This window comes from Mesorhizobium sp. B2-3-7, from assembly GCF_006442695.1.
Lineage (GTDB): Bacteria > Pseudomonadota > Alphaproteobacteria > Rhizobiales > Rhizobiaceae > Mesorhizobium.
In genome coordinates this window covers 55,867-113,537 of sequence record NZ_VFVV01000010.1, presented here as the reverse complement: position 1 = coordinate 113,537, position 57,671 = coordinate 55,867, and the positions used below count along the sequence as shown (strand labels likewise).

49 protein-coding genes and 2 pseudogenes (1 of these 51 running past the window's edge) are annotated in these 57,671 nt (G+C 64.4%); 23 read left to right on the top strand and 28 right to left on the bottom strand.

Annotated elements, in window-relative coordinates; genetic code table 11:
- Nucleotides 1-377, top strand: the 3' portion of a protein-coding gene (locus tag FJ940_RS20230) for a methylated-DNA--[protein]-cysteine S-methyltransferase (protein ID WP_140557843.1). 169 nt of this gene lie to the left of the window's left edge; only the last 377 of its 546 coding nucleotides appear in the window; the start codon falls outside the window, past its left edge; the stop codon is at nt 375-377.
- Nucleotides 374-1,117, top strand: coding sequence for a 2OG-Fe(II) oxygenase (locus FJ940_RS20225; protein WP_140657692.1), 744 nt, complete (start codon nt 374-376; stop codon nt 1,115-1,117). Before FJ940_RS20230 ends, FJ940_RS20225 begins: the two co-directional genes overlap by 4 nt.
- A 148-nt stretch (nt 1,118-1,265) precedes the next feature.
- Here FJ940_RS20225 and FJ940_RS20220 read toward each other — a convergent pair whose 3' ends face one another.
- Nucleotides 1,266-1,853 carry a dihydrofolate reductase family protein gene (locus FJ940_RS20220; RefSeq protein ID WP_140657691.1) on the bottom strand — a complete coding sequence of 196 codons (588 nt, stop codon included), beginning with the start codon at nt 1,851-1,853 and terminating at the stop codon, nt 1,266-1,268.
- A gap of 140 nt (nt 1,854-1,993) precedes the next feature.
- Between FJ940_RS20220 and FJ940_RS20215 the strand changes: the two genes are divergently transcribed.
- Complete coding sequence (locus FJ940_RS20215) at nt 1,994-2,410, top strand: helix-turn-helix domain-containing protein (RefSeq protein ID WP_140657689.1); 417 nt, start codon at nt 1,994-1,996, stop codon at nt 2,408-2,410.
- Nucleotides 2,411-2,554: 144 nt separating this feature from the next.
- Here the strand turns inward: FJ940_RS20215 and FJ940_RS20210 are convergent, their stop codons facing one another.
- On the bottom strand, nt 2,555-2,791 hold the full coding sequence (locus FJ940_RS20210) for a hypothetical protein (protein WP_140500063.1): 237 nt from the start codon (nt 2,789-2,791) through the stop codon (nt 2,555-2,557).
- Between the two features lie 141 nt (nt 2,792-2,932).
- On the opposite strand from FJ940_RS20210, the gene dinB reads away from it, so the two are divergent.
- Nucleotides 2,933-4,174, top strand: coding sequence for a DNA polymerase IV (gene dinB, locus FJ940_RS20205; protein WP_140500065.1), 1,242 nt, complete (start codon nt 2,933-2,935; stop codon nt 4,172-4,174).
- 47 nt (nt 4,175-4,221) lie between these two features.
- On the opposite strand, the gene FJ940_RS20200 is transcribed toward dinB, so the two are convergent.
- Both FJ940_RS20200 and FJ940_RS20195 read right to left on the bottom strand, forming a co-directional pair.
- Entirely contained in the window at nt 4,222-4,755 is a 534-nt protein-coding gene (locus tag FJ940_RS20200) for a sterol desaturase family protein (protein ID WP_140500066.1), read from the bottom strand.
- A gap of 280 nt (nt 4,756-5,035) precedes the next feature.
- Nucleotides 5,036-6,220, bottom strand: coding sequence for a Gfo/Idh/MocA family oxidoreductase (locus tag FJ940_RS20195; protein ID WP_140657687.1), 1,185 nt, complete (start codon nt 6,218-6,220; stop codon nt 5,036-5,038).
- A gap of 331 nt (nt 6,221-6,551) precedes the next feature.
- Between FJ940_RS20195 and FJ940_RS20190 the strand changes: the two genes are divergently transcribed.
- The 8 genes from FJ940_RS20190 to FJ940_RS20145 all read left to right on the top strand — a co-directional run bounded on the left by FJ940_RS20190 (nt 6,552) and on the right by FJ940_RS20145 (nt 15,943).
- Entirely contained in the window at nt 6,552-7,445 is an 894-nt protein-coding gene (locus tag FJ940_RS20190) for a MurR/RpiR family transcriptional regulator (RefSeq protein ID WP_140657686.1), read from the top strand.
- 70 nt (nt 7,446-7,515) lie between these two features.
- Nucleotides 7,516-8,298, top strand: coding sequence for an SDR family oxidoreductase (locus FJ940_RS20185; protein WP_140657684.1), 783 nt, complete (start codon nt 7,516-7,518; stop codon nt 8,296-8,298).
- Nucleotides 8,295-9,830, top strand: a complete 1,536-nt coding sequence (locus FJ940_RS20180; RefSeq protein WP_140657682.1) for a mannitol dehydrogenase family protein — start codon at nt 8,295-8,297, stop codon at nt 9,828-9,830. Before FJ940_RS20185 ends, FJ940_RS20180 begins: the two co-directional genes overlap by 4 nt.
- 38 nt (nt 9,831-9,868) lie before the next feature.
- Nucleotides 9,869-10,783, top strand: coding sequence for a sugar phosphate isomerase/epimerase (locus tag FJ940_RS20175; RefSeq protein WP_140657680.1), 915 nt, complete (start codon nt 9,869-9,871; stop codon nt 10,781-10,783).
- A gap of 98 nt (nt 10,784-10,881) precedes the next feature.
- Nucleotides 10,882-11,931 carry an ABC transporter substrate-binding protein gene (locus FJ940_RS20170; RefSeq protein WP_140516043.1) on the top strand — a complete coding sequence of 350 codons (1,050 nt, stop codon included), beginning with the start codon at nt 10,882-10,884 and terminating at the stop codon, nt 11,929-11,931.
- Between the two features lie 277 nt (nt 11,932-12,208).
- Entirely contained in the window at nt 12,209-13,759 is a 1,551-nt protein-coding gene (locus FJ940_RS20160; protein ID WP_140657678.1) for a sugar ABC transporter ATP-binding protein, read from the top strand.
- Nucleotides 13,756-14,727, top strand: a complete 972-nt coding sequence (locus tag FJ940_RS20155; protein WP_140500081.1) for an ABC transporter permease — start codon at nt 13,756-13,758, stop codon at nt 14,725-14,727. Before FJ940_RS20160 ends, FJ940_RS20155 begins: the two co-directional genes overlap by 4 nt.
- 229 nt (nt 14,728-14,956) lie before the next feature.
- Nucleotides 14,957-15,943 (top strand): ABC transporter permease, encoded by a 987-nt coding sequence (locus FJ940_RS20145; RefSeq protein ID WP_140657676.1) that lies wholly within the window; start codon nt 14,957-14,959, stop codon nt 15,941-15,943.
- Between the two features lie 48 nt (nt 15,944-15,991).
- On the opposite strand, the gene FJ940_RS20140 is transcribed toward FJ940_RS20145, so the two are convergent.
- Entirely contained in the window at nt 15,992-16,432 is a 441-nt protein-coding gene (locus FJ940_RS20140; protein ID WP_140582680.1) for a hypothetical protein, read from the bottom strand.
- 296 nt (nt 16,433-16,728) lie between these two features.
- Between FJ940_RS20140 and FJ940_RS20135 the strand changes: the two genes are divergently transcribed.
- Nucleotides 16,729-18,714 carry an ABC transporter ATP-binding protein/permease gene (locus FJ940_RS20135; protein WP_140582421.1) on the top strand — a complete coding sequence of 662 codons (1,986 nt, stop codon included), beginning with the start codon at nt 16,729-16,731 and terminating at the stop codon, nt 18,712-18,714.
- Nucleotides 18,715-18,732: 18 nt separating this feature from the next.
- Here FJ940_RS20135 and FJ940_RS20130 read toward each other — a convergent pair whose 3' ends face one another.
- From FJ940_RS20130 to FJ940_RS20075, 12 genes are all read right to left on the bottom strand, one after another.
- Nucleotides 18,733-19,224 (bottom strand): invasion associated locus B family protein, encoded by a 492-nt coding sequence (locus tag FJ940_RS20130; protein ID WP_224684818.1) that lies wholly within the window; start codon nt 19,222-19,224, stop codon nt 18,733-18,735.
- A gap of 189 nt (nt 19,225-19,413) precedes the next feature.
- A complete protein-coding gene (locus FJ940_RS20125; protein WP_140558900.1) occupies nt 19,414-19,881 on the bottom strand; it encodes a DUF4189 domain-containing protein in 468 nt (155 codons plus the stop codon).
- A gap of 49 nt (nt 19,882-19,930) precedes the next feature.
- Complete coding sequence (locus FJ940_RS20120; protein WP_140582424.1) at nt 19,931-20,617, bottom strand: hypothetical protein; 687 nt, start codon at nt 20,615-20,617, stop codon at nt 19,931-19,933.
- A 13-nt stretch (nt 20,618-20,630) separates the two neighbouring features.
- Nucleotides 20,631-21,218, bottom strand: a complete 588-nt coding sequence (locus tag FJ940_RS20115) for an invasion associated locus B family protein (RefSeq protein ID WP_140582427.1) — start codon at nt 21,216-21,218, stop codon at nt 20,631-20,633.
- Nucleotides 21,219-21,225: 7 nt separating this feature from the next.
- Nucleotides 21,226-25,629, bottom strand: coding sequence for a YadA-like family protein (locus FJ940_RS20110; RefSeq protein ID WP_140657674.1), 4,404 nt, complete (start codon nt 25,627-25,629; stop codon nt 21,226-21,228).
- 196 nt (nt 25,630-25,825) lie between these two features.
- The gene (locus FJ940_RS20105; RefSeq protein WP_140500094.1) at nt 25,826-26,344 is read right to left on the bottom strand and encodes an AraC family transcriptional regulator; all 519 of its coding nucleotides are present in this window, start codon (nt 26,342-26,344) and stop codon (nt 25,826-25,828) included.
- Between the two features lie 174 nt (nt 26,345-26,518).
- Nucleotides 26,519-27,709, bottom strand: coding sequence for an AraC family transcriptional regulator (locus FJ940_RS20100; protein WP_224655996.1), 1,191 nt, complete (start codon nt 27,707-27,709; stop codon nt 26,519-26,521).
- 107 nt (nt 27,710-27,816) lie between these two features.
- Complete coding sequence (locus tag FJ940_RS20095) at nt 27,817-28,017, bottom strand: hypothetical protein (RefSeq protein WP_140500096.1); 201 nt, start codon at nt 28,015-28,017, stop codon at nt 27,817-27,819.
- A gap of 187 nt (nt 28,018-28,204) precedes the next feature.
- Nucleotides 28,205-29,296, bottom strand: coding sequence for a BsuBI/PstI family type II restriction endonuclease (locus FJ940_RS20090; protein WP_140622960.1), 1,092 nt, complete (start codon nt 29,294-29,296; stop codon nt 28,205-28,207).
- Nucleotides 29,293-31,065 (bottom strand): N-6 DNA methylase, encoded by a 1,773-nt coding sequence (locus FJ940_RS20085; RefSeq protein ID WP_246671060.1) that lies wholly within the window; start codon nt 31,063-31,065, stop codon nt 29,293-29,295. Before FJ940_RS20085 ends, FJ940_RS20090 begins: the two co-directional genes overlap by 4 nt.
- A gap of 131 nt (nt 31,066-31,196) precedes the next feature.
- Complete coding sequence (locus FJ940_RS20080) at nt 31,197-32,741, bottom strand: ATP-binding protein (protein WP_224619410.1); 1,545 nt, start codon at nt 32,739-32,741, stop codon at nt 31,197-31,199.
- A 205-nt stretch (nt 32,742-32,946) separates the two neighbouring features.
- Entirely contained in the window at nt 32,947-33,639 is a 693-nt protein-coding gene (locus FJ940_RS20075; protein WP_140657785.1) for a glutathione S-transferase family protein, read from the bottom strand.
- A gap of 221 nt (nt 33,640-33,860) precedes the next feature.
- Here FJ940_RS20075 and FJ940_RS20070 point away from each other — a divergent pair, with 221 nt between their 5' ends.
- Together FJ940_RS20070 and FJ940_RS20065 are read left to right on the top strand one after the other, a co-directional pair.
- Nucleotides 33,861-34,166, top strand: a complete 306-nt coding sequence (locus tag FJ940_RS20070; RefSeq protein WP_140500102.1) for a hypothetical protein — start codon at nt 33,861-33,863, stop codon at nt 34,164-34,166.
- Nucleotides 34,167-34,414: 248 nt separating this feature from the next.
- Complete coding sequence (locus FJ940_RS20065) at nt 34,415-34,786, top strand: endonuclease domain-containing protein (protein ID WP_140521473.1); 372 nt, start codon at nt 34,415-34,417, stop codon at nt 34,784-34,786.
- Between the two features lie 200 nt (nt 34,787-34,986).
- On the opposite strand, the gene FJ940_RS20055 is transcribed toward FJ940_RS20065, so the two are convergent.
- From FJ940_RS20055 to FJ940_RS20045, 3 genes are all read right to left on the bottom strand, one after another.
- Nucleotides 34,987-35,817 carry an aldo/keto reductase gene (locus tag FJ940_RS20055; RefSeq protein WP_140657670.1) on the bottom strand — a complete coding sequence of 277 codons (831 nt, stop codon included), beginning with the start codon at nt 35,815-35,817 and terminating at the stop codon, nt 34,987-34,989.
- Between the two features lie 160 nt (nt 35,818-35,977).
- Nucleotides 35,978-36,610 (bottom strand): glutamine cyclotransferase, encoded by a 633-nt coding sequence (locus FJ940_RS20050; RefSeq protein ID WP_140521471.1) that lies wholly within the window; start codon nt 36,608-36,610, stop codon nt 35,978-35,980.
- 36 nt (nt 36,611-36,646) lie between these two features.
- Nucleotides 36,647-37,867 carry a helix-turn-helix domain-containing protein gene (locus tag FJ940_RS20045; protein ID WP_140657668.1) on the bottom strand — a complete coding sequence of 407 codons (1,221 nt, stop codon included), beginning with the start codon at nt 37,865-37,867 and terminating at the stop codon, nt 36,647-36,649.
- A gap of 107 nt (nt 37,868-37,974) precedes the next feature.
- Here FJ940_RS20045 and FJ940_RS20040 point away from each other — a divergent pair, with 107 nt between their 5' ends.
- From FJ940_RS20040 to FJ940_RS29020, 3 genes are all read left to right on the top strand, one after another.
- Entirely contained in the window at nt 37,975-38,727 is a 753-nt protein-coding gene (locus tag FJ940_RS20040) for a DUF899 domain-containing protein (protein ID WP_140556445.1), read from the top strand.
- 120 nt (nt 38,728-38,847) lie between these two features.
- The gene (locus FJ940_RS20035) at nt 38,848-39,168 is read left to right on the top strand and encodes a hypothetical protein (RefSeq protein WP_140657666.1); all 321 of its coding nucleotides are present in this window, start codon (nt 38,848-38,850) and stop codon (nt 39,166-39,168) included.
- A 32-nt stretch (nt 39,169-39,200) separates the two neighbouring features.
- Nucleotides 39,201-39,329 carry a hypothetical protein gene (locus tag FJ940_RS29020; RefSeq protein ID WP_263483591.1) on the top strand — a complete coding sequence of 43 codons (129 nt, stop codon included), beginning with the start codon at nt 39,201-39,203 and terminating at the stop codon, nt 39,327-39,329.
- A gap of 84 nt (nt 39,330-39,413) precedes the next feature.
- Here FJ940_RS29020 and FJ940_RS20030 read toward each other — a convergent pair.
- The 7 genes and pseudogenes from FJ940_RS20030 to FJ940_RS19995 all read right to left on the bottom strand — a co-directional run.
- Nucleotides 39,414-39,602 (bottom strand): annotated as a pseudogene (locus FJ940_RS20030) (hypothetical protein); the annotation flags it as partial.
- A gap of 650 nt (nt 39,603-40,252) precedes the next feature.
- Nucleotides 40,253-42,058, bottom strand: coding sequence for a hypothetical protein (locus tag FJ940_RS20020; RefSeq protein WP_140657662.1), 1,806 nt, complete (start codon nt 42,056-42,058; stop codon nt 40,253-40,255).
- A 292-nt stretch (nt 42,059-42,350) separates the two neighbouring features.
- Entirely contained in the window at nt 42,351-43,940 is a 1,590-nt protein-coding gene (locus tag FJ940_RS20015; protein ID WP_140657660.1) for a DUF2272 domain-containing protein, read from the bottom strand.
- 9 nt (nt 43,941-43,949) lie between these two features.
- Nucleotides 43,950-44,738, bottom strand: coding sequence for a hypothetical protein (locus FJ940_RS20010; protein WP_140657658.1), 789 nt, complete (start codon nt 44,736-44,738; stop codon nt 43,950-43,952).
- A gap of 189 nt (nt 44,739-44,927) precedes the next feature.
- Nucleotides 44,928-45,335 (bottom strand): annotated as a pseudogene (locus FJ940_RS20005) (tyrosine-type recombinase/integrase); the annotation flags it as partial.
- Nucleotides 45,310-46,077, bottom strand: coding sequence for a bestrophin family protein (locus tag FJ940_RS20000; RefSeq protein WP_246671065.1), 768 nt, complete (start codon nt 46,075-46,077; stop codon nt 45,310-45,312). The pseudogene FJ940_RS20005 and the gene FJ940_RS20000, both read right to left, overlap by 26 nt.
- Before the next feature lie 123 nt (nt 46,078-46,200).
- A complete protein-coding gene (locus tag FJ940_RS19995; RefSeq protein WP_140556440.1) occupies nt 46,201-46,815 on the bottom strand; it encodes a TetR/AcrR family transcriptional regulator in 615 nt (204 codons plus the stop codon).
- Nucleotides 46,816-47,115: 300 nt separating this feature from the next.
- Between FJ940_RS19995 and FJ940_RS19990 the strand changes: the two genes are divergently transcribed.
- From FJ940_RS19990 to FJ940_RS19980, 3 genes are read left to right on the top strand one after another with little or no spacing between them, the layout of a single operon-like run.
- Nucleotides 47,116-47,595, top strand: coding sequence for a (2Fe-2S)-binding protein (locus FJ940_RS19990; protein WP_140516079.1), 480 nt, complete (start codon nt 47,116-47,118; stop codon nt 47,593-47,595).
- Complete coding sequence (locus FJ940_RS19985) at nt 47,592-48,575, top strand: xanthine dehydrogenase family protein subunit M (RefSeq protein WP_140657656.1); 984 nt, start codon at nt 47,592-47,594, stop codon at nt 48,573-48,575. The genes FJ940_RS19990 and FJ940_RS19985 overlap by 4 nt, the downstream gene beginning before the upstream one ends.
- The gene (locus FJ940_RS19980) at nt 48,572-50,869 is read left to right on the top strand and encodes a xanthine dehydrogenase family protein molybdopterin-binding subunit (RefSeq protein WP_140657654.1); all 2,298 of its coding nucleotides are present in this window, start codon (nt 48,572-48,574) and stop codon (nt 50,867-50,869) included. Before FJ940_RS19985 ends, FJ940_RS19980 begins: the two co-directional genes overlap by 4 nt.
- A gap of 153 nt (nt 50,870-51,022) precedes the next feature.
- Here FJ940_RS19980 and FJ940_RS19975 read toward each other — a convergent pair whose 3' ends face one another.
- The gene (locus FJ940_RS19975; RefSeq protein WP_224620083.1) at nt 51,023-52,072 is read right to left on the bottom strand and encodes a helix-turn-helix transcriptional regulator; all 1,050 of its coding nucleotides are present in this window, start codon (nt 52,070-52,072) and stop codon (nt 51,023-51,025) included.
- Between the two features lie 286 nt (nt 52,073-52,358).
- On the opposite strand from FJ940_RS19975, the gene FJ940_RS19970 reads away from it, so the two are divergent.
- The gene (locus FJ940_RS19970) at nt 52,359-53,318 is read left to right on the top strand and encodes an AraC family transcriptional regulator (protein ID WP_140582452.1); all 960 of its coding nucleotides are present in this window, start codon (nt 52,359-52,361) and stop codon (nt 53,316-53,318) included.
- Between the two features lie 177 nt (nt 53,319-53,495).
- Nucleotides 53,496-57,632, top strand: coding sequence for an autotransporter domain-containing protein (locus FJ940_RS19965; protein ID WP_140657650.1), 4,137 nt, complete (start codon nt 53,496-53,498; stop codon nt 57,630-57,632).
- Nucleotides 57,633-57,671 lie beyond the last annotated feature (39 nt).

Sequence of the window (57,671 nt, the reverse complement as noted above, 5' to 3'; positions counted from 1 at the left end):
GCCGCTTTCCCGGCAAGATGCTGGTCGAGAACGAGACCGCCTTGCATGACGATCTCGCGGCGATAGCATGTTTCATCGAAACGCCCGCCGCCGGCCTGGACCTGCCGCTCGACATCAGCCACGGCACGCCGTTCCAGCAAAAAGTTTGGGGCGAGCTTCGCAGCATCCGCCGCGGCGCAACCATCACCTACGCCGCCCTTGCCCAGCGTCTCGGCCAATCGAACGGCGCCCGCGCCGTGGCGACGGCCTGCGCCGCTAACGCGATCGCGCTCGGCATTCCCTGCCACCGCGTCGTCCGCGCCGACGGCACGCCCTCCGGCTACCGCTGGGGCACTGAGCGCAAGCACGCTTTGCTCGACAAAGAGGCCGCGATATGAACGCCCATGCCAAGGTTGCGGCATCGGTGGTGAAAGCCGCCGAGGAACGCGTTGCCGCTTACGACTGGCCAGCCCTAGCCGCCGAACTCGACGGCTTCGGCTGTGCGGTGATGGAAAAGCTGCTCACGCCGCAGGAGTGCCGACAACTCGCCGGGCTCTATCCGCATGAAGAACATTTCCGCAGCCATATCCACATGGCCAGGCACGGCTTCGGCAAGGGCGAATACCGCTATTTCCGCTACCCCTTGCCGGACCTGATCGGCGGGCTGCGCACGGCGCTCTATCCCAGGCTCGCCGAGGTCGCCAACCGGTGGAACGAGCGCATGGGCATCGCCATGCGCTATCCCGAAACGCATGCCGCCTTTCTCGAACAGTGCCATGCCGCCGGCCAGGTCAGGCCGACGCCACTTCTGCTGCAATATGTGCCCGGCGACTTCAACTGCCTGCACCAGGACCTCTATGGCGACCTCGCCTTTCCGTTGCAGGTGGCGGTTCTGCTTTCAGAACCCGGCGAGGATTTCACCGGCGGCGAGTTCGCCCTGACCGAACAGCGGCCGCGCATGCAGAGCCGGGTGGAAGTGGTGCCCTTGCGCCAGGGCGATGCCGTCTCCTTCGCCGTCCACAATCGGCCGGTGCAGGGCACCAAGGGCAATTACCGCGTCAATCTGCGCCACGGCGTCAGCCGCCTGCGCTCGGGCATGCGGCACACGCTCGGCATTATTTTTCACGATGCCAAGTGAATTGGGAGGTCAAGGCGTGGACCAATGGGTACATTGAGGCGCGTCATCCCTTCTCCCCTGGGAGAAAGTGGCCTCGCGCTTGGTCCTGCATCGCCGACTACCATGCCCAAAACTCAAGGCAGGTATAATATTGCGCGATGCCTTTCGGTCAGCCGGCCGGCGCGTAGCGGCTCACCACCATGCCGCTCGCATAGGCCTTCGAGCCGAGCAGCCGCAGCCTGCCGAACCCGCCTTGGTCGAAGATGCGGCGGCCGGCGCCCAGGACGGCCGGGTTGATGAACAGCTGGAACTCATCGACCAGCCTGGCCGCGATCAGCGCCGAGGCGAAGCCGGCGCCGCCGAACACCGCGATGTCGCCGCCCTCACCCCTCTTCAGCAAGTCGACCTCCCGCGGCAGGTCGCCGCTGACCACTGTCGTGCCCTCCCATCGCGAGGCCTTGAGCCTGTCGCTCGGCACCACCTTCCTCGCCTCGACGATGCGCTGGGCGAAAGCATAGAACGGGTCGCGCGGATATCTCTTCGCCGCATTGCCCCAATGGGCGAGGTAGCCTTCCTCGGCCATCTTACGGCTCAAGAGGATGGTATCGATGCCGGCGAAGACGGCGTTGAAGTCCCGCTTCAGCTCCTCGTCCCAGGCGCTGTCGTCGCCCCATTCCCAGAGCTGCCAGCGATGATCCCCGGCGGCGCCGACAAAACCGTCGACCGACATCTGCATCTGGAGGATCAGCTTTTTCATTATGGTTCTCCCAGTCAAGGGCCGAGCGGCTCGTTTTACCCGTCCGGCCGGCACGGTTGCCGATGGTTTACATTTGGAACTATTGACCTGAGATGAAAACGATGTCAATAGTAAAGCGATTTAAAAATGGAACCATACACATGTCGACACAGGACCGGTCTGGCTGCCCCATCAACCTGTCGCTCGAACTGCTCGGCGACCGCTGGACGCTGCTCATCATCCGCGACCTGGTCTTCGCCGGAAAAAAGCACTTTCGCGAATTCCTGCAATCCGATGAGGGCATTTCCTCGCGTACGCTGGCCGAGCGCCTCCAGACATTGCAGGACGAAGGTATCCTCACCCGCAGCGGTGATCCCACGCATGGGCTGAAGGCGATCTATCGCCTGACCGAGGCCGGCATCGACCTTGTGCCCGTGCTGGCCACGCTCGGCGCCTGGGGCAGCAAGCACCGCAAGGCCGACGATGATCTGGCAAGGATCGCCGATAAGCTCGCTGCCGACGGCGAGCCGGCGCTGGAGCGCCTCAAGCAGGCGCTGCGGGCGGAGCATCTCGGTTGATGGATGTCGCCAAGGCGGCCTCGGGGACAACGACCCGCACAGGCAACGCGCCTCAGAAAGCGCGTCACGGCCCTCTGTTCGGAATAGCGCAAAAACAAGCAATTGGAACGGTTGCGTGATGCATTGCAGCACGCCGGCGACGAGCTATGGCGTGCGCAATATGTCGGCGCCCGCCTGCTCATCGAACAGCACGGCGCAGCCGCACTGCAGCGCGACTTCACTCAGCGCATTCGCGACTGTTTCGTCGGCCGAGACGAAATCGCCGGTCAGCACCCGCAATTCCTCCACGGCCTTGGCCATCGAAACCAGCCGCCCCGCGGCGCGGTCGGTCGAGCAGGCGTTGACGACGCAAACCAGATCGATCATTTCAAAGTTGCCCATGCTAGCCTCCGCACGCGGCGCCCTTCGGCCGTCAACGCGATTGTGAGCGACAATGTTCCGGCGGATCGCGACCTCGCTTGACAGCGAGCAATGTTTGTTCTCTTTATGTTCCATACTCTACAACGTCGCGAGGAACCGGGGATGGAGCCCACCATCCTGCATGCCGATCTCGACGCTTTCTACGCCTCGGTCGAGCAGCTTCTCGACCCCTCGCTGCGCGGCAAGCCGATCGCGGTCGGCGGCGGCGTCGTGCTCGCCGCCTCCTACGAAGCCCGCGCCTTCGGCGTGCGCGGCGGCATGCCGGGGCGCAAGGCGCGCGAGCTCTGCCCGCAGTTGATTTTCGTCGGCGGAAATTTCCGCGACTACCAGCGGCTCGGCGACGCCGCGATGAAGGTGCTCGACGATTTCACGCCGCTGGTCGAGCGCATCTCCATCGACGAGGCCTTCGCCGATGTCGCCGGTTGCACGCATCTGTTCGGCCAGCCGCGGGAGATCGCCTCGACCATTCGCCGCCGCGTGCGAAGCGAACTCGGCCTGCCGATCTCGATCGGCGTGGCGCGCACCAAGCACCTGGCCAAGATCGCCTCGCAGGTGGCCAAGCCCGATGGGCTGGTGGTGGTCGAGCCCGGCACCGAGATCGCCTTCCTGCATGACCTGCCGGTCTCCCTGATGTGGGGCGTCGGCCCGGCGACCAGCGCGCGGCTGGCCGAGATCGGCGTCCAGACAATCGGCGAACTGGCCAGGACGCACAGCGGCGCGCTGGCGCGGCTGCTCGGCCCTGCCGCCGGCGAAAAGCTTGCCGCCTTGTCGTGGAACCGCGATCCGCGCAAATTGGAAACACGTCGCCGCGCCCATTCGGCCGGTGCCCAGTCGGCGCTTGGCCGCAAGCCGGCACTGGAATGCGTCTACATACCCGTCCTGCTGCATCTGGCCGACCGGGTCGCCAGCCGGCTGCGCGCCAAGGCGCGCCCCGGCCGCACGGTGACGGTGCGCGTGCGCTTCGCCGACCTCAGCGCCGTCACCCGCTCGATCACGCTCGACCAGCCGATCTCGGCGACGGTGATGCTGGCCGAGATCGCGACAGACCTGGTGCGGGGCGTGCTTGCCGATCATCCGCATGACAGGACGATTTCGCTGCTGGCGATCTCGGTCTCGCATCTGGAGGAAAGTGCCGAATTGCAGCTCGAACTGCCGCTCGGCCTCGCCGACGAAAAGCGCCGCCCCGGCACCAGGAAGGGCCTCGCACGCTTCGGCGCCGACCGCGCCATCGACAAGATCCGCGAGCGTTTCGGCAAACAGGCCGTCGGCTACGGCACCGTGGCGCTGGAGGCGGCCCGCTCGGTGCCCGACGAGTTCAGGGAATTGGCGCAGAAGGAATTGTAAGCGGGAATGGCTGTCTGCGCTTCCCGAATGGCGCACACCAGTTGGCTTCAGAGCCGCATCGTGCCGAAGACCCGATCCCAGAACAGCGACGTCACGCCGAAATTGACGTTTTCGTCGACATGATGATGCAGCGCGTGGCGGCGCTTCAGCGTGTAGAGATAGCTCGGATGAGTGGGATGCCAGTGATGGATCACATGGTGGATGCTGACGTACCATAGGTAGCCCAGCATCAGCCCGCAGCTCGCCGCGCTGGCGACCGCGAAATCCGAGACCATCCATACGGGAAAGAACGCGACAAGCGCATGCACGCCGAGGCTGAGCCAGGTCGGCGTGCCCACCGGACTGCGCTCCTCGACATGATGGCGGGCGTGCAGATCCCTGATCCAGGGAATGTGGTGAAGGACGAAGCGGTGCATGACGTATTCGATCAGCGTCCACAGACACAGGCACGCCAGCGCCGTCGCCAGCCAGCCTGGCGCGCTCTCTTCGCCGGCCTCGATAAGCCCGGCCACAGCCAGCAGGGCGATCGCCAGGGGGTAAACCACGAAGTCGCTGTAGTATCCAATGAGACCGAGTTCCATCGGAGCAAGCCTTCAACGCCGAAGAAGCGACAGATTGCCGAATGCGCGGGCGGGGAGCAACGCGGATGCGCCTGACATAGCGTCGCAATCACCTCGCGCAAGGTCGGCGGCAACGATTTGGAAGCCAGTCAACCGGCTGTTGCCTTCGAAACCAGCCTCGCAACGGGCTTGAAAAATGGCGGAACACAGCGCGGTCCCGAATGGACGGCCAACTCTTGATCGCCGTCAACCGCGCGGCACCGTCGGGCGTGGCCGCGATGTCACATTGGATGGCACACCCTCACCCGAACCTTGCCGCCGTCCACGCCCCGTCAGCCGCGTTCGACTCCACCGCCGCGGCGACGAACTTCACGCCGCGCGCGCCGTCGACCACATCGGGCACCTGCGCCGCCCGGGCCGCATCGACGGCGGCGCCCGAACGATGCGCGCGGATGATGTCGGCGGCGTCGCGGTAGAAATTGGCGAAGGCCTCGATATAGCCTTCGGGATGAGCGGCCGGCATGCGCGACACGCGCCGGCTTTCCTCGGTCGAGCCATGGCCGCCGCGCACGAGCGTGCGGCTTTCCTCGCCATATCTGGAGAAGCGCAGTTCCTCGGGCCGCGTGCCCGACCATTCAAGCCCCGCCTTGTCGCCATAGATGCGCACGGAGAGATCATTATAGTGGCCGGGCGACGTCTGGCTGGCCAGGATCGTGCCGCGTGCCCCGCCCGCCCAGCGCACCAGCACATGCGCGTTGTCATCGAGCCGCCGTCCCGGCACGGCGGTGAACAGGTCGGCCGACACCGTCTCGGCCTCGCGGCCGCTGATGAAACTCGCCAGGTTGAAGGCATGCACGCCGATATCGGCCAGCACCGCCGACTGGCCCGCGCGCGCCGGGTCGGTGCGCCATTCCGCCTGTTTCTGGCCGTCGGCATCGATCGGCCTGGTCAGCCAGTCCTGGATATAGGCGCCGTGCACGGAGACGATGCGGCCGAGTTCGCCCGCCGCCACCATCTCGCGCGCCTGGCGCACCATGGCGTAGCCGGTGTTGTTGAGGGTGACGACGAAGCGGCGATTTTTCTCCCGCGTCAGCGCCACCAGGGCTTGCGCCTCGCCCAGCGTCGTCGACAGCGGCTTGTCGCCGATCACATCGATGCCGGCTTCCAGAAAGGCTGTCGCGACCGGCGCGTGCAGGTGGTTGGGCGTGACGATGACGACCGCCTCGATGCCGTCCGGGCGCGCCGCCTCCGCCTTTGCCATCATGCGGTAATCGGCATAGCTGCGCTCCGGCGCGATGCCGATCTCGGCGGCCGAGGCGGCGGCGTTCCCGGGGTCGGACGACAGCGCTCCGGCCACCAGCGCGATCTGGTCGTCGAGCCGCATGGCGAGGCGATGCACCGCGCCGATGAAAGCGCCCTGCCCGCCTCCCACCATGCCGACGCGCAAACGCTTGCCCGCCGATCCGTCCGATGTCGCATAGACCATATTTGTCTCCTCCGATTTAAGGATGTTAAGCCAGCACCCACCGTCGAGTTCTGTAGCGCCCCCCTCTGTCCTGCCGGACATCTCCCCCACAAGGGGGGAGATCGGATGTCACGCCGGCTTTCGCCAAATTGCCAGCGTTGCATGAAAGGCGTCGCGGTCGACGCTGCCAATCTCCCCACCTGTGGGGGAGATGTCCGGCAGGACAGAGGGGGGCGCCATAGGGTGCTATGTTGAATGCATCGAACTTCTTCGCTGCAGAACAGCTACCACCCTCGAACAGGATTTCCAATTTTCATATTGTAAAACGATCGTATCGCGCTAGCCTGAAATCATGAGCGGGGCGCGCAAATCATCCGGACCCTCCAGCGCCGACGAGGCGACGACCCGCAAGCGCGGGCGCTCGCTGGCGGCGCTCGGCTATATCAAGCCGCAGACTTACGAGGAGCTGCGCGCGGTGCTGTCGTCGGGCACGGTCCATTTCCCCAAGCGGCTGCGCCAGGTCGCGATCTTCCTGTGGCAGCATCCGAGCGACGTCGCGCTCGGCACCATCGCACAGGTCGCCGCGCAGGCAGGGGTGCAGCCTTCGACGCTGGTGCGCTTCGCGCAGATCTTCGGCTATGCCGGCTTTTCCGATTTCCAGGGCCTGTTCAAGGACCATGTCAAGGCGTCCTGGCCGGAAGGGCGCGGCCAGGAACGCACGCCGCGCGTATCCAATGCCGACCTGCATTTCCTGCGCGGTATGGTCGGCGCCTCGCAGGCCTCGCTCGGCCGCATCGAAACCGGCTTCGATATCGAGAGCTTCGAGAAAATGGTGGCGTTGCTTTCGGCCGCCGAGCTGATCTACGTCATCGGCTCCAAGCGCGCCTTTCCCGTCACCAGCTATCTCTCGCTGACCCTGTCGCAGCAAGGCGTGCGCAATGTGCTGGTCGACAATGTCGGCTCCACCGCGCTCGACCAGATCGGCTGCATCGGCAGACGCGACGCGGTGCTGGCGGTCTCCTTCAGTCCCTACAATTCGATCACGCCCGACCTCGTCGCGGTCGCCCACGAGCGGCGCGCGCGGATCGTCACCATCACCGACAGCACTTTTTCTCCGCTGGTCAAGTTCTCGGACACCTGGCTGGAAGTGGTGGAACAGGATTTCGCAGGCTTCCGCTCGCTGGCGGCGTCGCTCGCCGTCGGCATGGCTTTGGTCCATGGCGTCGTGGCCCAACGGGCAGAATGATTGCGCGGTTGACTAACGGGAACTGACATTCCATATCTTAAGAAATAGAAACTTTGTTCCGGGAGGAGGAATGGAGCTTCAGCTCGACGGCAAGATGGTGCTGGTCACCGGCGCGACGCAAGGCATCGGCCGGGCAGTCGCCGAAACCTTGGCGCGTGCCGGCGCCGGCGGCCTGCTGGTCACCGGCCGCGACGGGACGCGCGGCGAGGCCGTTGCTGCGGAGCTCTCGCAAGCGGGCACGCCGGCACACTTCATCGCCGCCGAGCTTTCCGACCCGGCAGCCCCTGCCCTCCTGGCGCAAGCCTGCATCGACCGCTTCGGCCGTATCGACGGTCTCGTCAATGCCGCCGGCCTGACCGACCGGGCCTCCTTCCTCGATGCGACCCCCGACGACTGGGCCTCGCTGTTCGCCGTCAATGCCCGCGCCCCTTTCTTCCTCATGCAGGCGGCGATTGCCGACATGCGGAAGCGGGGCCAGGGCGGCGCGATCGTCAACATCCTGTCGATCAATGCCCATTGCGGTTCGCCCGAGCTCGCCGTCTATTCCGCCACCAAGGGCGCGCTGGCGACGCTGAGCAGGAACGCAGGCAACGCCCACCGCTTCGACCGCATCCGCGTCAACGGCATCAATGTCGGCTGGACCGATACGCCCGCCGAGCGCGTCATGCAGGCCGAGACGCTCGGCCACGGCGCCGGCTGGCTCGATGCCGCCAACGCCGCGCAGCCCTTCGGCCGGCTGTTCTCGGCGGAGGACGTGGCCAGGCTCGCCGTCTTCCTTCTCTCCGACGCCGCGGGACCGATGACCGGCTCGCTGATCGACCAGGAACAGTGGGTGATCGGAGCCAACCGGTGAGCACAGCCGCGCCCGAGACGCTCGGTCCGGCCTTGCTCGGCCGCCTGCCGGCGACGGTGCAAAGGCCCGGCTATGACCGTGCCTTGCTCCAGGCAGGCATGGCGCACCTCGGCGTCGGTGCCTTCCACCGCTGCCACCAGGCCGAATACACCGACGACCTCCTGGCGCGGAGCTTCGGCCGCTGGGGCGTGGTCGGCATCAACATCCGTCCGCCGGCGCTCGCCGATACGCTCGGCCCTCAGGACGGGCTCTACACCAGGCTCATCCGCCAGGAATCCCATGTCGAGGCCCGCGTCATCGGCAGCATCGTGCGCGTTGTCGATAGCCAGGCGAGCGCTATGCCCGCGCTCGAAGTGCTCTCCTCCCCGGACATCGAATTCGTGACGCTGACCGTTACCGAAAAGGGCTATTGCCATATTCCGGCCAGCGGCGCGCTCGACCTCGACCATCCCGACATCGTCCACGATCTCGCAAACCCGCTGACGCCGCGCAGCGTGCCCGGCATTCTGGCGCGGGCGCTGGAGCAACGCATGGCCGCGCATGGCCGGCCGTTGACGCTGCTCTCCTGCGACAACATCCCGGCCAATGGCACCATCCTGGAAAATGTCGTGCGGAGTTTTGCCGAACGGCGCGGCAACGGCCTTGCGGAATGGATCGCGGCCAATGCCGCCTTCCCCAGCGCCATGGTCGACCGCATCGTGCCGGCGAGCACGCAGGCCGATCTCGACGGTGTGGAGCAGCTTTTCGGTTACCGCGATGGAGCCGTCGTTGCCGGCGAGCCGTTCCGGCAATGGGTGATCGAGCAGAAATTCGCCGGCCGCGTGCCGCGCTGGGACCTGGTGGGGGCAACCTTCGTCGACGACGTCACGCCGTTCGAGCATCTCAAGATGCGTGTGCTGAATGGCGCTCAGACGACGCTCAGCTATCTCGGCGTGCTGGCCGGCCTCGAACACACTTTCGATGCGATGGCGGACCCGCTGCTGTCGGCCTTCGTGCGCCGCATGCTCGTCGAGGAGACTCTGCCAACGTTGAAGCCGGTGCCCGGCATGGACCCATCAGCCTATGTCGAGCAGAGCCTTGGCCGTCTGCAGAATACCGCGATCCGCCACCGCAACCACCAGATCGCTACCGACGGCTCGCAAAAGATCGTGCAGCGCCTGCTCAACCCGATCCGCGATCGGCTGGGCGAGGAAAAAAGCATTGCGCTGCTGTCGGTATCCGTCGCCGGCTGGATGGCCTATCTGATCCAGGCTTCATCCCGGTTCGGCCGGCGCTGGCCGGTGTCGGACCCCTATGCCGGCAAGATCGCTGGCATAGCGGAGGCAAGCGGACGCGACGTCCCGGTACTGGCTGCGGGCATCCTGGCGATTGACGCCATCTTCGATCCCGCCCTCGCCGCCAACGACATGTTCCGCAAGGCCGTCACATCGGCGCTCGACGGGCTGTTGTCGGACGATCCGATGGCAACCGTCAGGCATGCATGCGCGCAACCGGCAGATGAGCGGTTGAAGCAACCGGCACGATCTGCATAGTAGGAATCGGTCGTGAATTCACGACCGGGGGAGGCATTATGAGGCTTGGACTGCTCACCGCACCGTTCGCGGAGACGCCGCTCGACGCGGTCGCCGACTGGGCAAGCTCGGCCGGCTTCGAGGCGCTGGAAATCGCCTGCTGGCCGAAAGCCTCGGGCGCCAGCCGCCGCTATGCCGGCACAAGCCATATCGACGCCGCCGCGACCTCGCCGGCGCAGGCCAGGGACATCGCGGCAAATCTTGCCGGCAAGGGGCTGACCATTTCCGGTCTCGGCTACTATCCCAACCCGCTGCATCCCGATGCCGTCCACCGCAAGACGGTGATCGACCATCTGAAGCAGGTGATCGTGCTGGCCGCGAATATGGGCGTGCCCCTGGTCAACACCTTCTGCGGCGGCGATGCCTCGAAGACCGTCGACGTCAACTGGCAGCACGCGCTCGAGGTCTGGCCCGACATCGTCGCCCATGCGCGCGACCACGGCGTCAAGCTCGCCTTCGAGAACTGCCCGATGATCTTCAGCTATGACGAATGGCCGGGCGGCCACAACATCGCCTATTCGCCGCTGGTCTGGCGCCGCATCCTCGAAACCTGGGGCGGCGATGTCGGCATGAATTTCGATCCTTCGCACCTGGTCTGGCAGATGATCGACCAGGCCCGCTTCATCAGGGAATTCGGCCCCTACATGCTGCATGTCCACGCCAAGGACCTGATGATTGATCATGATGGTTTGTACGAGCGCGGAATCCTTTCGTCTGGCATAGGCTGGCAGGTGCCGCGCATGCCGGGGCTGGGCGATGTTGGCTGGAACGGCTTCTTCTCCGGCCTCTACCGTGCCGGCTATGACGGCCCGATCATCATCGAGCACGAGGACCGGTGGTTCGAGGGCAGCGACGATAAGGTCAAGCGCGGTTTCCTGCTTGCCCGCGACGTGCTGCGTCCCTTCGTCAAATGAAGGCGGAAAAACAACATCGAGGCGCCGCCTATCTCTTTCTGCGCGGCCCGTGTAACGACTTGGAATCGAAATGAAAATCAAAGTGGAGGAAATCTGAAATGAAGAAATACCTGACCATGGTGCCGCTGCCCATTGTTCCGCTCCTTGCCGGTGCTGCCTTGCTGGCCTCGATGGGCGCCTCGTCCGCCGAGGGCAAATACACGATCGGCATCTCCAACACCGTGCAGGGCAATGGCTGGCGCGAGGAGATGGTCTGCGCCATGAAGGCGCAGGCGCTGGCCTCCGGCGAAGTGACCAAGCTCAACATCGCCCACCGCAACACCGACGCCGCCGGGCAGCTCGAGGACATCCGCAACCTGATCAGCGCCAAGGTCGACGCCATCGTCGTCAATCCGGCTGATCCCGCCGGCATCAAGGCGGGGCTGGAGGAAGCCACCAAGGCCGGCATCGTTGTCGTCGCCGTCGACCAGGCGGTCACCGAACCCTCGGCCTACATCATCTCCAACAACCAGGAACAATATGCCTATCTCGGCGCCAAATGGCTGTTCCAGCAGATGGGCGGCAAGGGTGAGGTGTTTTACATGCGCGGCGCCGCCGGCGCCTCCGCCGACTCGGATCGCGACAAGGGCTTCAAGAAGGCGCTGGCCGAATTCCCCGACGTGAAGGTCGCGCAGGAAGTGTTCACCGGCTGGCAGCAGGACCAGGCCAAGCAGCAGATGCTGTCCTTCCTCGCCACCGGCACACCGTTCAACGGCGTGTGGACCTCGGGCATCGACAACGTCATCGTCGACGCGCTGGTGGAATCGCAGGCGCCGATGGTGCCCGTGGTCGGCGCCGACAATGCCGGCTTCGTCGGCCAGCTGAATTCGGTCAAGGACCTGGTCGGGGCCGCCGTGACCAATCCCGGCTCAATCGGCGGCGCCGGCGTGACGCTCGCGCTCCAGATCCTCGACGGCAAGAAGCCGGCGCAGCAGACCGTTCTGGTCGAGCCGCAGCTCTGGGAAAACGCCACCGAGGAAGGCAAGGCCAAGCTGAAAGCCGCCGCCGATCCGTCGCTCAGCCCGGAATGGCCGGTCTCGATCTCGATCCCGGACTGGACGACCTACACCAAGGACCAGATCGTCGCGTGCAAGGGGCCGGGGGAGTAAGGGCTATTTTGACTGGCTAGCGAGGATGGCGTTTGCCGTCCCCGCCAACCAAAGGTTTGATAGGTTAGCGCTCTACGGCGCCCCCTCTGTCCTGCCGGACATCTCCCCCATTTGGGGGGAGATTGGCAGTTTCGGCGCCGGCTCTCGTCTTGCCACGTTGAAAATTGGCGAAAGCCGAAGTTACGGCCGATCTCCCCCCTTGTGGGGGAGATGTCCGGCAGGACAGAGGGGGGCGCCGTAGAGCGCCAGCAATTGAGTTTCTGGTACGGACAGCAATTTGACCACCAAACCCCTCCTCGACGCCTCCGGCGTCGCCAAGAATTACGGCGCGGTTGCCGCGCTGCGCGACGCGTCGCTGTCTGTCCTGCCGGGTGAGGTGCATGCCCTGATGGGCGCCAATGGCGCCGGCAAGTCGACGCTGGTGAAGATCCTGACCGGCGCGGTTCCTGCCTCCGCCGGGCGCGTCCTGATCCGTGGCGAGGCGCGCGACATACGCTCGCCCGCCGCCGCGCGCCGCGCTGGCCTTCTGCCCGTCTACCAGGAACCGTCGCTGATCCCCGATCTCGACATACTGTCCAATCTGCGGCTGACCGGCACGCCCGTCGAGCCGTTCCGCGCCTGGGTGCGCGAACTTGGCATTCCCGACCTCGACCTGCGCGACACCGCGCGCGACATTCCGCTGGCGGTGCTGCGCGTGCTCGACCTGGCGCGGGCGCTCGCCGTCGAGCCCGACGTGCTGCTGCTCGACGAGATGACCGCGGCGCTCCCCGCAAATCTTGCCGAAAAGGTACTGGAAGTCGTGCGTCGCCAGGGCGACAGCGGCCGCGCCGTGATCTTCATCTCGCACCGCTTCGTCGAGATCTCGGCGCTCTGCGACCGCGCCACCGTGCTGCGCGACGGCGCGACCGTCGGCGTTCTCGACATCGAGCCCGGCGTGGAGGAAAAGATCGTCGAGCTGATGCTCGGCGCCCGCATCGAGAAGACCAAGGTGGCCGCCCGCGCCGCCGGCCAGGCCGCCACATCGGCCCCTGCCCGCCCGCGTCTCGCCGTGCGCAATCTGCGCGTCGGCACCAAGCTCAACGACGTCTCCTTCGATCTCGCCGACGGCGAGGTCGCCGGCGTCGTCGCGCTCGAAGGCCAGGGCCAGGATGAATTGTTCGCCGCCCTTGCCGGCTCGATCAAACCGTCCGGCGGCACGATCGAGGTCGACGCCCAGCCGGCGAAATTCACCCATCCGATCGACGCCATCCGCGCCGGCATCGCCTATGTGCCGGGCGACCGTTCCGAAGCCCTCGCCATGCAGCGCTCGGTGCGCGAGAACATCGCGCTGCCCTTCAGCGCCGCCTTGCGCAACTGGGGGCCGATCGCCATGCGCAAGGAGCGCGCCACGGTGGCGAGCGCCATCGCGCGCCTCCAGATCGACACCCGCGCGCAAGGCGAGGTGCAGCGCCTGTCCGGCGGCAACCAGCAGAAGGTGACCATCGCCCGCTGGATCGCGGCGGATGCCCGCACCATCCTGTGCTTCGACCCGACGCGCGGCATCGATGTCGGCACCAAGCAGGAGATCTATAAATTGCTGCGCGAGCTCGCCGGCCACGGCAAGTCGGTGCTGTTCTACACCTCGGAACTCGAAGAGGTGCAGCGCGTCTGCGATCGCGTCATCGTCATCTTCGGCGGCCGCGTCGTCGATATCTTCCCGGTCGAGGAGGCGGACGAGCCGGCACTGATGCGCGCCGCCTACGGCCTGCCGCGCGGCGCCAAGGCCGATGTCGGCATTTTGGCGGACCCCACAGCAAATACCCCGGATGCACCGGAGGCGACGCCATGAGCCATCTCCTGCGCCGCCAGGGCTGGGTCGCCGGCCTGTTCGCCCTCCTCGTCGTGCTGTTCGTCGTCACCAAGCTGATCCAGCCCGGCTATGGCAGCGGCGATTTCGGCTCGCTCGCGCGGGCCGTCTTGCCCTACGCCTTTGCCGTGGCCGCGCAGACCGTCGTCGTCATCGCCGGCGGCATCGACCTGTCGGTCGCCGCCATGATGGCGCTGACCAGCGTCACCGCCGCCTCGATGATGGCCAGCGCCTCGGAAGAATACGCGCTGTTCGTGGTGCCTTTCGTACTGGCCATGGGTTTTGTGCTCGGCGCGCTCAACGGCCTGCTCATTGTCGTCACCCGCGTCCCCGACATCGTGGTGACGCTCGCCATGCTGTTCGTGCTGCAAGGGGCAGCGCTTCTTGTGCTCGGCGCGCCGGGCGGCGGCGCCGCCGAATGGCTGAAGGCGATGATTTCAGGCACGGTCCCGATACCCGGCCTGCCGCAGAACATCGACGCCTGGCTGCCGAAGGCTCTGCTGGTGCTGATCATCTGCCTCTGCATCGTCTGGATACCGCTGAGGCGCTCGCGCCTCGGCCTGTCCATCTACGCCATCGGCTCGAGCGAGCTGGCGGCGTTCCGCAGCGGCGTGCCGGTCAAGCGCACCCGCATCATCGCCTATGCGTTGTCGGGCCTGTTCGCGGCCATGGGCGGCCTGGCGCTGACCATGAGCACCGGCATCGGCGCTCCTATTCCCGGCCCCTATCTGCTCGCCAGCGTCGCGGCCGTGGTGCTGGGCGGCGTGGCGCTGGGCGGCGGCAAGGGCGGCCTGCTCGGCCCCATCGTCGCCGTCTTCGTGCTGCGCCTGGTGCGCACCGATCTCACCCTGCTCGCCATCGATCCCAACGTCACCGCCATCATCGAGGGCCTGATCATGGTCGCCGTGGTGATGTTCGGGGCTTTCATTACGATGCGGGGGCGGCAATGATGAGTGGGCGTGAAATGTGGCGCAGCGCTCTACGAGGCCCCCCTCTGTCCTGCCGGACATCTCCCCCTCAAGGGGGGAGATTGGCAGCTTCGGCGTCTCGCTCATTCTTGCAACGCCGACAATTTGCGAAAGCCGTCACCCCGTCCGATCTCCCCCCTGGAGGGGGAGATGTCCGGCAGGACAGAGGGGGGCGCCGTAGGGCGCTACATTTGCAGACAAGAGCCACCCCATGAGCACGTCAGCGGTCACGCCCCAACCCGTCCCCTTCGGCCGCCGTGTCAAACGCTTCATGGCCGACCGGCCGCTGATTCCGCTGGTCATCCTGCTGGTCATCCTGGTTGTGATTTTGCAGATCCTGCGCCCCGGCATCGTCAACGAGCGCTGGATCGCCAACACCATCAAATTCGCCATTCCCTTGGCGATCCTTGCCGGCTGCCAGACCATGACCATGCTGACCGGCGGCATCGATCTCTCTGTCGGCACGGTGGCGACGATGAGCGCCTTCATCATGGCTACGCAAGCCGTCAACCAGGAGCCAGCCGTGGCCTTCCTCCTGGCGATGATGCCGGCGGTGCTGATCGGCCTCGTCAACGGCATCGGCGTCGGCGTCTTCCGCGTCCATCCGCTGATCATGACGCTGGGCACCAGCCTGATCGGCACCGGCTTCCTGCAGGTCTATCAACGCACGGTGATCGCCTCGGGCGCCAAGATCCCCGATTTCCTCGCCTGGCTCGGCACCGGCGTGACCGCAGGGTTTCCCAACGCGCTGCTTCTGTTCGTCCCCGTCGCGGTGCTGATCGTCTTCGGCTTGAACCGCACCGGTTTCGGCCGCCTGCTCTACGCCGTCGGCGACAATGAGCGCGCGACCCGCCTTTCCGGCGTGCGCTACTGGCAGGTCATCACCGCGCTCTACGTCCTCTCCAGCCTGCTCGCCGGCATCACCGGCCTGCTCTATATCGGCTTGATCAAGGCCCCTTCCCTGTCCCTCGCCGAACCGCTGGTGCTGCCCTCCGTGGCCGCCGCCGTCATCGGCGGCACCTCCATCTTCGGCGGCCGCGGCGGCTATACCGGCACCATCATCGGCGCCTTGATCCTGACCGTGCTGACGACGCTGCTGACGATTTTGCAGATGCCGGAGGGGGCAAGAAGGATCCTGTTCGGCCTGATCGTGCTGTTCGTGACGGCGGCCTATCTGCGGATCGTGGAGGAGCGGTAGGGAGGGGCCGCCGGCTCATCCCTGGAAACACCGACGCAGTGATCGCCCTCACTTCACCGTGATGCTCACGCCGCTGAGATCGGCGTTGACTTGCAGCCCTACCTGCCTGCCCGTGAGCTCGAGCTGGGCGCCCTTGTCGTTGGTCATGACGATCACCTGGGCGCCCTTGCCGAGCGCGCCGCCGCCGCCCGCCGCGCCGTACACGCCCGTCACGTCCCGGGCGCGCTTGATATGGCGCACGGTGCCCCGGAAATAGGTCTTGGAGGCACCGAAGGCGAGGCCGCCCGAAATGCCGCCGACCGAGATCGGATACCGGCGGCCATGGAAGGTCAGCGTGCCCTCGCCTCCGGCGCCGCCGATGAAGAAGGCCGCCTTGTAGATGGAGAAGCGGATCGTTCCGGTGTCGGCGTGCGCGACACTGGCAAAGCCAACGCCCGCGGCAGTGATGACGGCGATGGCGACTGAACGAAATCTGGACGAAATCTTCATGACAAGGGGCTCCTCAAGGTCGCTGCTCACCCGACCGGGCCGGGACGTCGGCGTCGCATCGAAGTTCATGGCTAAACAGTCTCGCCCATCATTGGTTCCAAGCACACGGTCTCGTTCCGGCTGCGAGGAGACCGTCGCTAAACGGGCCCGCCGGCTGGCGAATTGTCCAGCGGCGGCTGGCGGCATCGCGGGTCGAGCAGGGGAGCACGGGGAGACCCATGGCGCCGTCTGGAGCGGGCCTGGTGAAACTTTTTGATTTTTAGGCCGTTGTCGCCGTTACATCCGAGGCTGAACTCATGCCGAAAACGGTCGACGGCGCCAGGCGGCGCAAGGCAGAGAAGTCGCACCAGGAGAAGGCCTCGACAGTCGAAGTTGCGTCCGAGGTCGTGGGCGAGGCTGCGCCGCCGCCCGGGGCCATCGAACCCGGTCCGGAGCTGACGCCGCAGGAGGCCGAGCAGGCGCGCAAGCGATACCTGCTGAGGCGCTTCTGGATCAGCGCGCGCGGCTACTGGAGCACGCGCGGCGACAAGCTGGCCTGGCCGTTCACGATCGGGCTGTTGATGCTGATATGCATCAATGTCGGCTTCCAGTATGGGATCAACATCTGGAACCGCTCGATCTTCGACGCCATCGAGCAGCGCAACGCCCACACCGTCTATGTGCTCAGCGCCGTGTTCCCGCCGCTCGTGGTTGGAAGCGCAAGCCTTGTCGTCGCGCAAGTCTACCTTCGCATGACGATCCAGCGCCGCTGGCGTTCCTGGTCGACCACCGCCATCATCGCGCGCTGGCTCGCAAGCGGCCGCTACTATCAGCTGAACCTCGTGGGCGGCGACCACACGAACCCCGAGGCACGCATCGCGGAGGATTTGCGGATCGCCACGGAATCGCCCGTCGATTTCATCTCCGGCGTGATCAACGCGTTTTTGTCGGCCTCCACTTTCATCGTGGTGCTGTGGACGATCGGCGGGGCGCTGACTTTGCCGATCGGAAGCTGGAGCGTCACCATTCCCGGCTTCCTGGTCGTGACCGCGGTGATCTACGCCGCCATCACCTCCACTTCGATGGTGGTCATCGGCCGCCATTTCGTGCGGCTCTCCGAGCAGAAGAACCAAGCGGAAGCCGATTTCCGCTACACGCTGACGCGCGTGCGCGAAAACGGCGAGAGCATCGCCTTGCTCGGCGGCGAGGAGGAGGAGCGCAGCGGCATCGACAAGACGTTCGGCACGGTGCTCCGGCAATGGGCGCTGCTGACAGGCCAGCACATGCGCACAGCGCTGGTGTCGCAGGGGTCGAGCCTGTTTGCGCCGGTCGTGCCGATCTTGCTTTGCGCGCCAAAATTTCTCGAAGGCAGCATGACCCTTGGACAGATCATGCAGGCTGCCTCAGCCTTCGCCATCGTGCAGGCCGCGTTCGGATGGCTGGTCGACAACTATCCCCGCCTCGCCGACTGGAACGCCTCGGCACGGCGTATTGCCTCGCTGATGATGTCGCTTGACGGGCTGGAGCGCGCCGAACGCAGCGACGCGCTGGGCCGCATCAGGCACGGCGAAACCGAAGACGGTGCGATGCTCAGCCTGGACAATCTCTCGGTGTCGCTCGACGACGGCACCGGCGTGGTCAAGGAAACCGAGGTAGAGATCGAGCCTGGCGAGCGGGTGCTGGTGGCCGGCGAATCCGGTTCGGGCAAGAGCACGCTGGTGCGCGCCGTCGCAGGCCTTTGGCCGTGGGGTGGCGGCAGCGTCGACTTCCACCCCGGCAGGCGGCTGTTCATGTTGCCGCAACGTCCCTACATCCCCTCCGGGACGCTGCGCCGCGCGGTCGCCTATCCGGCCGCCGCCGACAACTGGACGCTGGAGAAGATCAACGCCGCCCTCGACAAGGTGGGGCTCGATTATCTCAAGGACCGGATCGAGGAAGACGCGCCCTGGGACCAGACCCTGTCGGGTGGCGAAAAGCAGCGGCTCGCCTTCGCGCGCCTCCTGCTGCATCATCCCGATATCGTCGTTCTGGACGAAGCGACGTCTGCGCTCGATGAGAAGAGCCAGGACAAGATGATGGAGACGGTCATCCATGAATTACCGAAGGTGACCATCATAAGCGTCGCGCATCGCGCCGAGCTGGAAGCCTTCCACAGCCGCAAGATCACATTGGAGCGGCGCGAGGGCGGCGCAAAGCTTGTCAGCGATATTAATCTTGTGCCGCGCAAGGGCGGACGGAACCTGCTCAGGCGCGCCTTGTGGGGCTCCGGCGCTGCGGCCCAAAGGCCGCGCGAGCTGGAGTAAAACCGACTTCGTCCCTCCTCAGCGCCCGCTCAGCGCCGCGACGCGGTCGAGGGCGGCGGCGAGGCCTTTCAGGGAGACGGGGAAGTTGAGCTTGGTCTCGGCGTCGGTGATGACGTTGAGCGTCAATACGCCGCCCGCCTTCAGCTTCTGCGCCAGCGCCCGATCGATCGGAAACTGCGCCACGCATCCGTTCGGCAGGCAGGTGCGGAACCGCAACTGGCCGAGGGGCGGCTGGTCGTCGATCTGGATCGTCACGCCTGGGTCGAACAGGATGCCGAACGGCAGAAGCAGGGTTCCGGTCAATCCACCCTTCGGCCCCGCCCGCAACTCCACCGCCAGCAGCCTCTGGCCGTTCTTCTGCGTCTGGTCCTGCGAAACCGAGCAGGCGCGTGCATTGTCCTGGATGGTGCAGGCCAGGCTCCAGTCCTGATAGGTCTCCTGGAGCGACGACGCGCCGTTTGGAAGCGTGGCCGCGTGCTGTTGTTGCGCACAGGCACCCGATGCGGCCAGTGCCGCCGCGCAGACTGCGGCCGCCTTCAGAAGAACAAATCTGTCAAACAACGATGGCGACTTTCTCTTGGGGGTTCACGCGCATGGCCCCGAAAACCGGATGGGATTTTCGGGGCCGTGGGCATGGTCATCTGCCTCACGCAGGGTGCAAAAGCAATTCCAAAGCACGTCGCGTGAGCGCGGTGCGCTTCAGGTACAGACCCACTCGCGGATCTTGCATTCGGTTCCCGCCGCCTCGCAGGCATGCAGAGCGAGATCTTCCGCGTCCTTGCGGGTCTCGGCGGAGTTCGCGCCCCAGGGCGTCAGCCGGTCGCTCTGCTTCTCCTTAGCCACGGCCAGGGCGCCGCAGTGCTTGTAGGGAAAGCCCGTCTCGTCGTCGTCTGTCCAATGGCGGTGATTGCGGAACACGGTGACAACAGTGCAGCCCTTGCCGCCGGCGTTCTCGCAGTATTTCATCGCGGCGTCCTTCGCCTCCTGGCGCTTGTCGGCGCCCCAGAAGAAGCCGTGCTTGGTATCGATGCTGGAATAGGCGATCGCCCCCCAGATGCCCTTTTCCTCCTTCGGCTCCGGCTCCGGCGGCGCCACAAGGTCGGCCGAGACAACCTGCCCGCTCCACAGCAGGGCCATGCACAAAACTGCCAGACGTCGCGATATCATGGTCTGCAATCCTTTCCAGGAGCCCTCGCCCATTCGCCTATCCCGTGTCTCACTTCGACGCCGACGCTATGGAAATCACCACGCAGCTATTGCCGGTCGGCAGCAGAAGCGCTTCGCCCGAATTGCCGCCCAGCTCATACACTTCGACCTGGCCGAGATGGTCGGTGATCTTGCTGCCTTGCGGAAGAACGGACGGGATCTCCGAACACGGGCTGGCGAACGGTGCCACCCGCACCATCGCGCCTTCGCAGCCGGAAGCGGTGGGCGATGCGAAAACCACGCCGGCGGCCGGTCCGCTGTATTTTTCCGTCGCATAATCCATGCCGACGAGGGCCTGCACGGCGTGCTTGTCGGCGGCCTGGTCGTTCCACAAGGATTTGACGCTGTATTTAGAACCCGTCGTCAGCACCTGTCCGAGCACAGGAAAGATCGTCGAGCAGGCCTGCACCCCGGCCTGTTTGACATGTTCGAGGAAGGGCGAGTCCGGCAATGCGGGCGGCGCCGTCCCGGCCTGTGCGGCCGTCGGGGTGCCGACGAGACCGGCGATCGCGGCATAGTTGGCGGCAGCGAAGCCGATGCCGATCATGGCCAGCCCCAGCAGCGAGAAGCCCAGGACGCGCGGCCACCGCCGCTGCGGCTCGGCGCCCCTCTTGCGATCGGGCTCGACGATCCTCTTGCGGTCCGGCTCCACACTCGGGCCGCGCGCTGGGGAGATGAACGGGTCTTGCTGGCTCACGGTGCTGCCTCGGTTATTTGATTGGCGCAAGGGCCTCGGACAGCCCCTTGAGCGTTGCGGTCACGGTAATCGTCTGGCCGTCGACGGTCTTGTAGGAGATCGCCGGCGTCGCTTTCTGCACGATCTGCTGGCGCATGATGGGCCCCACCGGCAGCATGCCGACGCAGACCACTTCGTTGCAGCCGTTCAAGTGGATGTCGATCGGGTCGCGCCCGTCGAACTTCAGCGACACCAGGCCGTCGCTTTTCGCGTTCGGCGCGGTGCGCAGGATCATGTAGGGCTTGCCGTCCTGCGTGGCCGCGAGCGACCAGCTGAAGGCCATCTTGCCGGCCCCGTCCTCGATCACCTGCGAGACATTGCAGACCTTCTTGCGCGCCTTGAGGTTCTCGTCGCAGATCAGCGTCCAGTTCTCGAAGGGCCGGATGGTGCGCTGGTATTGGCCCAGCTTCACATCCGGCGGCACCGCCACGTCGGATGGCTTGATCCTGTAGGGCGCGGTCGCTTGCGCGGCGGCTGGCGCGGCGGCCAAGGACAGGCCGCCGGCAAGCGCCAGGCAGGTCAGGAGGAAAAGCCGGGCATGACGGCTGGTTGCCCCGTTCATTCCCGCCTCAGTTCAACGTGAAGCTCAGGCCGGCGCCGACACCGACATTTCCGCCCGCCGCCGTGCCCGAGACGTTGCCGCGGATGCGGCCGTCCTCGCTGGTGTAGCCCGCGCCGAAGGCAAAGGCGCTGGCGTCCCGCCAGAAGCCGCCGCCCGCCGCGACGCTCAGCTTTCCGGGACGGTCGTCGTAGCGCAGCGAGGCTGCGGCAAGGCCGATTGCCGCCGCTTGCCGGGCTTCGTCGCGGATGCCGCTGATGTCCGAATTCAGCTGGCCGAGTTTCTGGTCGGTATAGTCGTTGGCCTGTTGCAGGGTCGTGGCCGCCACCTTGTCGGTATAGCTGTTGGATGTGCTGATGGCGGTGTCCAGGCCCTTGGTCAGCTGGTTGACATTGACCGCGTCGGTGCCGGCGACGCCGGGTCCGACATTGGAGATGACGACCGGCGCGTTGACGTCGCCGCCTTGCAGCGTGATGGTGTTCGTCTTGGCGCCGCCCTGCGTGTCATACGTCACCGCATTCTGGTTGAGATTTCCGACGCCGGTTTGCAGGGCCTCGATCGCCTGGTTGGAGGCGAAGAGTTGCGAACCGTTGATCGCGTCGGTGCTGTCGGCGGCGATCCGTCCGGCAGCGACATTGGTGATCGTCCTCTCCGCGCCGGCATCGCCGACGCTGACTGTCCCGGTCGGCGTCGTGCCGGCAAAGGCATAGGTCTTGCCGTTGATGACGGTGCTGGAGGTGCCGACGGCGGTCTGCGTCACCGAGCCGGAGCCGAGCGCCACATCGTTGGCGTTGTTGGCCTGCGCGCCCTGGCCGAGCGCGACGGCGCCCGCCCCGGTAGCCGTAGAGCCATGGCCGGCGGCCAGGCTGTCGTTGCCGCTCGCCACGCTTTCGGGCCCGATCGCCACGGCGTCGGTGCCGCCGGCGATACTGTCGGCCAGCGACGAATTGGCGTGGAAGTACTTGATGCCGCCGCCATTGCTGATGGTGGTCAAGGCATTGTCGACCGCCGTGAGCCCGTCATAGACGGTCGTGTAGGTGTTGCCCTGGACGGTGTAGGTCGGCCCGGTGATCGAACCGTCGGGGTTGAGCGTGGTGTTGCCGCCGAACAGGTTGGTTACGTTTTGCGACACGCCGCGCAGCTGCGAGACGTTGACGCCGTCGGTGTCGGCCGAGCCCGCCGCGACATTGGTGAGCTTGCGTTCAGCTCCGGCGTCGCCGATCGACACCTCGCCCACCGAGGTCTGCGGAGCGGTCAGGGCAAAGGCCGCGTAGCCGGCCTGCGCGCCGACCGAGGTGATGGACTGCGCGCCCAGCGCCACGCTGTTGATGAAGGTGCTTTGCGCGCCGGCGCCGAGCGCCACCGACTGGATGCCGGAGGCGAGCGAATTGGTGCCGAAGGCCAGGCCGTCCGCCAGCATCACATGGGCGTTCTGGCCGATCGCGGTTCCGCCGGGCGCCGTCTGGTCGACGATGGCGCCGTTGCCGATGCCGATGCCGTTATCGCCGTTGACGACCGTGGTCGGACCGACCGCGACCGATTCCGCGCCGACCGCCAGCGAGTCGGCCGCCACCGAATTGGCATGGAAATACTTGGTCGAGGTGGCCGACACGGCGGCGATGGCGCCCGCGAGCTGGCGCACCGTCACCGCGTCCTGGTCCTGCGTGCCGTCGGCGACATTGGTGATCTGCCGGTAGGAGGTGGCGTTGCCGACCGAAACGGCGCCGAGCAGCGCCTTGTCGGTGGTGTTGTACTGGATGAAGTTGGATGGGCCGGCGGGCAGTTGCCCGGTAGCCGGAGCGATCGGGCGATCGGAGAGCGAACCCGAGCCGAGGGCCACGCCGCCGTCGATGCTGGCATTGCTGTCGCGGCCGAGCGCCAGCGCGCTGACGCCGGTGGCGGTCGCATTGTAGCCGACCGCTGTGGAGCCGACGCCCTGGGCGAAGGAATCGGTCTGCGCCAGCCCGAACTCATTGGTGCGGGCATAGCGGATGCCTTCGCCATTGGCGTCGGTGAAGACGGTCGACGTGTCGCCGGTGATGTTGTTGATCGTGTTGCCGAGATTGGTCACGCCTGCGCCGATATTGGAAATGGCGGTGGTGTTGGCCGTCACCTGCTGATTGGTGGCGAAGAGCTGCGAGCCGTTGACCGCGTCGGTCGAACCGCCGTTCAACTGTCCGGCGGCGACGTTCTGGATCTGGCGCTCGGCGCCGGCCGAGCCGACCGAGAAGGCGCCCGCCGGCGTGCCGCCGGCGAAGGTATAGTTGACGCCGCCGATCGTCGTGCCGCCGACATTGGTCGTGGCGCCCGACGTCGAATTCAGGCCGATCGCGACATCGCCGGCATTGTTGGCGACCGCATTCGGGCCGACAGCGACGGAATCGGCTCCCAGCGCCTGCGAATCCGCCAGCGTCGAGTTGGCATGGAAATACTTGATGCCGCCGCCAACATTGATGTTGTTGACGACGGCGCCGATGGCATCGACCGCCTGGTTGGTGGCGAAGAGCTGCGAGCCGTTGATGGCGTCGGTCGAGAGCGCGCTGATCCGCCCAGCCGCCAGGTTGGTGATGGTGCGTTCCGCGCCGGCCGCGCCGATGCTGACCGTCGAGGTCGGGTTGGTGCCCTGGAAGGCGTAGGTGGTGCCGTTGACCACCCCGCTGGCCGTGCCGACCGCCGTGGTGGTCACCGAGCCCGAGCCGAGCGCCACGTCGCCGGAGCTTGCCGCCGCCGTCGCGCCATCGCCGAGCGCGACATTTCCGGCGAGGCCGGCCGCGCCCGCCGTCGAGCCGTTGCCCAGTGCGACCGAGCCCTGCCCGATCGCCTTGTTGCTGTTGCCGATCGCGACAGCGCCGTTGGCCATGTTGGCCGCGGTGGCGGTCGCCGTGCCGTCGCTGTTGGCGATGTTGTTGGCGCCGCCGGTGAAGGCGCCGGTGCCGCTGGCATAGCTCGGGTCGCCGATCGAGACCGCGCCGTCGCCAAAGGCGGTGTTGCCGGAGCCGATGGAGACGGCCTTGCCGCCGGTCGCTACCGCATTGGTGCCCATGGCGACCGCTTCGGCGGAATCCGCCTTGGCGCTGGCGCCCAAGGCGATGGTGTTAGCCGCCGTCGCGTTGGTCGAGGGGCCGATGGCGATGGAATTGGCTCCGCTCGCGGTACTGGTGGCGCCTACCACAATGGAGTAGGCGCCGGACGCAGTGGAGCCTGCGCTGCCCACCACGGTGGCGCCGGCGCCAGTGGCGTTGACGGAAACGCCAAGCGCCACGGCCTGCGTGGCTGTCGCGTTGGTAGAGGAGCCCATGGCGATGGCACCGTCCTCCGTGGCATTGGCCAGCGTGCCGAGCGCCATCGCGTTGTTCTTATTCGCAAGCGCGCTGGTGCCGATGGCGATGCTGTTGGGCACGGCCGTGTCGGCCTGCACGCCTGCCTGCGCGCCCACACCGAATGCAATGGACTGGTTGCCCCAGGCGCTGGCGTTCTTACCCATCGCCGTGGCGCCCGTTCCCGTTGCCTTGCTTTGGCGTCCGATTGCGGTGGTGTCGACCTGAGACGCCGTCACGTCCGTACCGATAGCAATGGCGCTCTGGGCCAAGGCTCCCGTCCCGGCAGCGGTGCGCGAGCCGAGATAGACGGCGTTTATCGCGGTTGCGGTCGACTGGAAGCCGACGGCGACGGCATTTTGGCTGTTCGCAACGGTGCTGGTGCCTTGTGCAACAGCGTCCAGCCCGGACGCCCCTGCGAACTGCCCAATCGCAGTGCTGCGCAGCCCGCTGGCTACGGACCCGTAGCCAGCGGCGAAGGCATAGTTGTTGCTGGCCGTGGCGCTGACACCGACTGCGGTGGAGTTCCCTCCCGAAGCTTGGGCGTTGGTGCCCAGCGCGCTGGCCCCGGCCCCAGTGGCACCCGCGGCGACGCCGATCGCTACCGTGTTGATATTGTTTGAAATCGTACCGGAGCCGATCGCCACTGCGCCGCCGGTGCCCGTGGCCGACGCGGTGCGACCAATGGCGACGCCGTATTGCGCCGTCGATTGGGCCTGGAAGCCGAGCGCTATGGCCCAGTTAAGGCTGGCGTTTGAGCCGTTTCCGACCGCGATGGCCTCGGGAGCGGTCGCGGACCCGCCGCCGGCCTGATATTGCGCCTGAGCCGGCGTCGCGGCCATACCCATGGCGAAGGCGCCCAGCGTCACGGCGGTCCCGAGCGCCCCGCCGACGCCCAGCGTTCCCAACCCCAGGCGCTTGCGCCCCATGCCGAGCGCACGATGCGCCATGCGCAGGACCGCCATCAAGCGGCGCCGGGCCGAGCGGGACCGAGGATCGCCATTCGCGATCCAGTGACTGGCGAAATGCGCCGCACGGCGCTGAACAAGGAGCGAGCCGCCCGAAATATGGCCGCCCGAAATATGATTGTCGGTCATGGTTCCCTCTCCGCTGGCCGGCACGAAATGTCTGACACTTCCACTCCACAGCAGGAAGACATGATTCCCCTTCGCGGTATTTCACGAAATTGCTGTCTTGTGAGAAAAGATACGAGCATATACGCGGAGGTTAACGGCTCGTTACCTTAGCAACTGCTTTAAAATCAAGTAATCAAATAATGACGAGAGCGCGGCTTCATCTAATCTTTGCGTTAAACTTGCCCGCCCGCGCCTGCATCGGCGTCATCTGCCGGTATTTCTTCATCATGGTGGTGAAGTGGCTCTGGCTCGAAAACCCGCTGAGATGGGCGATGTCGGCGATGGTCATGCGGCTGTCGGCAAGAAGTCTTTCCGCGAAGTCCAGCCTGAGATCGAGAACATATTGATGCGGCGGCATGCCGAACGTCTTGGAGAAGGCGCGCACGAAGTGGTACGATGAAAATCCGCAGACGGCGGCCATTTCGGCAAGCGCCAGCTTGCGCGAGAAGTTCTCGTTCAGGAACTCCTGCACCTTGCGCGCACTGCGGACGGAAAGCCCGCCCTTCACGTTGAGCAGCGGCTGCCGGGCCGGATTGGCTCCGGATACCGATCCGGGGGGACCATCATCGCCCGGCATTTTTCGGCCTCCCGATATTTCCCAGATGAACTTCAACCCGAGGCCTCCCTCCCCGTTCCCCTGAAAAACAATTCGTGATTGATCGAAGCGGGCCCGCATCGCCAACCCCGCTCATGTGATCGATCCGGCCGGATGGCAAGCAATGCGCGAACTGAATGGCATTCCAAATGACTCCAGCAAAGCTTGGGGCACAGGTGGTGACGGACGTATTTTAAAAAACTCCGGAAGCCTTGTAGGAAATTCCGGTCTTGGATCGCTGGCCAGCAGCTGTTGCTACTTTGCCATGGTCGGGCTTTCAATTCCTGCGGAAAGCGTCACCAGCCCGCCTGGCGTCCTTCCCCTGTATCTCTTCATGGTCGCGGCCAGGTGGCTCTGATCCGAAAATCCGGCAAGGTAGGCGACTTCGGCAATCGGCAACTCTCCGCCGGCCAGCAGCTTTTCCGCGAGATCGAGGCGCAGGTTGATCAGATACCGATGCGGCGGCATGCCGAATGTCCCGGCGAACCTTGCTATGAAATGATTTGGTGACACCCCCGCGACCGACGCGAGCTCGGCGACCATGACTTTCCGCACGAAGTTCTGGTCGAGATACTCTCGCACGCGTCGGGCGCCAACGGCGGAGAGCCCGCCTTTGGGCGACGCGGCCTGCCTCTTGCGACCCGTATAACCGCGCAGCAGATGCACCCCGAACACCGTCAGCAGCGAGTCCAGATAGAGCTCGTTCGGCGGCAGCCTGTCGGTCAGTTCGGCAGTGATCATCTGGGCTATGTTGAGCGCCCTCAGGTCAACCGTGCCGAACGCGGGCGGCTCGAGCTTGACGTCCGGGAGGTCGAACTCATGGGCCGCCAGCTCGGACAGCGCTTCGGGAGAGATCGAAACGACGGCGTTCTCCCTGGTCTGCGACCAGGCCAGCGTGCTGTCGACGCCCGCCGGATTGACGACGAGACAGCCGACCGGCGCATCGTACTGCGTGATCCTGTCACTGCCGAGCGAGGCTCTCAGCTTGCGTGCCGGCCTCAGCACAATCCCCGTGGAATGCTCCCTGGCCAGGAATTTCTGCGATCCCGGACTGCGGACGGAATAGATGACGCTTCCGCGGGCGGTGGCTCTTCTGGGACCAGCACTTTCCGGAATGATATCCAGGACGTATCGAGCTGTCCGCTCTTGATCGACGCCCTGGGAATCGCCGCTTTCCCGAGCCCCGCCCGCATGTTTCATACGTGTTGCCTCAGCCGGCTTACCGCCGCTTGGTATCCCCTTCCCCTGACCCGGAATCAACGTAACGCACACGCCTCGAATTGAAAAGAACTTCCACGCGCAAAGAAAATTCTTTATTCGAGATAAGAAAGAAGAACTGACCGTCGAAGGAAGTTCAGCAGCATTTCTGTCAATAGCGAAGAGCCTTGACGGATCTTCGCTTCCGGATTCGTCGGCCCGGGCGTAAGCCGGCAACGCATCGGTCACGAAGGAGGAGTTCACATGCGAGGCTGTGTCGGCCCTGTGGTTCGACAGCGTTGTTCGGCATCAGTGGCACGCAACGGCGCGGCGCGGAGCCAGTCGTTCACGGCCGTCTATTGCGGGTCCCCGCGACCTTTTTCGTAAAGATCCCACGCGAGTTCCACAAAAGCCAGAAGCACATCATCCTTGTCCCAGCCGGCCGCGACAGCCGCCTCGACGATTTCGCCCACGAGAGGCAACAATTGGCGCTGGCAGGCGAGCGGGATGTCAGCCTCGGATTCATCCACTGGAGGTCCATCGAAGTTGAACTTCATCGTTTGGCGCTCCCCTCGCCATCAAACGAAATGCTACTCGTTCCCAACAAACGAAGTGCTATTCGCCAGACCTTATTCCTATACAATAACTCCAACATTAAACATAGCAGGCTAGGCCGCCAACGGAGCGCAACACCGGATAATCCGTGTATCGACCGGCTGTCCTAGTGACGCTGGGGAAGCGTTATTACATCACTGTCCAAGGCAAGCTGCCGAATGGACGCCCGTCGGCCGCGCCGTCATGAAGCACGAGGAGTTGGCCGGGTTCGGAGACGAACCAGGCGAACGAGCCCCAGGCAAGCTGCGCGACGGTCTTCTTGAAGCCGGCGGACTGGCGATCCTGATAGGCGGTCAGGAACGCGATCTGTTTTCGGTCGAAACCGGCCGCGTCCGTGACAGCATGGAGGGCATCGCGCCGGCGATCCGTGATCGCGCCATCGGTCGCCACCACTTCCACGAACAGGATCAACGGCTCCTTGCGGCCGAGATCGGCGAGGATGATGTCGGGCAAGTTCCTGTCGGCCTCGATCTTGAGGCCGATCGCACTGGCGATGGCGTCGTCGCGCAGGACCACCTTGTTGCCGCTCTCGCTCAGCCACAACATGGCGGGGGCGGCGAGAAACCGTTTGGCGAACACCTCGATGACGGCTTGCGCGATGACCGAACTCGGTCCCGGCGCCAAAAGCCTGGTGTCGCCGTTCGGAAACGTGACGCGGATGCCGGCGGTGTTGGCGACAGCGCCGGCGCGCATGATGGTCACGCGGGCCAGCGCGCCCTTGCTGAGATGCGTTTCCTGGAAGTCCGCGATGGCGGTTTCCAGCGCCTCGCCTTCCAGCGCCGGGTCGAACAGGGCTGCAAATGCCGCCCTCAGCGCATAGCGGGGCTGGCCCGAGGTCGTCGGCAGATCCTCGCGACGCAGCACCGAGCCGATCGCCACCAGCCCGTCCCGCAGCGTCTCGTCGCGGATGGGCTCGCGCGTATTGTCCGCGTACCAGCGTGATCCCGCGACGGCGCCGTTCTTGCGCAGGACGGTTGCGGCGTAGGCATCGCGATCTGCATCGTCCGCCAGCGCCGCCTGCTCGCGGGTCATGCGATAAACATGGACAGGGCCCAGGAATCGCCCCGAACCCTCGACGGCGCCGATGTAGAGAGCGGCGAACACGGTGCTGGCGGCAAGTTCGCGGATGCAATAGATGCGGTTCGGCGTGCCTTCCGGAAAGATCAGCGGCAAGCGCCCGGCGACAAGATCGCGCGTCGCATAGGGCGGCCGTGCCGTCATGCAGGCTCACCGTAGAGGCGGCTGCATTCCGCCTCGATTTTTTCGCGCGTTGCACCGGCTGCGACGAGCTTCGCCAACGTGCTGGTGCTCTTGGGCGGCGGCAGCGGCAGCGCTTCCAGCTCGAAGGCGGAAACGGCGACGCTGCCGCTGATGCAGCGGAAAAGATCATCGACGACGCGGCTGTTCAAAAGCGCCGCCACCACCGCCGCCGGCACCTTGATGCCGCCGGTCGCGCGGACCATGTTGAGATGGTTTTCGACGACGACGCCGCCATGCGCATCGATGAATTCCTGGCGAAGTTCGGCGGCGATCAGGCGCCGGGCCTGTTCCTTGGCGGTGGTACGCTGGACGAGGATGCAGGGCGCCTCGACAAGCAGCCAGCCGTCGCCGGCCTCCAGCTTGAAGTAGGGAGCGTGGTTCTTCTTGCGCGCGCGATAGGCGAACTGGCCGTCGGCGGTCACGGCTTCGGCCCAGATCAACGGATGCACCCCCTTGCCGCCGGCGCGATCGCGCAATTGACCCTTGAAGCGGTTCCAGACCAGCGGGCCGGTCGAGACCCCATAGCCCCAGTCGGCAAGGCGATGCGTCATCGTCTCGGCCTGGGCGATGAGCCGGCTGTGCTCCGGCGTGCGCGGCGCAAGCCAGGGCATGGCGCGGTCGGATGGCAAGCCAATCGTGCCGTTGCGGGCAATCCCGGCCTCGGTCTCGGAGGCGACGGTCAGGTAGTGGATCTGCGCGCGCCGCGGCTCGGCGCCGTTGACGTAGACGGCAAGCAGCGTCTCTTGCAACACATCCTCGAAAACGCCGCGCCGCGCATGCACGAAGTCGATCGCGACGGGCGGCGCCTCCTTGGCCAGAAGGCTGCGCAGCGCCGAGTAGTATTGGCCGCCGAGAAAGCTTGTCGGCGTCAGGAAGGCGATAAGGCCGCCAGGCTTGGTCCAGCGCAACGCGGCATCGGTGAAAACGCCGTAGAGATTGGCGTGCCCGTAGAGGCCGCGCGCATAGCGCTCGCGCAATTGCGACGGCAGCGAGACCCGCCCATAGGGCGGATTGCCGACGACGAGATCGAAGACGGGTTCCGGATCGGCTTCAAGCGTGTCGCAGGCCGTCACCATGGCCGGGGCGGCGCGCCCGGCCCTGGTCGCAATATCGGCGAGCGCGATCTCCAGGGCGCCTTGCGCCAGCCGCGCCGCGAGAGGATCGAGCTCGAAACCGGCAAGCCTGGTGCCGACATGGCTGAGCGCGAAGGCGGGCTCGCAATCGCCGAGCGCGGCGATCATTCGGTGCGCGGCATGAAACAGAAACGTCCCACCTCCGGCGGCGGGATCGAGAACCCGCGCGCTGCGCCAGTCCAGGCCCTCTTCCTCGGCCTGGTCGAGCAGGCGGTTGACCAGCGCCGGCGGCGTGTAGAAGGCACCGCGCTCACCGCGCTCCCTGGTCGGCAGCAGGACCGGATAGAGGCTGGTGACGAGATGCAGCGCTTCGAGGATCGGCAGCCGCGCGGCGGTCTCTCCGATGCTGTGCGCAAGCGCGGAGGCCGGCTCGTCCAGCGCTTCCGTTTCGAAGGCGAGCGAGGGGCAGATCGCCGGAGAAATGCCGAGGGCCGCCGACAAGGCCTCCAGCGCGCGCCGGGTCAGCGAAACCGCATAGGTTTCGCGGTCGCATTCGTCGATCGTCTCGCACCATGCGCGTGCCAGAAGGCGAGCCTTCGACAGCTCCGCGCGCGCCGCTCGCAATGCATCAGCCACCGAGCGCAAGACGGCAGGCAATTTCGACCCACGAATCTGTGAAATTTTTCCCATCGCCCTCGACCGTACCGCGCAAGACTCACCGATGCGATAGAGTATCACATGTTCTCGTTATGTTCCAGTGGACAACCGCAACCGTCCCGCCCACGCCATCACAGCGCCAGGCTACCCTGCTCCGTCTCCTCGGTATTGGGATCGCCCGGCGCCGCGTTGCGGTCGCCCGGCGCCGCATTTGGGTCGCCCGGCGCCGTCGCCCAGGCGAGTTCCACCAGTGTGACGGTGCGCCGGCCGGTACCGTCGAGCTGGCACACGATCAGGCCCTGCTCCTCGATGTAGGTGAGCAGGCGCCGGGCGCGGCGCATGGAGTGCGAACCATAGGCGCGGGCGATCGCGGCGTCGCTCGGGCAGGGCCAGCCTTCCTTTGCCGCGCGGGCGATCATCATGAACACGCCCTGCATGTCCTCGGGCAGCAGCGAAGCGCGCACGGAGACGTCGCGCCACGCATCGTCCTCGGCCATATCGGAACCCACGCCGGCGCGGGCTCGCGTCAGCATGCGGCGGAACTCCTGCAGATCGGGCACGACCGACGCCAGCCCCTCGATGCGGCAGCGCACCACGAACTCCTGGTAGAGCACGCCGATGACGCGGAAGCCCGCGTCGGGCTCCGCCAATATGGCGCGCAGGATGCGGTCCATCCGCTCGCGCCGCTCCGCCAGGTCCTCGGCGCTGGGCGCCGGCTCGGCCGGTTCGGGGCGGATCTCCAGCGCCGCCGACTTCGCCGCCATCAGCTGGTCGAGCAAGTCCGGCGACGTCACCCGCCGCTGCGGCCGCACGGCCTCCGGCGGCGGTGCCGCCAGGATGATCGCGCGGGCATCCTCTAACGCCGCTTCCGGCAACGGCATCAGCCGCGGCGTGCCGTTGCGCGGGCTCGTATCCGTCGGCCCGATGCGCAGGCCGAGCGGGCGGCGCGACAGCGCCGGGCCCAGCGCCATGAAATGCCCGCGCTCCAGGTCGCGAAAAGCCTCCGCCTGCCGCCGCTCCATGCCAAGCAGATCGGCCGCGCGCGCCATGTCGATGTCGAGGAAGGTGCGGCCCATCAGGAAATTGGAAGCCTCGGCCGCGACGTTCTTGGCAAGCTTGGCCAGTCGCTGCGTGGCGATGATGCCGGCAAGCCCGCGCTTGCGGCCGCGGCACATCAGATTGGTCATGGCGCCGAGCGAAAGCTTTCTCGCTTCGTCGGAAACTTCGCCGGCCACCGCCGGCGCGAAAAGCTGCGCCTCGTCCACCACCACCAGCATGGGATACCAATGGTCGCGCGCCACCTCGAACAGCCCGCCGAGGAAGGCGGCGGCGCGCCGCATCTGGTTCTCGGCGTCGAGCCCTTCGAGATTGAGCACCGTGGAGACGCGGTGGATGCGCGCCCGCTCGCCGGCGCTCTGCAACCCGCGCTCGGTATGTTCCTCGGCATCGATCACCAGATGGCCGAAGCGTTCGCCCAGCGACACGAAGTCGCCTTCGGGGTCGATGATGGTCTGCTGCACCCAGGGCGCGCTCTGCTCCAGCAGCCGGCGCAACAAATGAGATTTGCCGGAGCCCGAATTGCCCTGCACCAAAAGCCGCGTCGCCAGCAGTTCCTCAAGGTCCAGCGCCGCCGGCGCGCCGGCGGTCGTCTGTCCCATCTCGATCGCAACGGTCATGTCAGACTCAGCCGCTCCTTCGCAGAGGGACTTATCAATCCGATTGCAAAGCGTCGAGCGCCGATGGCCGCCGGTTGGGCGTTGCGCACAGTTGTGCGAATGCTGCCTGCCTGATGCGAACATCCGGCGGGCTGAACGATCGCATGACAAGCGCGCAATCGTTTCGGATGCACGTGAAAACAAGCAGTTGAAGCGGAATCGCGATTCAAGCCCTGAAGCCTGGTCGACCGCTCCCGCGTCGTCTCACGCGGGCATCACCGTCCGGGGGGACCGGTGCCAATGCGGGCGCGTCCAGCCCCTGGAACGGATCGCGCCAGGCCTCGATCTCTTCGAGCCGGCGATACCAGCGCTCGATTTGGGGATAGTCGCCGAGCGGCAAGCGGGCGGCGTCGTTGAAGGGTAGGAACGTCGCCATGCGGAAATCGGCATAGGAGACCGAAGTCCCGGCCAGCCATGGCCGCCGGCCAAGTGCCGCCTCGAGGATCGGCGCCGTCCTGTGGAACTGTTCCAGTCCCTCCGCGACCTTTTCCGCGTCGATCGGCCCGATGCCATAGCGCTGCTTGGTGCCGCGCTCGAAATGCACGATGTCGCAGGCCCTGACGAACTCTTCCTTGCCCCAGCTCAGCCAACGGATCATCTCGGGTTCGTCGTCGCCCGCGCGCCAGAAATCCGAACCCATGTCGTGCGAAAGCCGGCAGGCTATGGCGTCCGCTTCCCAGAGGCTCCCTCCAGGCCAGGCCAGCAAGGGCAGGGAAAGATTGGGATTGAGCGGACGGAACCGCGCCGCCTGCCCCGGCGCCATGGGCGAAGCGAATTCGAACGCGACCTTCGCCCCGAGGTGACGGGCCACCGCGACTCCCAGGCGCGGATTGGGGTTGCGGCTGAAGAACAGTTTCATCTCCGCGTCCGCCCCGTGCGGTTTCGGCCCGACCTTGTCACTCGCCATCGCCTCGCTCCTTGTTGCGGCATGCACGACAAGGACGGATAGCGCCGATCGAATCCGACAATGAGGTCGCGACCGCAAGGACCGGTTTTGCGAAAAGTCCGGGTTGACCGCTTCCGGACGCGAGGCGACTATCCCTCTCGAAGCATGGCAATGGATCCCGAGGAGGATGAGCGATGGATGAGCCCGACCGCTGGCGCCACATGTCAAGCGCGCCCAAGGACGGCAGCCGGATCCTCGTCACGGTCCGGCCGTCCGAGCAGGGGCCGGCGGAAGTCGACCTCGCCTATTGGTCGGATGGCGACCAGTTCGGCGAAGAAGGCTGGCGCGCGTCGGACTCCTCGCCCGGCCGCATCGTCGAATATGCCGAGCCCGAGCTGAAATGCTGGATGCCGATGCCCTCGGCCAACCTCGCCCGCGCCTCCATGCCCTCGCCCTGGGAAGGCGACGACGCCCAGCAGCTCGACGGCTCGGGGATTTGAGGCACTGAAGCTGCTGATCTCCTGAGACGCCGGCGGGACAGCCCCCCTCTGCCCTGCCGGGCATCTCCCCCACAAGGGGGAGATCGGCTGTCGCGAATGCTTTCGCCAATCTTCAACGTTGAAGAATGTAGCGCCGGAGCCAAAGCTGCCAATCTCCCCCCTTGTGGGGGAGATGTCCGGCAGGACAGAGGGGGGCGCCGTAGAGTAAAAACGTTGGTGACCAACTTCAGCATCAAGCCTCTCACACCATGCCACACACACCCTTGCCCCCAAGACACCGCGCTAACGCGAAATCGATGCGCAGGATCATGACCGATGCCGAACTAAAGCTCTGGAACGAGCTGCGTGCGCATAGGCTGATGGGCCTGGGCTTTCGCAGGCAATTCCCCATCGCCGGCTACATCGTAGACTTCGCCTGCCCGGAGAAAAAGCTGATTGCAGAGGTCGACGGTTCACAACATGGCGACCCGGGTCTTGCCAATGCTGACGAGGCCAGAACCAAACGCTTGGAACAGGATGGCTGGATCGTCTTGCGCTTCTGGAATGACGATGTCATCCGCGACATAGACAATGTCTGCCAGCATATCGTTATCGCGGCTGGTTTGGCAGACGCGCCCTGACAGGCTGGCGGGACAGCGCCCCCCTCTGCCCTGCCGGGCATCTCCCCCACAAGGGGGGAGATTGGCAGCTTTGGCTCCAGCGCCACATTTTTCAAAGTTGAAAATTGGCGAAAGCATTCACGACAGCCGATCTCCCCCCTCGTGGGGGAGATGTCCGGCAGGACAGAGGGGGGCGCCGTAGAGTAAAAACGTTGGTGGCCTCAAAACAAGAACGCCGCCGTCGCAGGGTTCGGCCCGACGCGGCCATCGGCTGAATCCATGCCGCGGATGGCCTTCAGGTCCTGCGCGTCCAGTTCGAAATCGAAGACGTCGAAATTGGCCGATATGCGGTCCTGGTGGACCGATTTCGGGATGACGATCAGCCCTTCCTGGAGGTGCCAGCGGATCATCGTCTGCGCCGCGGACTTGCCGTGCTTTGCGGCGATGCCTGCTATGGTCGCGTCGCCGAGCAGCCTGCCGCTGCCGAGCGGGCTCCAGCTTTCGGTGTGGATGTTGTGCCGGGCATGGAACTCCCTGATCTCGCGCTGCTGGAAACGCGGATGCAGCTCGATCTGGTTGACGGCTGGCGTGACGCCGGTTTCGCCGATGATGCGCTCCAGGTGATCCCGGTTGAAATTCGACACGCCGACCGATTTGATCCGGCCGGCTTTCTGCAGCTCGACCAATGTCTGCCAGGCCTCGACATATTTGTCCTGGCTGGGCACCGGCCAGTGGATGAGGAACAGGTCGATCTGTTCGATACCGAGCTTGTCCATCGTATCCTCGAAGGCGCGCAATGCGGCATCGCGCTGGTGCGCGCCGTTGCGCAGCTTCGAGGTGATGAACAGCTCGCCCCTCGGCACGCCCGCGCCCCGGATCGCCTCCCCGACGCCCTTCTCGTTCTGGTAGCCTTCGGCGGTGTCGATCAGCCTGTAGCCGGCCTTGATCCCCCAACCCACCACCTTGGCGGTGATAGCGGGATCGACTTGCCACACGCCAAGGCCGAGCCGGGGAATGGTCGAGCCGTCGTTCAACGAAATCTGTTCAGGCATGGTCTGGTCCTCTGCGAAGATGGTCCAGCCTATCTAGGCCCGGCATCGGGCAACGGCCAGCCGGCGGCGGACAAATTGCCGAATCTGTGATCGACACAGACGATGCTCCTGTCGCTTGTCCGCAGGCGTCGGCACGTGAGCTCACCGCAAAGATCAGCCCTCATTTCGGTCGGCGCACGGTCCTCACCACGCCGCCCGGGCCGCCGCCGCAGAAGAAGCGGTCGCCGCCGTCGGATTCGAGCCCCGACACGCCCTTGCCGGGCGGCATGTCGAGCCGTTCCAGCACGTCTCCGTTCTCCGGGTCGACGCGCCGCACATCGCTCTGATCGCCTTCCCAGGTGCCGTGCCACAGCTCGCCATCGACCCAGGTCACGCCGGTGACGAAGCGGTTGGATTCGATGACGCGCAGGATCGCCCCGGTCTCGGGGTCGATCTGGTGGATCTTGCGCTGGCGGTTCTGCCCCACCCACAACGTGCCCTCGGCCCAGGTGAGGCCGGAATCGCCGCCGCCGCCGGGCGCCGGAATGGTGGACAGCACCGCGCCGGTGCCGGGATCGATCTTCTGGATCCGGTCCTTGGCGAGTTGGTAGAGGTACTGGCCATCATAGGCCGTCCCGGCATGGGCGGCGACATCGATCGAGCGCACCGCCTGCCCGCTCTCCGGGTCGAAGGCGGTGAGCCCCTTGCCCGAGGCAAACCAGACGTTCTGCCCATCGAAGCTCACCCCATGCACGCTGTCCACGCCCGCAAAGGGGCCGTATTCACGCAGGATTTCGGCCGCCGCATGTTTCATGTCTTCATCCTCACCTTTTGATCGTGTGATCCATTCCTAGCCGCTCGGCAACGGCGCCGGGAGTAACAAGGTGGTCGTGAAACCCGCCACCGGCGGCGTCATCCAGCGGCGCGCCCGGCCGCGGCCGAACCATTGCACCTTGCCGGTCTCGGCAAGCTGCTCCAGCGCGCGCTGCACGCTGCGCTGGCTGGATGCGAGCGCCAGCGCCAGCGCCGAGCTCGACCAGGCTTCGCCGTCGGCGAGGAAGGCGAGCACCGCCGCATGCCGCTCCTCGAGAGGCCGCGCCAGCACCACCACTTCGCCGCCCCGTTCCGGCGCCAGCGAAAAACCGCGCTTCGTCGCCTGGATGTCGGCCAGCCCGCGCAGCTCGGCGCGCAGCCGGCCGATCTCGACCCGCAGCCGGGCGCGATGCGATTCATCGGCGTGCCTGCCGCCGAAGGCCCTGGCGATGAGCGCCGCACGCGGCATGTCGCCGGGCCAGGCCTCGGCCAACGCGCGCGCCAGCGCAAACAGCACCGGGCGCGTCGCCAGAGAGGCCCGCGCCTCCTGTCTGCGCACGGCATAACGAAGACCGTCGACCACCAGCGCTTCCGATGCCTGCAAGGTCTCGACTTCCTCGAGCAGCAGCGGATGCTCCTGGCCGTTCGCGATCAGCCGCGCCGCCGGCGTTGCCAGCACCCGGAACGCGCTGTCGACCTCGGCCATCAGTCCGGGAATGCCGGCCCGCCATGCGGCGTGGCGGGCCCGCTCGAGTGCCGCGCGCGCGGTCTTCGTCCTGAGGCGCCGCATGGCGATGCCGGCGACGACCAGCTCGTGCGCGGCCCGCGAAGCCGGCGGAAACGGCGTCGCATCGAGCCCGGCCAGCACCTGCTCGGCCTCGTCGAGACGGCCGATCAGCAACAGGAATCGCACTTCCAGGTGCCGCGCATGCGCGGCGTTCAGCCGGTCGCCTTGCTTTTCCAGCGTCGCCCGCGCCGCATCGAGCGCCTTGGCCGGCCAGCCGAGGTCGCGCGAAACCAGCGCGATCTCGGCCTCGGCGATGACGCATCTGGCGCGCGCCACCGCTTCCCTTGGTCCGAAGGCGCGCCCCGCCCGCCGCAGCAGCGCCCTGGCCCGGTCGAGATCGCCGAGTTGCGCCATGGCGATGCCGCGCAGCGCCAGCCCCGGCGCGTCCTCGCGCAGCGCCACGCGGTCGAGCGCGCCGAGCGGGTCACCCGCCGCCAGCAACAGCCCCGCGGCCGTGATCAGCGAATCCATCAAGATCCCGCCATGGCGAATCCCGCCACACTTGTAACTCTCACCATCCCGCTGTCCGGCGCTATGTCAGTCGCGTCACATCAAACCGGAACAGCGAGGCAAAAGCCATGACCAAGCAAATGCACACACCGCCGATCGTTTCCCAGCAAGCATGGGAGGCGGCGCGCCAGCAGTTGCTCGTAAAGGAGAAGGCGACGCTCCGCGCCAAGGATGCGTTGGCCGCCGAGCGCCGCCGCATGCCCTGGATGGCCGTCAAGAAGGATTACACGTTCGAAGGACCCAACGGAAAGGCGAGCCTGCTCGACCTGTTCGAGGGCCGCCGCCAGCTGATCGTCTACCGCGCCTTCTTCGAGCCGGGTGTGTATGGCTGGCCCGATCACGCCTGCCGCGGCTGCTCGCTGGGCGCCGACCAGGTCTCCAACCTCGCCCATCTCAACGCCCGCGACACCACGCTGGCCTATGCCTCGCGCGCGCCGCAGGCCGACATTGCGCGGCTGAAGAAGCGGATGGGCTGGGCAATGCCCTGGTACACCATCACCGACAGCTTCGACAAAGACTTCGGCGTCGACGAATGGCACGGCCACAACGTCTTCATCCGCGACGGGGACCGCATCTTCCGCACCTACCTGATCAACAACCGCGGCGACGAGGCGATGGGCACCGTCTGGAGCTACCTCGATGCCACGCCGCTCGGCCGCCAGGAGATCTGGGAGGACTCGCCCGAAGGCTATCCGCAGACCCCGACCTACAAATGGTGGAACTGGAGCGACAATTACGACGCAGACACCGCGCCGGACAGGAAATGGGACGAAGTGTCTGCTGCCGGCGAGGCGGCGTTCCGCAACAAGGACGCCCAGTAGAGCCTGGCTAGAGCGCCGGGTCCACGCAAGCGCGGCCGGACGCTCTTCACAAGGCGGCAGCTTTCCCAGAACTGCTGCTGCTTTCCGGGCTTGCGCCAATGCGCAACCGAGGAGAAAGACATGAGCGACATCCATACAGACGCCCGCCGCTGTCCCGATCAGGACGCGGCCCGCCTCGGCATCGCCGACTGGCTGGGCCTCGCCGCAGCGCCGATCTTCGCCCTGATGGCGCTGCTGGCCGGCATCTTCGGCGGCGATGCGGCGATGCTGTGCATGGGCACCTCTTCGCCGCTCACCGGCATGCCGGCCATGTACCTGCTGATGAGCGCCTTCCATCTGGCGCCTTGGCTGCGCGTGATTTCCAACAGGCAGGCGGGCCGGGAGAAAGCAAAGCGCTTGGAGAAAACTCTGCAAAAACAGAGCATTGCGCAACCAGTTTGAATCGCCGATGCAACCCATCAAGGAGAAGAACCATGACACGGACGAGTGAGACGCACGGTCCCGACACACGGGAGCCGATCGAGGCGGAGCCGACACGGCGCGGCGACGAGCCGTCGCAACCCGCCAAGGGCTGCCCCTGGTGCACGCCCGAAAAGACCTGACGCTTCGACGGCGGAGCGGCGCGCCGCCCAGGCGCAATGAAGCCGGCCGTTCGCCCTGCTCATCGCCGCCAAGCGCGCTGGCGTTTACGTCGCGATGTCGTTGACAGGCAGCAATGGCGCGGGAAGGTCGACCTCGCCGAGCCCGGTCCGCATCTCGATCTCGATGTCGCGGCAGATCTGCGAAATCGGCACATCGTTGGCGTTGCCCTCGAAAGGATTGGCGCTGCTCTCGCCGACCTGGTCGAGCGACATGTATGCCCAGCCCAGCAGCGTGCTGAACGGGACGAATCAAGTGTTCGGTCTAGCTGCGCGAGCCTTCAACGAGGAATGGTGACAAAGGGCTGGTTTACTGAGCTACCAGAAAAATTATACACATTCGACAGATAGCGTTGTCTGCGAGATCGCAACAGCCTAGGATACGATAGCCTTACAGGGCACGAAATTACTGAAGCCCGCGAGTTCCTGCGTTTGGGCACGAAAGTCCTTTGGACTTTTTACGCGTGGGCGGACGAATTGAGAGGCAGGCATGTCGATTGCGTTCTTCCAACCCTTTGGAAACAATCGGACGCCGTTTGCAATGGTAGCGGTCGTGGCTACATTGCTGCCAGCAACGCTTCACGCGCAATTTGACGTTCCACCGAGGCCACCCCCAATCCTTCCTTATCCTCAACAGCCGTACGGAGGGCAGTTCCAACAGCAGCAGTTCCCCCCGCAGCAGTTCCCTCAGCAGCAGTTCCCTCAGCAGCAGTTCCCTCAGCAGCAGTTCCCTCAGCAGCAGTTCCCTCAGCAGCCGTCTCGTTTACTATGCTATACAAATTACGGCTCCTGTTGGATGGCTCTACCGGGCCCGGTCGGAGGGCCTTGCTACTGCCCTACCTCCAGCGGGGCCCTTCAAGGATACATCATCTCGCAATGAACGAAACTCATGAAGGCGGCAGATCCGTAAAAAGTAATCGGGGTGAGGTATCTAGAATGAGGGATAGGTCTCGCTGTTGTGGAGCTGGAACGGATTCGACTTCTTCTGTCCAATCCTGAACAACTTTTGGAACCAGTCGCAACCGAGCAGCAAGTTGTTCGACGCTAATTCCTGTGCGCAATAGTGCGCCTTTGAGCCCGACGGCCCACCGGCTGATTTCGGATGAATCTGACGCACCTAGCAATGTCGCACTTGATCGCTGCAGTACTGCAACTGATCGCTCGGATAATAGACCTGCTGTCAACGAGACAAAAACAATCACGAAGGGACTCAAACTCGTAGAGCCAGCCTGTTCGGCATGATCTGTTATAGCAATAAAACCGGCACGAAGCAGAATGTATAACACCAAGGCGCAGATTAGCCCAAGTATGGGACCAACTAATAAGTCGCGAAAATCTGGATCCCTGCTCGACGTATAAACGGAAAAGATTATCTTTAAAAAAGCGCCCAGGATTCCACCGAAACATACTAGAAGTAGAGCTAAGAACTCGCTCGGACTCATTATAAGACTCTCAAGCAATCTCGGTGAAAGTCGGTCATAAAATCGGTAACTCGAAACCAGATCAAAGTCCCTCTGTTGCTCTGCAGAAATCGTGTCCCTTTGAAGCTGACCAGGGCCGTTATTGCCCGCGGTTGATATGTCCAATGCGTCGCTAACGGAGCTTCCAATCGGGCCCGACGAAGAAAGAGGCTGTCCTAGCAGCTGCTCCGGTTGTCCATGAACCTCGTAGGTTCCTCTGTTGAGGCCAAGCAGTTCTGAACCTGGATTCGGGGGCTCATTGCTCCGAACCCCATCCCCTTCGGCATTCTTGGCCTGCCCGGCCGGCGCAGGTCCGCCGCCGCCTTCGGCATTCTTGGCCTGCCCGGCCGGCGGAGCAGGTCCGCCGACACCGCCCGACTGACTCTGCCCGGTTGCCTGTCTCGGCAGAACTGACGCGGGCACGGTGATCTGCTCAACAGGTAGAACGCCAGAACAGTTCAGTTCCTCAATGTCCCTGTAGCGCCTTAATTGTCTAGCCAATGTACTCCTATACGCACAGTCTTCTAGATAGTGCGCTCGTGCAATCGTATAGAGAGGTTGCAATCTCAATGCCGACGCTTGATTGAGGAACGCTATAGCTGAAATGTCTGATGCGTAAAGATATTCGAACTCAGAAAATTTCTGACCCTGAATTAACGGATCTCCCATGTATCTGGCAAATTTAGCTTCGATTTTATCAAGTGAATCCTTTTCTAAATGAGGTACGACAGCCACCTCCTGGTTCTTTTCGGGCGAATGGACGTCATAGTTCAAAGCCTTCTGCATCGCATCGAATTGCTGCGGTATAAAATCGAATGGAATCCTTGACAGAAATGCCTCGCATCTCGACAAATAGCCATCCTCCATAGGCAACGTTGCAAAAGCAGCGCACAATCGATTTATCCTGAAGCTTAGCTCATTCTGATTCTTTGATAAATTTAATCCCTCTCGCTCCAACGCCTTCGAGTTATTAGACATAGATGTAGTCACTTCATCCAAGTTTTTTTCAAGAGCAACAAAATATACAAGGCGTCCAGCAGTAAGGCTCGGCTGCGCCATCAAAAGCCGCCCTTGAAATTGCATAAGAGCAATCAACACGGCAACAATAGAGACCAGAATGACGCTACCAAGACATGCCACTCCCAAGCAAAGGAATGCCTGTACATTTACGCTGGAAGGGAGCGTCCACCGGCCCTCTGGTGGGGGACCACCTCCACCGACGGCGGACGACATTGCTTGCGCTTGTCCGATCTGCGCAACCTGGACATCTGTAGCGCATGTTGATTTCCCGTCGGCTCCAGATGTATTACTGGGAGACGCAGCGGCTACACTCTGTTGACTGCCCGTATCTTCTGGAACATATGTCGGCATCGCAGTTCCTGACTGATGGTCACCCAACATGACCCGTCGAACGCCCATTTGTTGAATGCACACTCCTCATTGGATTGCGCTTTTCCTTCGGCCCTCCGAGGCAGACTAGATTGCAAGTTCAGCACCACACCAGAAGCCGCCTAATAACGGGCCTCTAACCAATGAATTCAAGTGACAGCCCCCGATCGAGCTTTTTCTGTACCTTCGAAGTCGCCTCAGACTTTGTTATAACTCCGTCGCCGTTGACGTCGAGTCCAGCATTCTGGATATAAGCAATAGCCGGTCTCTGGAACAGTACGGTCGAATCAGGCCTTCCTACCGCAATCGGAAATAGAATTGCCGCATAAACATCTGGAAGACTATTCAATTTGCCAACGTACGGGTTGAAATACTTCGCGACCAAGTCTAGCTGATCCACATCTGTCATAGAGGCCAATTCCGCAGTTGATGTGCCGAGGTCTTTGGCGGTTCGAGGCATAAATTGAATGAGACCGGTAGCGCCGGATATTGGATTCTGAATGCTGGGTGAAAACGTCTCTCCCGTCTCAAAGGCGATTGCAGCCATAAGGTGGCTAGGGTCGCACCCCAGAGTGCTTGCAATACTGATCACGCGGCTTTTGAATCCGCCCGAGACCTTCTTTCCCCACGCTATCTTGAGTAATCCATTCCCGCCGGTCGCGGCATTGCTCGCATCCACGCTCCCTAACGTAGAAGGGGTTTGGGCCTCAGAGGCAACGGCAATCCTCTCCTCCATAACCGCAAAAAGCTGTTCACCACCGGCTGCCACTGCTCGAAGAAGCCCATTGTCCGACAATGCAAGCGGGCGCTTTGTGACGGAGTTACCTACGTTTCCACCAATGATCCAGGCAATGCCGTCGCCGATCGAGACAATGACGTCACTATGGCCTTTGTAGTTTCCACCCTTTTGGTTGTCATAATCAACGCCTGCCTCGCGCGACCAGCAGACTATGTCACCGATCTTTGGTCGATATTCGTTTAGCCGCTGCGCCCAGAATCCCGCAGCATCACGCCTGCTTAAACAATCCCGAATAGCTTGCGAAATGTAGACTGAATGCTGTGTCGAATACCGGAATCTGTCGCCAGCACCGGCTGTCTTCATCACCCACGACACAAATGCCGCAGACCAAGGCATTTCAAATGTCTGACCATCGATCCCGTGCGTCGACGTTCCTTCCAGCCAGTACGTCCCTATCCGATTAGAATACGGTTGCTGACCTTCCTTGTTGCCAATACGAACAATTGAACCGCCGATATCATACTCCTGACGGCCGAAAAATTCCCATTCCGTGTTGCACGTGGCCACAACGCGCTCGACAAACGCTCCTGGCGTGGGCTCAATTCCAGGCAATGCTGTGCCGGCGGCGCCTCCAGTGTCTGCTCCGCCGATCACGCCTGCGCCAAAAGATTGCCTGACCGGCGAATTGCCTCCCGCCGTGGTCGATGAAAGAGGCGCTGGAAGCAGGGCAACGGCCGTCGCTAGGAAGGTCCCCAAACGTGGTTCTGCAGTTGAGACTATCGCCTCGAGACCCGCACGGGCTGCAGCGACTTTGGCTGCAGCATTGCGATAGGCGTCAATTGCTAGATCATCCAGTGCGGCAAGCAGATCCTTCTTAGCTGACTTCAGTGCCTCAAGATCCGCGCCAGAGGCACCCGCCGACATTTTCGTTTCAATTTCAGATATCGCAGAAGCAACGGCATCCCAAGCACCATCTGGGTCGAGCATAGGTCCCTCCTATCTACTTCTGGCGGCGGCAAGGGCCTGCCGGACCGCCTTTACGTCTTCTTGAAGCATTCCGGTCGCTTGAGACAAACTCGCTATCGACGTTACGTCAGAAGGGCGCTTGAAAGCCTCCACCAAAGAGCCGAACGTTTTCTGCAAGCGGTCCAGTAGAACGACATAATTCGCAAGCGCCGTCCGATAATCGGTGAGCTTCGACGAATTAATGCCTGAAGAATGTGCAACCTCAGTCACAAGCATTTTAAACATTGCAGGTGTTGAATTCTTCAGCGCACCTATCAAGTCAGAGAACCGGGGTGCGCCATCGAGAGCAAGTTGCCGAGCCTCGGCAACGCTCCGCGCGAGAAGGAGCTGGTCAATAACTGGCTTAAGGGCAGCAGCGGCTAGGGCAACTTCTGGCGTTCCTGCCAAGGACGATAGATTTTCAGCAATTTCAAGAGTTTGCGCCCTTGCGGCGGCGTTGTTAGAGCCATTCGACAGAGTGTTCAGTAGGTCGGCATACTGTGCGATGATCCCAATAGCACTTCTAAACTCCGTCGTAAGGGGAGGGTCGCCAATTGTAGAATAATAGTAAGCATTGGCGACGTCAAACCGACGACCGCTTGCAGGGTTGGCATTCAATTGCCGAAGAACTACATTGCGTTCGGCAACGCCAAGATCGTCATAGAGCGTATCACTCGCTGATTGGACAGCAGCGACCCCTTTGACAAATGCGCCAGTATTCGCGGTCGGAGCGTTTACGCACCCTGCGCAAAGAAGCAGCGCAAGTAGGATAGGTCGCACAGCTCTCCTACGCAATCATTCCCCCCCCCAGCGTGCCGCGTGGGCACGACTGCGATTGCTTCGCTCGCAGTCGAACCAAGTCCGATCCGCAATTTACAGATCGCACCAGGACGATGATGAGGAATTTTATACTACGTAACTGGCCCCAGCACAACTTTATTGATGGCTATGATTTAATACCTACAATTTTCAAGCAACTTCGCCTTCCAGTACCCGTAAACGTCCCGAGCCAATTATCGCGCCCCCCACCATCGCCCCGAGCCCGCTGAGGCGCTGACCAGGCGGCAGATCAGAAGCCGCTCGGTCTTGTCGACGGCAAATACTCCTCCCGGAACGGCCTGTAATTTCCGAGCTTGGTGCGCCACCGATCAGGGTCAGACGCCTCTGCGCCACGGCATCGTCGGCCGCCCTTATTGGGTCATCCTCGGTGTGGACGTAGCGCATGAACATGGTGACGGTCTTATGCGTGGTGAGCGCCATGCCGACCTTCACCGGCACGCCGGAGTTGGCGATGTCGGTTGCCGAGCGGTGTCGCATGCCGTGCGTGCCGGTGTGCGGCTGGCCGGCCCGCTCAAGGATGCGCTTCCAGCCCTGATATTAGGTGCTTCGTCAGCCAGATCGCGATCGAGCCCAGCGCCCCGCCGAATTTGCCCATCTCGGCGAAGACCGGAACGACGCCGAACGGCAACAGCGTGCAGAAGATCATGACGAACATGGAACTGACGATGGCGTATTGGCGGGGATAGGGATTGTTCTTGATGCGGTCGCAGCGCGCCTGCTGGTCGTGGAAGTCGCGGATGAGTTTTGTCAGTTCGCCATAGATCTGCGGAGGAATCTTGGCATCCTTGAACAAGCCGTTGACCTGCACCGATTGCATTTCGAGCAAGGCGATCGCCGGGCGGGGCGATTTCAGGACGCCCTCGGTCTGCTCGGCCAGCAACGGCCGCAATTCGTCGGCAATCGAGCCCGTATCCTCCTGGACATGGTAACGCCGCCGGTATTCGATATTGGCGGCCCGCGCCATGGATTCCCATGGCATCGGCCGCCGCAGCGCGAAACGCAGCGCCGTCATCCAGGCGATGTGGCGATAGATGAGTTGCTTCGCTGTCGGGGCGTCGGTGAAGTCCCTGCAGAAATTGGACCACAACCGGCTGCTGGCCGTGATTTGCGCAAACGCCTGCAGCGCTTCACCGCTGCGGGTAAACACCTGCGAATTCTTGAAGCCGGCCACCAGTGACACCGTGGTGCCGAGCACCAGCACGACAGACCACGGCACCGAGAACCCGGCAAGTCCGGGAAAACGGTAGGCGGCCACCGCCAGTCCGCTCACCACCACCATGTAGATGACGCTGCGCCGCGACCAGAGCGCGAAATCCATCACCTTGTAGGAACGGCCCACATACATAAGATGCCCCCAAATCGCGGACGTGCCCGCTAGCCGCAGGCCAGTCTCCAGTCGCCCTCACCTAGCCTTGGCGGCGCCGAACCGCAATCCGTCCATCAGCAGCCGGACCAGCCGGCGCGAGCGATCGCGCCAATCCGGGGTGTCGGGCGCCGAATAGATGCCGCCCAGCGCGTGCAGCACGTCGGACGCGTCGACATCGCCACGGATGGTGCCGTCGGCCACCGCCGCCTCGACCAATTGCCGCAACGCCGCCGAGACCCGACCCGACGTGTCGGAATAGAGATTGGCATTCGCCGTCAACAGGATGCGCAGGCTGGTCGCAAGCCCTCGCTTGGTGGCGATATAGTCGACGAAGCGCCGCATCCATTCTTCCAGCGCGACGTCGGACGGATGCTTTGTCGCCAGTTCGTCGGCGGCCGCGCACAGCCCTTCCACCTCGCGCCGGTAGACCACCTCGACCAGGTGCTCGCGCGTCGGGAAATGGCGGTAGAGCGTGCCGATGCCGACGCCCGCGCGGCGCGCGATCTCCTCCAGCGAGGCATCGATCCCGCGCTCGGCGAAGACCGAGGCCGCCACCTCGACCAGCCGGTCGCGGTTGCGCTGCGCGTCGGCGCGCAACGGCTTGGCCTCTGCGGTCTTCTGGTCGGGGATGGCGGACGGCTCTGCGGCCAATTTTTTCTCCACTGTCGAAATATGGGGCTTGAACCCCATCGGGTCAGCCCCCACGTAATAAACGGAGGCGCCTCCGCTTTAGTGGAGCACCTTTATCATATAATCAGGGGAACCGGTATGTCACGTGCTGAAAGCTTGCAAGCCAAGGCCGATATTCGTCAGGGATTGGTGAAGGCGCCGAAGAGCGTAATCTCCCTCCGCGGGGGGAGATCGGCCAAGCTGACCACATTGCGCCTTGCCCTTCCCCGCCCCGACACCACTTCATTTCCCTCAGCGTCAAGCAACTGGAGCCAGACGCCCATGACGAACACCACAATCCCCGTCCATCTCGATATCAACGGCCAGCCGCATACGCTGGACCTCGAACCGCGCGTCACGCTGCTCGACGCCTTGCGCGACCGCCTCGGCCTGACAGGCACCAAGAAGGGCTGCGACCACGGTCAGTGCGGCGCCTGCACGGTGCATGTCGACGGCGAGCGCGTGCTGGCTTGCCTGACGCTGGCGGCACAGGCCGAAGGCCGCACCGTCACCACCATAGAGGGGCTTGCACGGGAGGGCGAACTGCATCCCGTGCAGGCTGCCTTCCTCGATCAGGACGCCTTCCAGTGCGGCTATTGCACATCTGGCCAGATCATGTCGGCGGTCGCCTGCATCCGCGAAGGCCATGCCGGCTCCGATGACGAGATCCGCGAATACATGGCCGGCAATCTCTGCCGCTGCGGCGCCTATCCGCACATCATCGCCGCCGTGCGCCAGGCAGCGCTGGAGGCCGCGTCATGAGGGATTTTTCCTATCTTCGCGCCGCCTCGGTCGACGCCGCACGCCAAGCGGCCGCCCTGCCCGGCGCCATGCTGCTGGCCGGCGGCACGACGCTGATCGACCTCGCCAAATGCGGCGTCGCCGAGCCCGATAGCCTGGTCGACATCAGCCATCTCAAGGGGCTCGATACCATCGAGATCGACGAGCGCGGCGCCGTCATCGGCGCGCTCGCCAGGATGAGCCATGTCGCCGACCACGCCGGCATCAAGGGCGGCTTTCCCGCCGTCTCGGAGGCGCTGTGGCAGGCGGCTTCGGCGCAGCTCCGCAACATGGCGACCGTCGGCGGCAATCTGATGCAGCGCACACGCTGCCCCTATTTCCGCGATCCCTCGAATTTTGCCGCCTGCAACAAGCGCGAGCCCGGCAGCGGCTGTTCGGCGATCGGCGGCGTCACCAGGGGCCATGCGGTGCTCGGCACCAGCGAGGCCTGCATCGCCACGTATCCCGGCGACCTCGCCACCGCGCTGGTCGCCTTCGATGCGGTGGTCCATCTCGGAGAACGCCGCGTCTTGGTCGACGACTTTTTCCTGCTGCCCGGCACCACGCCTCAGAAGGAACACGCGATCGAACCGGGCGAGATGATCACCGCCATCGAAATCCCGGGATCCGCCGCCGCCCGCCGCTCGAGCTACGTGAAGGTCCGCGACCGGCAGTCTTACGAGTTCGCCGCCGCCAGTGCCGCCGTCGGCCTCGAACTCGAGGCCGACGGGCGCACCGTCCGCGACCTGCGCGTCGCGCTCGGCGGCGTTGCCACCAAGCCCTGGCGGGCGCGCACCGTGGAAGAGGCGCTGAAAGGCAAGGTGCTGGAGCCTAAGGCTGTCCGCGCGGCCAGCCTGCTCGCCGTCGAGGGCGCCGTCGACCATGGCGCCAACCACTACAAGATCGAGCTCGCGCCGCGCGTCGTGGCCAGAGCGATCCTCAAACTGGGAGAAGCGGCATGACCGTTCACATCGCAAGACATGGCGACGCCTCCGACGGCGTGCTGGCACAAGCCGTCGGAGGCCGGCTGTCGCGCGTCGACGGCCCGGCCAAGATCACCGGCGCGGCCAAATACGCCGTCGAACAGCAGCTCGAAGACCTGGCCTATGCCGTGCTGGTCGACAGCACGATCGCGTCCGGCAAGGTGCGCGCCATCGATACGGCGCAGGCTGAGGCGGCGCCCGGCGTGCTGCAAGTGCTGACGCCGGACACCATCATGGCCCTGAAAACCGCGTCGGACTGGTTCGGCACGCCCCCGCCCGACAAGCCTTATTGCCCGCTGGCGCGCGACATCAGCTTTTCGGGCCAGCATGTCGCCGCCGTGGTCGCCGAAACCTTCGAACAGGCGGTTGCGGCAGCGGCCCTCGTCAAGGTCGACTATGACGAGACGCCGGCCATCGTCGACCTCAACGATGCCAAGGCCGGCGACGGCATTCCGATCGAGGCCATGACCAAGGAATGGGGCGACGCGCAGGCTGCCTTTGCGTCCGCCCCGGTCCGGATCTGCGCCGCCTACAACACGCCGCGCGAATACCAGGCGCCGATGGAGCCGCACGGCCTGATCGCCCGCTGGGAGGGCGACCGGCTCACCGTGTGGGAGCCGAGCCAATGGCTCGACGGCATGGCGCGCACCTATGCCGAGTGGTTCGATGTGCCGTTCGAGAATGTGCGGCTGGTCTCGCCCTATATTGGCGGCGGCTTCGGCTCCAAGGCGCTGGCGCTCGGCCACGGCGCGGTTGCCGCGAGTGCAGCCAAAATGCTCGGCCGGCCGGTGCGCCTGGTGATGACGCGCCCGCAGACCTTCACCGGCTATGGCGGCCGCGCCGCGACGCGCCAGACGGTGGCGCTCGGCGCGGATGCGAAAGGAAAAATCCAGTCGATCGTGCATCGCGGCGTCAATGAAACGTCGATCGATGGCATGTGGGTGGAGCCGTTGGCCTCGGTTACCTCGATCATGTACGCGACGCCGAACTTTTCGTCCCGGCAGAACGTCGTGCGGGTGAATTCCGTGGTGCCGGGCGCCATGCGCGCGCCGGGCGAGAACCCTTCGGCCTTCGGCATCGAAAGCGCCATCGACGAGCTCGCCTATGAGGTTGGCATCGACCCGCTGGAGATCCGGCTGCGGAACTATGCCGAGCAGGACCCGGAAGTGAAAAAAGCCTGGTCCACCAGGCAGTTGCGCGAGGCTTTTGCCACGGGCGCCGAGCGCTTCGGCTGGGCCAGGCGCTCACCGGAGCCGCGTTCGATGCGCGACGGCAACCAGCTGATCGGCTGGGGCGTGGCCGCCGGTACCTATCCGGTGCGGCGCGCCTATGGCGAGGCGATCGTGCGCATCCTGGCCGACGGCTCGGTGGAGGTCGAAAGCTCCTCGATCGACATGGGCCAGGGCACCTACACCATCCTGGCGCAGACGGCGGCCGAGACGGTGGGCGTGCCGGCCGACGACGTCGTGGTGAAGCTGGGCGATTCCCGCTTTCCCCGCGCCGGCGTCGCAGGCGGCTCGCGCCTGGCCGGCGTCATGACCGGTGCCGTCTACAAGGCCGCGACCTCGGCGCTCGACCAGTTGGTCGGGTTGGCGATCAGCGACCCGCGCTCGCCCTTCCATGCGCTGCAGGCCAACACGCTGGTCGTCGCCAATGGCCGCATCACCGCACCGCGTGGCGACGGCCCCGATGTGTCGATCGCCGAGCTCCTCAAAAGCGTCGGCCGCGATCGCATCGAGGCGACAGGCGATACCATGCCGGCCAATTCGAGTGCCGAGGACCGCTACAGGAACTACACCACCATCGCCATGGCGCTGCCGCACACCGAAGGCGACTATTCCCGCCACTCCTGGTGCGCGCATTTCATCGAGGTCCGGGTCGACGAGGATTTCGGCACCGTGCGGGTCTCGCGCGTCGTGTCGGCGCTGGATTCGGGACGGCTCTACAATCCGAAGCTGGCGGAAAGCCAGTGGAAGGGCGGCATCATCATGGGCATCGGCCAGGCGTTGCTGGAAGAAGGCATCATCGACCGCCGCCACGGCCGCATCGTCAACAACAACCTCGCCGACTATCTGGTGCCGACCAATGCCGACATTCCCGACATCGAGGTGATTTCGGTCGGCATCCCCGACCCGCACTCCTCTGTGCTCGGCGGCAAGGGCGTCGGCGAACTGCCCATCGTCGGCGTGGCGCCGGCGATCGCCAACGCGGTGTTCCACGCGACGGGGAAAAGGGTGCGCGACTTGCCGATCACGCTGGAGAAGCTGATCTGAGCGGTGGAAGCGAGTAATCTCCCCCCTTGAGGGGGAGATGGCCGGCAGGCCAGAGGGGGGCGGCCAGGCGCGATCCCGGCGAGCGAGCGCTTCGCGCCGGAGCCGCTCTGGAGGCGGTGAGCCGATCTCGCGCTGCGGACTACGCCTTCAGCCTCAATGCGCTGCCAGGGGCGTGCCTATGTCCGAGACGAGCTTGACGAGGTCGGCTTGGCGTCTCGTCCCGGTTTTGGCGAAGATACGATTGAGGTGTGTCTTCAAGGTGTTTTCGCCGATGCCGAGCGACAAAGCGCTCTTCGACGCCGACAATCCGCTGCCGATCCGCAGCAGGACCCGCGCCTCCGCGGGCGTAAGGTCGAACAGCGTGGTCAGGACGGCCTCTGGCAGAGGAGAAGCCGACGTCGTGGTCGATATAAAAACAGCCGCGCATGCCGGCCGGAAAGCCGCGCGCGCGGTTCCTTCGGTCAGCGGCAGCACATAGGCGACGGCGGGCGGCCGGCCTGGGGCCGAGACCGGCAGTCCTATGCCCCGGGCGCCAAGCGAAGCATCCGCGTTCGCGGCGCTGGCGATCGCTTCCAGCAGGGCGCGGGCGACCGCCGGATTCTGCGCCTGGAGCAGGCCGTTCCTGGAAAGAATCGGACCTTGCGCCGACAACATCCGTTCGGCAGCGCCATTGGCATGGAGGATGGCCCCGTTGGCGCCGGCAAGCACGACAGGCACTGCGAGATTGTCGAGCGCCTGGCGGTAAAGGCTGGCGGTAACGCGAGCCTGGTCGAGCAGGTCTCCGATCAGGGAAGCACGGCGCAGATGCGGCGAGAGCAACGCGAGGAAATGTTGGTCTTCGGCTGATATGATCCCCCTGTCGGCCCATGTGGTGCAACCCATGAGCCCGATCCGGTCCGATGTGTGGACGAACTTGGTGATGCAGGCTTCGCGCAGTCCCTGAGGTTTGGCCCAGTTCTGAAAAAATGCCGTCTGCCCGAGTTCGGCTTCGCTCATCAGCGACAGCGTCGCGACAGGCGTGTCGACATCGCCGACGACCGCCGTCTTCAAACCGGGAATTGCGTCAAAGTCATAATCCTGGAGCACGCGCATTTGCACGGGATCCCAGGGCGATTGAGCGGCGAAGCGGCCATGACTGTCGGCGGTGCTGGCGAGCGCGATGGTTGTATAGGCCGCGTCCATGGCGGTCGTGATCCGGGTCATGACGCGGGCCCAGCCTTCCGGGTTCAAAACGCAATCGTAAATATCGCCGATAATGGAACCAAGAACTTCGCTGCTCAGCCTCTCCACCACGCCTCCAGACACACTGCGATCTCGCCTCGGATAATTTTGTGGCGTCATACTTTTGGATGACGCCACTCCTGGCCGATCTCGATTAGGATTCAACTCGATTGCTTGACGCCAGCCGCCACTGTTGCCGGTTATTCTGCCGATTGAAAGTATGGCGATCGGTATTTTTTAAGCGCGGATACTTTATCGAGGTTTTCCATTGTCGCGAAAGACGGTGTTTTCATCGGCTCAGTTGCCGCCGCATCTTGGCGAACGCGAGCGATTTTCCCTGTGGCAGGACATCCACGTCGCGGAAATATGGTCGGTGGAATACGGCATATCGGAAAACCTGCCCTTCGAGGCCTCGATCGAAGCCACGGCTGTCGGTTCACTGGTTCTCGGCCAGATGTCCGGAACGATCAAGCAGGCGACAAGGAAGGCGAGCAACATCGCCGAGGACGACAATGACGGCTATTTGCTGTTGATCAACAAGGCCGACACCCTCTTGTCGGGCGTGCAGGTCGGCCGCGAATATGCCGTCGGTCGGGGAGAAGCGGTCCTCGTCACGGCCTCGGAGGCGCTGAAAATGACCGGTGCCGACAGCAATATCTGGACCAATGTGGTGGTCCCACGCGCGGTCCTCATGCGCGCCTTCCCGCAGATCGACGACCGGCTGGGGTTGAAGATCGGCGCCGACAACGAAGCCCTCGATCTTCTCAAGCGCTATTGCGAGCTTCTTGAAAGCGGCAGCCCGCTCGCCTCGGCCGATCTCATAACCCATGCGACGGACACGATCGTGGACCTGATCGGCCTTGTGACCGGGGCGAAAGGCCGGGCTGCCGAATTGGTCGGTCTTCGCGGCCTGCGCGCCGCCAGGCTGGAGGCGATCCTGGCAACGATTGCCGAGGACTTCGCCGATCCTGGCATCTCCGCCCAAGGTGTCGCGCAACAACTCGCCCTGTCGGCGCGCTACGTCCATGATCTCCTTCAGGAAACGGGAGTGAGCTTCTCCGAGCGCGTTCTCGAGCTGCGGTTGCAGAGCGCCCACAGGATGCTTTCTCAGAGACACAGCGACATGCGGGTCAGCGATATCGCGATGACGAGCGGGTTCAGCGATGTATCGTATTTCAATCGCTGCTTTCGTCGCCGTTTCGGCTACACGCCGACCAGCGCCAGATAGGATTGCGGCATTTTCTGTGGCCGGCCCTGGCGCGGGGTCCGATTCTCTCTTTGAAAGGCCGGTGGAGCGGCGCCTGCGCGCTCGTGGCGCAGAACTGCCACAGTGCGCGCAAAAGGCACGGCTTTTCGCTCCAGTCCAATTCCAGTGCGGCCCTGCCCAAGACAAGCCCGGGCTCCAATGACATGTCAGCCTCAGGGTGAAATGACTAACATGTCAGGGGTTTGGATGCCGCAGAATGGTTTTGGTGGCCGCAGGGCTAACGCATGGAAATATCTGGCGCTGACGTCGACCGCGCTGGTCGGACTCGGCCAGCCGATCGCCGCGACGGCGGCCGATGCCTGGACCGGCACCACCTCCACGGATTGGTTTACCACCGGAAACTGGAACGCTGGGTCAGTGCCGACGGCGGCCGATATTGTATATATCAGCAATTCGACACCGAATCCGACTGTTATCAACGCTGGCAACGCTTTTGCCGACGATATTTACCTTGGCTTTGTAGCTTCTTCGGACGGCAGCCTTGTCATTTCGAACGGCACGTTGACGACCGACCGAGCATTCTTATCCTGGGGGGATAACTCCACTTCTGATGTCACCGTAACAGGTGCGGGTTCCTCGTGGACCAGCAGCAGTTTGGTGGTTGGTAGTTTCGGGCTGGCTACGCTCGATATCCTCAATGGCGGTGTCGTGACGGATGCTGTGGGTATTGTTGCGGGCGCCAGCAACGTTCAAGGCGTCGTAAAGATCGATGGCGCCGGCTCAACGTGGCTTAACACTGATAGCCTCACGGTCGGCAGTTCCGGCGTTGGTGCGGTAACGGTTTCCAACGGCGGCAACGTCATCAGCGACAGCGCCTATATTGGCCGATATTCAGATTCGATCGGCTCGGCGACGATCGATGATGCCACCTGGACAAACAATGGAACGCTCTATGTCGGCCATGATGGCGACGGCGCGTTGATTATCACCAACGGCGGTGTGGTTAGCAATGCTGATGCCATGGTGGGCTACAGCACCGATTCAGCCGGTAAGGTGATGGTCGATGGCATCGGCTCAACCTGGCTCAACAGCGGGAACTTGTCCGTCGGCGTCGACGGGACAGGTACGTTGATGGTCTCGAACAGCGGAAAGGTCAGCAATACTTCAGGTTATATTGGCGCCTCCGCGGGTTCGACCGGCAAGGTGTTCGTCGACAACTCGACCTGGACAAACAGCGGATCGCTGAGTGTCGGCGATTTCGGCACCGGCACTCTGGCGATCAGCCATGGCGGCGACGTCAGCTCCAATGGGGGGACTATTGGCGCGAATGCCGGCTCGACCGGCAGCGTGTTCATCGAAAATGCCGGCTCGACCTGGACCAACAGTTCCGACCTGGCTGTCGGCGATTTCGGCACCGGCACGCTAGCGATCAGCAACGGCGGCGCTGTCAGCAATGACAAGGCCTATGTTGGCAAGTCGGCGGGCTCGACCGGCATCGTGATAGTCGTCGACTCAACCTGGACAAACAGCGGGTCGCTGATCGTCGGCGATTTCGGCAAGGGCGCTCTGCAGATCACGCAAGGCGGCGCGGTCAGCAACAGTTGGGCAACTGTTGGCGCGAAGGCGGGCTCGACCGGCATCGTATTCGTCGACGGTGCCGGCTCGACCTGGACAAACAGTTCGGACCTCATCGTTGGCGATCAGGGCACGGGTACGCTGGCGGTCTCGAACAAGGGCGCGGTCAGCAATCAGAACGGCATTTTAGCCAACGTTGCGGGCTCCACCGGCACGGCAACGGTCGACGGTATAGGCTCGACCTGGGCCAGCGTAGCCCTTTTCGTCGGTTTCGCCGGCACGGGCGAACTGAACATCCTCAACGGCGGCGCGGTCAACAGTGGCCTGGGCTTCGTTGGTTTCGGTTCGGGTTCCGCCGGCACAGTGACCGTCGACGGCGGGGGATCGACCTGGACAAACAGTTCCAACCTGTTCGTCGGCGATCAGGGTACTGGCACGCTGAATATCTCGAACGGCGGCAAGGTTAGCGATACCACAGGCTATGTGGGCGCATTCTCTGGCTCGACCGGCACGGTGACGGTCGACGGCGGGGGGTCGGCCTGGAACAACAGCTCGGACCTGTTCGTAGGCGGTTTCAGCACGGGTACTCTGACGATCTCGAACAGCGGCACGGTCAGCAATGGCTGGGGCTATATCGGCTACGTTGCCGGTTCGACCGGCATGGCGGCGGTTGACGGCGCGGGATCGAAGTGGACGAACAGCGGGGACCTCTATGTCGGAGGCTTTGGCACGGGCACGGTGACGGTTTCGAAAGGCGGCGTGGTCAGCAATGGCTTGGGCTTGGTTGGCTACGCCGCAGGTTCGGTCGGCACGGTAGCGGTCGACGGCACAGGCTCGACATGGGCCAGCAGCGGAGATCTTGATGTCGGCGTTAGTGGAACAGGCACGCTGACGATTGCCAATGGCGGCGCGGTGTCGAGCGGCGGCGTGGTCAACATCGCCGCCATGGCGGGCTCCGTCGGCACGCTCAACATCGGTGCGGCGAGCGGATCGCCAGCGGCGGCCGCGGGCACGCTCAATGCGGCGAGCGTCCAGTTCGGGCCGGGCGCGGGTGCGATCAACTTCAACCACACCGATACGAACTACGCCTTCGCGTCGGCGATCGGTGGCGCAGGCACGATCAACCAGATCGCCGGCGCGACGAACCTCACCGCCGATTCGAGCGGCTTCACCGGTGCCACCAATGTGGATGGCGGGCGGCTGGCCGTAAATGGTTCGCTGGCCAATTCGCTGGTGACGATCTTCGGTGGCACGCTGGGCGGCAACGGCACGGTGGGCGGTGTCATGGCGCGGTCGGGCGGCATCATCGCACCCGGTAATTCGATCGGTACGCTCCACGTCGCCGGCAATCTCGACCAGGCGGCGGCCTCGATCTATCAGGTCGAGCTGACCTCGACCGGCCAGTCCGATCTCATCCACGCGACGGGCACGGCGACGATCGCCGCCGGTGCGGTCCTCGACGTGATCAAGACCGACGCAGCACCTTACGTGGCGGGCACGCATTACACCGTGCTGCAGGCAGACATGGGCGTCACCGGCACCTACACGCTCAGCGGCCTAGGCCCGTTCACCGGCCTTTTCGCGAGTTACGACCCGACGCATGTCTATCTTGACGCGACGCAGGCAAAATCCTTCGCCGAGGTCGGCCTGACACCCAACCAGATCGCCACCGGCGGTGGTGCCGAAAGTCTTGGCAGCGGTAATCCGCTGTTCGATGCGATATTTGCTTTGCCGAGCGAAGCAGCCGCCCAGGACGCCTTCGACCAGCTTTCCGGGGAAATCCATGCCTCGGCCAAGGGCATGCTGCTTGAAGACAGCCGCTTCGTCCGCGACGCCGCCAGCAATCGCATTGCTGCTGCCTTTGGCGATGGCGGCGCGGCGGCGCTGCCGGTCATGGCCTATGGCGAGGGTGGGCCGGAAATGGTGGCGGCCGATACCGACCGCTTCGCTGTCTGGGGCCAGGTGTTCGGTTCGTGGAGCAACACCGACAGCGACGGCAATGCCGCCGCCTTCGACCGCTCGACCGGCGGCCTGTTGGCCGGCGCCGACACTTTGGTCGGCGGCTGGCGTGTCGGCCTCATCGGCGGCTACGGCCATTCCTCCTTCGATGCCGACGACCGCGATTCATCGGGCAAGAGCGACAGCTATCATCTCGGTCTCTATGGCGGCACCAACTGGGGCGCCATCGCCTTCCGCAGCGGAGCGGCTTATAGCTGGAGCAGCATCTCGACCAGACGCTCGGTTGCTTTCAACGGCTTTGCCGATCAACTATCAGCCGACTACGATGCCGGCACCGCGCAAGTGTTCGGCGAACTCGCATACAAGGCTGATGCCGGTGGCTTCAAGTTCGAACCCTTCGCCAACCTCGCCTATGTCAGCGTGCACACCGACGGCTTCACCGAAACCGGTGGTGCTGCGGCGCTGACCAGCGCCAGCACAAACAACGACGCCACCTTCACCACGCTCGGCCTTCGCGGCGCGACCGACTTCGCGCTTGGCGGCATCGATGCCACCGCTCGCGGCATGCTCGGCTGGCGTCACGCCTTCGGCGATGTCACGCCGACCTCGGTCTTCGCCTTCGCCGGCGGCGATCAATTCACCATCGCCGGCGTGCCGATCGCCAGGGATGCCGCGGTGATCGAGGCCGGCCTCGATCTCAACATGTCGGCCAATGCGACGCTCGGCCTGTCCTATACCGGCCAGTTCGGCAGTGGCACGGTCGACCAGGGCGCCAAGGTGGATCTGAGCGTGAAGTTCTGAACGACGGTGACGAAACCGGCTTTGCAGCACGAACCTGCA

Excerpts from the sequence above, each read along its gene's own strand:
- FJ940_RS19990 (WP_140516079.1), top strand. The coding sequence starts at position 47,116 with ATGACGAACACCACAATCCCCGTCCATCTCGATATCAACGGCCAGCCG.
- FJ940_RS20110 (WP_140657674.1), bottom strand. The coding sequence starts at position 25,629 with ATGACCGACAATCATATTTCGGGCGGCCATATTTCGGGCGGCTCGCTC.
- FJ940_RS20045 (WP_140657668.1), bottom strand. The coding sequence starts at position 37,867 with ATGGATTCGCTGATCACGGCCGCGGGGCTGTTGCTGGCGGCGGGTGAC.
- FJ940_RS20200 (WP_140500066.1), bottom strand. The coding sequence starts at position 4,755 with ATGGAACTCGGTCTCATTGGATACTACAGCGACTTCGTGGTTTACCCC.
- FJ940_RS20170 (WP_140516043.1), top strand. The coding sequence starts at position 10,882 with ATGAAGAAATACCTGACCATGGTGCCGCTGCCCATTGTTCCGCTCCTT.
- dinB (WP_140500065.1), top strand. The coding sequence starts at position 2,933 with ATGGAGCCCACCATCCTGCATGCCGATCTCGACGCTTTCTACGCCTCG.
- FJ940_RS20075 (WP_140657785.1), bottom strand. The coding sequence starts at position 33,639 with ATGAAACTGTTCTTCAGCCGCAACCCCAATCCGCGCCTGGGAGTCGCG.
- FJ940_RS20015 (WP_140657660.1), bottom strand. The coding sequence starts at position 43,940 with ATGCTCGACCCAGATGGTGCTTGGGATGCCGTTGCTTCTGCGATATCT.
- FJ940_RS20125 (WP_140558900.1), bottom strand. The coding sequence starts at position 19,881 with ATGATATCGCGACGTCTGGCAGTTTTGTGCATGGCCCTGCTGTGGAGC.
- FJ940_RS19980 (WP_140657654.1), top strand. The coding sequence starts at position 48,572 with ATGACCGTTCACATCGCAAGACATGGCGACGCCTCCGACGGCGTGCTG.
- FJ940_RS20135 (WP_140582421.1), top strand. The coding sequence starts at position 16,729 with ATGCCGAAAACGGTCGACGGCGCCAGGCGGCGCAAGGCAGAGAAGTCG.
- FJ940_RS20090 (WP_140622960.1), bottom strand. The coding sequence starts at position 29,296 with ATGACGGCACGGCCGCCCTATGCGACGCGCGATCTTGTCGCCGGGCGC.
- FJ940_RS20000 (WP_246671065.1), bottom strand. The coding sequence starts at position 46,077 with ATGGTGGTGGTGAGCGGACTGGCGGTGGCCGCCTACCGTTTTCCCGGA.
- FJ940_RS20190 (WP_140657686.1), top strand. The coding sequence starts at position 6,552 with ATGAGCGGGGCGCGCAAATCATCCGGACCCTCCAGCGCCGACGAGGCG.
- FJ940_RS20210 (WP_140500063.1), bottom strand. The coding sequence starts at position 2,791 with ATGGGCAACTTTGAAATGATCGATCTGGTTTGCGTCGTCAACGCCTGC.
- FJ940_RS20065 (WP_140521473.1), top strand. The coding sequence starts at position 34,415 with ATGCCACACACACCCTTGCCCCCAAGACACCGCGCTAACGCGAAATCG.
- FJ940_RS20080 (WP_224619410.1), bottom strand. The coding sequence starts at position 32,741 with ATGACCGTTGCGATCGAGATGGGACAGACGACCGCCGGCGCGCCGGCG.
- FJ940_RS29020 (WP_263483591.1), top strand. The coding sequence starts at position 39,201 with ATGACACGGACGAGTGAGACGCACGGTCCCGACACACGGGAGCCGATC.
- FJ940_RS19975 (WP_224620083.1), bottom strand. The coding sequence starts at position 52,072 with ATGACCCGGATCACGACCGCCATGGACGCGGCCTATACAACCATCGCG.
- FJ940_RS20140 (WP_140582680.1), bottom strand. The coding sequence starts at position 16,432 with ATGAAGATTTCGTCCAGATTTCGTTCAGTCGCCATCGCCGTCATCACT.
- FJ940_RS20145 (WP_140657676.1), top strand. The coding sequence starts at position 14,957 with ATGAGCACGTCAGCGGTCACGCCCCAACCCGTCCCCTTCGGCCGCCGT.
- FJ940_RS20155 (WP_140500081.1), top strand. The coding sequence starts at position 13,756 with ATGAGCCATCTCCTGCGCCGCCAGGGCTGGGTCGCCGGCCTGTTCGCC.
- FJ940_RS20215 (WP_140657689.1), top strand. The coding sequence starts at position 1,994 with ATGTCGACACAGGACCGGTCTGGCTGCCCCATCAACCTGTCGCTCGAA.
- FJ940_RS20020 (WP_140657662.1), bottom strand. The coding sequence starts at position 42,058 with ATGTCGTCCGCCGTCGGTGGAGGTGGTCCCCCACCAGAGGGCCGGTGG.
- FJ940_RS20105 (WP_140500094.1), bottom strand. The coding sequence starts at position 26,344 with ATGCGGGCCCGCTTCGATCAATCACGAATTGTTTTTCAGGGGAACGGG.
- FJ940_RS20115 (WP_140582427.1), bottom strand. The coding sequence starts at position 21,218 with ATGAACGGGGCAACCAGCCGTCATGCCCGGCTTTTCCTCCTGACCTGC.
- FJ940_RS20035 (WP_140657666.1), top strand. The coding sequence starts at position 38,848 with ATGAGCGACATCCATACAGACGCCCGCCGCTGTCCCGATCAGGACGCG.
- FJ940_RS20225 (WP_140657692.1), top strand. The coding sequence starts at position 374 with ATGAACGCCCATGCCAAGGTTGCGGCATCGGTGGTGAAAGCCGCCGAG.
- FJ940_RS20095 (WP_140500096.1), bottom strand. The coding sequence starts at position 28,017 with ATGAAGTTCAACTTCGATGGACCTCCAGTGGATGAATCCGAGGCTGAC.
- FJ940_RS20175 (WP_140657680.1), top strand. The coding sequence starts at position 9,869 with ATGAGGCTTGGACTGCTCACCGCACCGTTCGCGGAGACGCCGCTCGAC.
- FJ940_RS19965 (WP_140657650.1), top strand. The coding sequence starts at position 53,496 with ATGACATGTCAGCCTCAGGGTGAAATGACTAACATGTCAGGGGTTTGG.
- FJ940_RS20195 (WP_140657687.1), bottom strand. The coding sequence starts at position 6,220 with ATGGTCTATGCGACATCGGACGGATCGGCGGGCAAGCGTTTGCGCGTC.
- FJ940_RS20050 (WP_140521471.1), bottom strand. The coding sequence starts at position 36,610 with ATGAAACATGCGGCGGCCGAAATCCTGCGTGAATACGGCCCCTTTGCG.
- FJ940_RS20055 (WP_140657670.1), bottom strand. The coding sequence starts at position 35,817 with ATGCCTGAACAGATTTCGTTGAACGACGGCTCGACCATTCCCCGGCTC.
- FJ940_RS20040 (WP_140556445.1), top strand. The coding sequence starts at position 37,975 with ATGACCAAGCAAATGCACACACCGCCGATCGTTTCCCAGCAAGCATGG.
- FJ940_RS19985 (WP_140657656.1), top strand. The coding sequence starts at position 47,592 with ATGAGGGATTTTTCCTATCTTCGCGCCGCCTCGGTCGACGCCGCACGC.
- FJ940_RS20185 (WP_140657684.1), top strand. The coding sequence starts at position 7,516 with ATGGAGCTTCAGCTCGACGGCAAGATGGTGCTGGTCACCGGCGCGACG.
- FJ940_RS20220 (WP_140657691.1), bottom strand. The coding sequence starts at position 1,853 with ATGAAAAAGCTGATCCTCCAGATGCAGATGTCGGTCGACGGTTTTGTC.
- FJ940_RS20070 (WP_140500102.1), top strand. The coding sequence starts at position 33,861 with ATGGATGAGCCCGACCGCTGGCGCCACATGTCAAGCGCGCCCAAGGAC.